The organism is Enterococcus hulanensis (assembly GCF_005405485.1).
In the GTDB taxonomy this organism is placed as follows: domain Bacteria; phylum Bacillota; class Bacilli; order Lactobacillales; family Enterococcaceae; genus Enterococcus_A; species Enterococcus_A hulanensis.
Map to the genome: position 1 here is coordinate 57,672 of NZ_BJED01000012.1, position 57,671 is coordinate 115,342.

Sequence of the window (57,671 nt, forward strand, 5' to 3'; positions counted from 1 at the left end):
TCGCTGCGTTTCAACAACATATCTCCTGGTTGATTACGGAATAATCCTACTCGACCAAAAAAATGATTTTCCAATTCGCGAGAAATGATTCCAGCTCCTTGGAAAGTTTCCACTACTGGCAATCCGGTTTTTTCAACGAGTTTGCGAATTGCAGCTGTTTCCTTTTTACCAGAAGCGCGCATCCCAACTAAAAGTGTTGGAAGTTTTGCATCATTGATGCGTTTGACTAAATCGGCAATATCTTCTTCAGATGCCGAACCTAAAATTGGTGCTGACAATGGTTTGATTGCTTCGCCCTTAACCTCGCCATCAGTCACATCTTGCGGAATTGATAAAAAACTGGCCCCTTTTTTGGCTGTCTTGGCGATCCGATAAGCATTCGCAATACTTTCTGATAAATTTTCTGGGTCTTGAATTTCTGAACTGTATTTTGTGATAGGTGCAAACAGCGCTGCATTATCCATACTTTGATGAGTTAATTTTGAAAGATCCGAACGTTTTACCTGACCCGCCAATGCCAAAACAGGATCGCCTTCCGCTGTTGCAGTAACTAAGCCTGTTGCTAAATTGCTTGCACCGGGACCGCTCGTTGCAAGCACAACTCCGGGCTCTCCAGTCAAACGGCCAATCGCTTGGGCCATGAACGCCGCATTTTGTTCATGACGAGCCAAGACTAGTTGTGGCCCATGATCTTCCAATGTATCAAATACGCCATCGATCTTAGCACCAGGAATTCCAAAGATGAAGGGTACGTTATGATTTTCTAAACTATTAACAATGATTTCAGAACCTTTATTACTCACTGTATTACATCTCCTTAAAATCTGTATCACTTATATTTGTCAATATAGCATCAATTCATTTATTTATCAACAATGAAACATCAATATTCTGTGTTTTATCAAAAATTATGAAAATCGTTTTTCATGGCGACTAGAAAAATCTATTTTCTATGTATAAGCTTCAACACTTTGGAAGCTGAGAGACGAAAAAAAGAAGCCTCATTGCTGAGACTTCTAGGTTTATTCTGGAAAATTAAATTCTGCTCCCCAATCAAAAGTACCCGAACTTTCAAAGCTTTGCGGCCAATGCGCACACCAATCAGGCCCCTTAAAGCTTTCTAGTACATCTGAACTCGCTGTATAAGGCTTAATATCCAAGATAGGACTATCATCTTCCGCGTCGAGATATTCAAGATATACTTTGTTTCCTTGAATCTCAATAATTTTTGCGGCGGATAACGCGATTGGATTGGGTCTAACTGGTCCGCGCGTTGCGAAAGTGCCTAATTCTTCTGGACCATTTGTGTAGGGCTTACTGACGGTCGTTCCTCGAAGCTCAGGAATATCTAAATGATGGAACCAATACAGCACATAAAGATGACTAAAATCATCCAACCCAATTAATCCATCTTGATATTCAGGCAGAAGCTCCAAATAAACTCCCGTATCTGTTTGTTTTACTTTACCGATTTCTTTGATTTCCATAATATCTCCTATCCCGGGATAAATGTTATCCCCATTTTTTTTGAGTCGCGACCTCTAATTAGAAGATAAATCCTCACGCTATGTGAGAGTCAAGGGGATTAATGGAATTTGTAATTCGGTCAAATATTCTTCTGGATTAGCTGTATGCTCTGGACCTACGTGACAAATTTGACGAGTGGCCTTCACCATTTCAAACTCAGGATGTTCATCCAGCCACTTGGCAAATGCTTGATAGGCTTCCGGAAGTTGATGACAATTGCCTTCCACGTACATGATCGCAGCATATCCAAGTGTTGGGAGCTGTCTCATTTGCAACGGTTCTTTTGCTTTCTTATTAGAAATAATTGCTACCTCGACATCCACGCCTTCTTCTAGATATTCTTCATCGTGAAAAATCGTCAAATTTTGATCCGGAGCAGCTGGAAAAGAAATGCCCTGTTTTTTTAATTGCTCCATAAATTCTTTCCACAACAGGCCCTCATGATAGAAGCTTTTGATTTTCTTTCGTAAACTGACGACTGAAATAGCTGGAATCTTTTTGATCGTCACTTGATACTTTTCTTTATGCTGCATGCGTTGGATCATCTGATGGATCTGCTGCTGACGAAATTGATCACGCTGAATTTCTTTTTCAATTTCACGATCCTTTTTTAGTAACGCCGCAGTAAAAATTTTAGGATCTTGCTGGATCAGATTTTTGATTTCCTTTAGCGAAAACTTCAAGTCTCTTAGTAAGACAATTTGGGCTAAAACTTCTAACTGTCTGACTGAATAATAACGATAGCCAGATTCTTCATCAACTAATTTTGGATGAAGCAGATCAATCTCGTCGTAATGACGCAAGGTTCGAATCGACACTTGTCCCAGTTGAGAAAATTCACCAATTTTCAGCAATAAAAACACCTCCATTGCTTATTATACCGATACTTTTGATTGTTATCAGCATTAATTTGTGGGATAATAAATACGAACTCTTGTTCTGGTTGTTGCATTTTATTTAGTAAAGAAGGTGTATTATGCATTACAAAGAATATAAAACAATTTTGTCCGCAAAGAATGGATTGAATCTCTTTCGCGGATGTACTCATGGCTGTATCTATTGCGACAGCCGCAGTGAATGTTATCAGATCAATCATAAATTTGAGGATATCGAGGTAAAGGCCAATGCGTTAGAGATTTTTGAACGAGAATTACAACGCCGACGAAACCCCTGCATGATCGGCACTGGCGCAATGACTGATCCGTATATCCAATTAGAGCCACGGCTAAAAATCACACGAGGCGCTTTAGAATTGATCGATAAATATGAATTTGGGGTCGCGATTCAAACCAAATCCTCCCGTATCCTGCGTGATTTGGACTTGCTGAAATCGATCAATCAAAAAACCAAAGCCGTTGTTGAAATGACCTTGACCACATATGACGAAGAGCTATGTAAAATTTTGGAGCCGCATGTTTCTACTACTAAAGAGCGTTTTGAGACATTGCTGAAATTTAAAGAAGCGGGTGTGCCGACGGTCGTCTGGTTATCCCCTATCCTGCCCTTCATTAATGATAGTGAAGAGAATTTACGCGGGATTTTGGATTATTGTATTCAAGCAGGCGTGAAAGGAATTCTTTGTTTCGGCTTCGGTGTGACGATGCGCGCTGGCAACCGAGAATATTTTTACCAGCAACTAGATAGACACTTTCCTGGTGTGAAGAAAAAATACATCTATTCATTTGGTGAAAATTACGTCTGCAACAGTCCTAACAACGATCAGCTAATGGAGATTTTTATCGAAACTTGTCAAAAACATGGTATCCTTTGGAAAATGGATGAAGTTTTTGGCTACTTGCATGAATTTGAGGACAAACGGGAACAATTGTCTTTATTCTAAAAAAATAGAATAAAACGCTTGCTATGAAACTCGTTTCATAAATTATACTTCTCTTGTAAAGAAAAAAAGGAGGAATTTTTTATGAATACGTATGTGAAAGTTCAGCACGACGACACACAAGAGCATTTTCAAGTTTCCCTGCATTTTTCTGAAGAACAATTGAGACTTGTAAGAAGCCGTGGATTTAAACGGCCGATTATTCAAAACCTTAAATTAGCTGAGATCAAACACTTATTTATCAGCGACCTATTAGGCAGTCCGATTGTCAGTTTCTTTTATCATGACCGCCGTTATACTTTTTATCAATTCGGTCCTGCGGTCATCGAATATTTAAAAGAACATTTAGCCGCTTAATACATTTAGAAGAGGTGTCCCCCATGGCAAATATCCGCGATATCGCAAAAATCACAGGTTACTCAGTGTCTACCATTTCTCGTGTCATCAATAATCATCCTTATGTCGATGATAAAAAACGGGCGAAAGTGTTAGAAGTAATGGCTGAGCTGAACTATGTGCCCAACCGATCTGCACAAAATCTGAGTTATGGCAGAACAAAAAATATTGGCGTAATTCTGCCATTTGTTAATCATGATTATTACGATCAGATGCTCAGCGGTATCATGCAGGCGGCCTTTGACCATGGCTATCAAATCAGTTTGCTGCCGACAAATTATGATCAAAAACTAGAAAAGCGTTACTTAGCAGAATTTTCTAAACGATCCTTTGACGGATTGATCGTCACTACGAAAGCTAACTCGATTCAAGTTTTCCTTGATTACCTGCAATATGGACCGATCATTTTTTGCGAAGAGATTCCAAATGCAGATGTCAGCTGTGTCTACATCAATTTAAAGAATTCTTTGAAGGAAGCTTTCTCTTATTTAAAAGAACGAGGCGTTACACATCCTGGGATGACGTTAGGCCGAAGTAAAAATATTAGCCATAACTCTGAGCTCTCGATCCGCATCGCAAAAGAAATCTATCCTGACTTTGACGAGGCAAATATTTTTTGGGATTGTATCGTAGCAGAGGACGGTATCCAAGCGGCGTGCTTTTTCAAAAAACAAAAGGTCGACGGCATTTTGACTTTTGGCGATAGTATTGCAGCCACGATTTTACAGCAATACGAGACGAACAAACCGTTGGTCATTGGGAGAGAAAATCTGCTGATAAGTGAAGTAATGGGGTTTTCCACCATCGATCATCATCTAGCGGAATGCGGAAAGAAAGCTTTTGAAGCTTTTTATCATCACAAACAGGAAAAAATCTGCATCCCTCACCATTTCATAAAAAGATAAGTACAAAAGGCAGCTGGAAAATGGAATTCCAGCTGCCTTTTTTGTGGCTTTACAAGTAAAGCTTTTCCCAATATTTTTATAGTTTTCCAAATTTCCGAATGGAAAGCATACTTTACATAGCTGGAAAAGGAACTTATAATTAAAGTACGGAAAGGAAACTTTCCATAGCAGAACTATTTTACTAAAGAGTCAATGGTAACTTCGATCACTTGATGTCCAAAATTGGCTGCTATCTTATAAGGAGGAAAAAATGATGAAAAAATCAACGCTTTATACAGGTTTGGTCTATGTATTAGCTGGAATAGTCTGTTTAGTAATCGCTTTGACAACTGAGTTCCGACTTGAATCATTATTATGGGGTTTGGCTGGAGCTGGGATTTTCTCAGGTGTCATTGTGCTGGGGAAATATTTTTATTGGATGAGTCCGGAACATAAAAACCAATATCAAGATCGTTTAAAAGATGAGTCGGTTAACTTGAACGACGAACGGAAAATCATGCTGAGAGATAAAAGCGGTCGTTTAGCCTATATCGCTATGTTGATTTTACAGTTAGCTCTCATGATTGTCTTCTCCATTATGAGTATGCTCGGTTATATGTCCCCTTTTTCTAAATATGCTTGTGTTGGCTTGAGTTTATTGCTGGTCATTCATTATATTTTTGGAATCGTTGCTTATAACCGTTTGAGTAAAACTTTATAAATACGTAAGCATGCCAGTTGAAGCCTTCCTTCAACTGGCTTGCTTTTATTCGATTATTTTATCACTGCTTTTTTTGGTGAAACCATCTGAATAATGTAACGGTTCATCCCCAATTTTTCGAAAATCTGTACACTGCTCCCTTAGTCTTCAGAGATACAGTCTTAATGCAGCTTCCTACTTCATTGATGAATAAAACATATGGAATCCCTCAGTTTCCTTCTATTTTTACGATACCATGAAAACGTTCTATCATCAGAAGCTCTTAATTTCGCTTGTTGCTGATGATAGCTGATTCTTCATAATTTCCACCGATTTTCCGATGGAATCATCCAGATTAAACAAACCACTAGAACCTAGGATCAAAATATCAGCACCTGCATCAATCATCATTTGATAGGTCTTTTCATTACAGGACCCATCGATTTGAATCTCAAAAACTAACTTTCTTTCTTCGCGAACAGTTTTTAAAGTTCGAACTTTTTTCAAGCTTTCCGAAATGAAGGTTTGACCAGCAAAGCCAGGATCAACAGTCATGACCGTTATGATATCAAGTAAGTGTAGATAGTCATAAACTAAACTTAGAGGTGTTTCAGGATTCAAAACAACACCCATTTTCTTTCCATGCTGTTTAATTTTTTCACTTAATCGAAAAGCATGACCATTCAAATATTCCGCATGAATACTGATTACTTCAACTCCTAGGTCTAACAATTGGTCAACATATTCGATCGGATTGGTTACCATTAAGTGAGCATCTATAGGGATTGTTGTATGATCTTTCAATTGTTTAATAAACCATGGAGACAAAGTCATGTTACTGACATAATGTCCATCCATAATATCGATATGATAATAATCGACAGTTTGGTTCAAGCAATTAATTTGTTCTTCAAATTTACTGATATCCATACACATCAACGAGGGTGATATTTTTACCATTTTTTTCTCCTTTAACTTAGTAAATCCTTTAATTAACTGACTGTCCACCATCAACAACAACCTCTGATCCTGTCATAAAGCGTGAAGCATCTGATGTCAAAAACACAACTACATCAGCCACTTCATCAGCTGTACTGATTCGTTGGTATAAAGGAATTCGACTCCCCATTTCAGCCATCGTTCGTTCCGTAGCCTCTGCCGCATGCTCTGCCATTTGAGTATTGATATAAGCTGGGTGAACTGAATTGACACGAATACCGCGAGGTGCAAACTCGATTGCAGCAGCTTTTGTCAATGCAGAGACGGCACCTTTTGAAGCGGCGTAAGCAATTCGATTCTTCGAGCCTAAAAATGAAGCAATCGAGCTGGTATTGATAACGCTACTACCTTCTCCTAACAATGGAGACATTACTTTTATCCCTAAGAAAATACTTAGCACATTAACATCCATAGTCTTCTTCCAAAGTTCAACACTGGTTTCTTCAATCGTTTCGATTTTGAAAATCCCGGCATTATTGAATAAAACATCGATCTTTCCATGTTTTTTCTTAATATCAGCAGCCGCATTTTTCCAAGCTTCTTCTTCTGTTGCATCAAAGCAATAAGCATGAATATCATTTTGCGGGAATTGTTTAAGCAAAGCTTCAACGTCGACCGCGTTTTTATCATTGGCTAATACTGTGAAGTCTTGATCCAATAATTTTGCGACAACTGCTGTTCCCAAGCCACCCGCAGCTCCAGTAACAAAGGCAGTCTTCTTTTCTTCAGTCATTTTCAAAGACCTCTATTCCAAATTGGCGTGGCGATCCTTCAAATCATCCATTGTCATATTTTTTTCTGCCATCAAACGTAAAGCTAATACATCATGGAAAATCAATAACCCTTGTTCAAATACCGTGGTCATTGGTTGAATCGATGTAAAGCTCTGGTCGCTTTTCGACGGGCTCTCAAACTTGACGATATGATCTGCTAAACGGGCGATCGAACTATCAGAATTAGATGTCAAATGAACAATTTTTGCATTATAACTTTTTGCTTTTTTTGCGATTTCCAAAGGTATTACAGATTCACCCGATCCGCTGCCTACGACTAAAAGATCCTTTTTCGTAATCGGCGGCTCATTCAAATCACCTACCATGTGACAGGTGATATCCAAGTGTGTTAGCCTCTTAACTGCGGCTTCAAGAGCCAAGCGTACTCGCCCTACACCAATAAAGAATACTTCATCAGCTTCTAACAACACTCGGATATATTGATCGATCTCTTCACTTGAAATTTTTCCTAACAAATTGTTTAACTCTTCGATAACTGCTTGACTATCTTTATAATAATTTTTCATCAACCATCAACACCTTATTATAGAATTCTTTTTTTTCATGGATCATGTCAAAAGCATCAATTAGATCTTCTATCAATACCTTATGAGTAACCAGAGGTTTCAAATTCAACTGTTTAGTCGCGATTGCCTGTGCTGTGACCTGCCATTCATTTTTCGGAAAATGCTCATATATACTATTAAACATCCCGACAATCGTACCTTCTTTTCTCATAAATTGATCATAGGTCTTCTGTCCCATCGTCATATCTGAATGAGGATTCCCTAAAAGTACAACTCGCCCAAAAGTTCGAATAGATTGCGCACATTGATCAAAGGCAGCACTAGAACCCGTTGCTTCGATCGCGACATCAGCTAATTTTCCATCAAGAGTTTCTAAAATAAAAGCTTCCGCATCCTGTTCTTCGCTATTGCATACATAAGAAAAACCTAGCTCCTGAGCAAAAGAAACTTTGGTAGGATCAATATCAATCAGTAATACCTTTCCTGCACCATTGATTTGCGCCCATTGCGCCACCATCACACCGATGGGACCAGCTCCATAAATCACGACACTATCCCCAACACTTAGCTCGGCTTTATTGATCACATGCTGTGCTACAGTCGCAGGCTCCACCATTGCTCCTTCTTCATAACTCACCTGATCTTCTAAAAGAACAAGATTAAATACAGGCACGGCCAAATATTCTTCAAAACCGCCATCTGTTCTTGACCCGAAATAGTTGTAGTTTTTACACTGGGCATAATATCCAGATTGACAATATTCACATTCATTACATGGCAATAACGGAAAAACTGCCGCCTTTTTTCCTATATAGTCTCGATCGATATCCTCAGCTACTTCAACAATCTCACCCGCGAACTCATGTCCCAACACAGTCGGAAAATGGTACGAGCCAGTGACATAGACTCGTGGGATATCTGATCCACAAATACCGCAAGCCATCACATGGAGCAATACTTCTCCTTTTTTTGGAACAGGTTTTTCCTTTTCAACCAGTTCTAACTGATTAATTGCTTTTAAATCAACTGCCTTCATATGCTGTTTCACTCCCATTTATTTTGGAATTCCTAACACACCTAAGTACGATAATGAGATTCCTAAAACAAAGATAATTAAAATAATCAGATTGATGTTCACCTTTTTTCGCACTAGCCAATAAACAAGCATAGTGATCCCCAACGGAACGAGACCTGGCATCAAAGCGTCGATCACTTGCTCTTGAATTCCTAATTTGACCCCCTTGATATTCAAAATCATCGGAATCTCAATATTTACTCGTGATGCGGTCATACAGCCAACAACCATCAAACCAACCATACTGAAAATTTCTGTTAAACGCGCGATTGTTCCTTCACGCAGCATTGTTAAAATGAAGGATTTCCCTTTTTGATAACCTAATCGATACATATTCCAGCCAAAGCCTATCAAACAAATTTTATAGGCGATTTCAAAAAAGATTGGTCCTACATAACTACCGTCAATTGCCAAAGAACAAGCGATCCCAGCTAAAATCGGATAAACGATTCCTTGACTGACCGTATCTCCAATTCCGGCAATTGGCCCCATCAGACCTGTTCGCAAAGAATTTATGGTCTCATCTGTGATATCCTCGGCACCATTAGCTCGCTGTTCTTCCATTGCTGCCGCAACACCAGGGATCATCGTACCGATAAACGAAGGCTCGGTATTGTAAAAAACGAAATATTTCTTCAACTCTTTGACCTGACGCTCTTTGTCTTCAGAATAGAGTTTGCGAATAACGGGAACCATCGCATTTGCTTGCCCTAAAGCTTGGAGACGCTCATAGTTATACGCCGTCTCACTTGAATAAGTCAGTGCCCAGTTTTTTAATAATTCTTTTCTTGTTAATTTTGCTTCCATTTATGATTGCTCCTTTCCAGCAGGTTTCAAATCTAAGAATTCAGTGTTGTAGAAGACAAAGCCCATGATCGCAGCAATCGCGGTGACTGCCATAACATCCAATTTCAAATAAACTGCTAAAATGAAACCAAAGAAGAAGAACGGCATGATTTTTTTATTTCCCATGAAGCTGATCAGCATCGCAATCCCCAATGCTGGCATAATAGCTCCAACAACTTGCATCGCATCAACAAAGGAATCCGGAATCATGTTCAATAAGTTCTTCATTGGTTCGGCGCCGAAATATACCAAGATGAAAGCTGGTATCCCTGTAATAATGAAGTTCAGTATGCCTGATGGTACATAGTTCATTAATCGCATCGCGCGAATATTTCCATTATCTAAAAATTTCTCTGCTCGGTGGACCCAAAGTGCATTGATTGACATTGTTAATTGGAACGTTAAAATTCCAAATAAACTAAATGGTACAGCGAACGTTACTGCTAAACTCGGATCAGCTCCAGATAGAATCGTCATTGCTGTCCCAAAAACTGCAGCCACTGGCAAGTTTCCGGGCATCGTTCCGCCCGCAGTAATCCAGCCAAGATATGCCAAGTTAATATAAGCTGCTGCTTGCATCCCTATCATTGGTTCACCCATTGCCAACGCCACTAAGAATCCTGACCAAATCGGATACAACCATGATCTGGTAATTAAATGACTTGGCCACCAATTACAAACCGTTGAAATAATAGCAACTAAAATTGCAGATAAAAGCATGTTTTTTCCTCCTTTTTATACTGATGTCTCATTCTTTTCTATAAAATTATTTCTATCCTCAAGCCCTGCATCATTTCACTAATCTTTTACAGATATTTTGAAAGATCTGTTTCTTTCTGATCTGGGATAATATGGATCACTACAGGAATCCCCTGATCAATCAACTTCTTGAAAGTCGTCCGTTCTTCGTCAGACGCCGAAATGTTTTTGTACAATACACGTCGGTTAGCTTTGGCGCCCATTCCTCCAACAACAAGCTTGTCAATCGTGATACCGTTTTCTACCAGCTCCTCAATTGTGACAGGCGCTTTGACTAAAATAATCAAGCGTTTGTTTTCTGATTCTTGTTCTTTTAAAAAGGTCACTGCATCCATCAACCCTTTTACCAAGATATCGATTCCTGATGGCGCAGACATTTTTAAAATCTCGCTCATAAAATCATCCTTCGCCACTTCTTCATCTACGATCAAAATTTGATTTGCTCTTGTTTTTTTGACCCACGCAGTCATTACCTGTCCATGAATTAAACGATCGTCAATCCTAGTTAACACAATCTCACTCATTTTCTATTCATCCCTTCCGTAATTTTCAAAAAGTTCTTTGATGCCATCTTTTCCAACATTTTGAATATATTTCGCTAATTCATCTAAATCCATCGTTTCTCTGCTGCACACCGCTTCGATCACCATTGGCAAATTAACACCCGTAATCGAACGATAATTTACTTTGTCCTTCAATACCTGATAGTTATGCGCCGTTACGTTGTATGGACTTGCGCCAAAGATATCGCAAAAGACCAAAACACCATTTCCCTGCTCCAACGCTATCATTTTTTCTGCAACCTCTTCTTTATAACTTTCAATACTCGTCTCGTGATACAAACCAAGCGTATCAATGTTTTCGGCCTCTCCTGTAATTAATCTCAATGCAGAAAGATAACCTTCTGCAAGTTCACCATGGGTTAGAATTAATACACCGATCATTTTTCCACCTCCTCACCTAAATATATTGCAAACGGCGTGCCAACTTTATGAACAAACCAAAAGAAAGCCTCAAATCAACGTTTTGGATACAAAACGGATTCGAGACTTTCGAATAAACAATTTATTTTTTTAGTGTGCTATTGAATCAAATTTAGTGTGCTGTTTCTTTTCATCGAGTGTGCTGATCAATAAACTAAATTGGTATTAACTTCAATCAGCTCCATTAAATAGCTAATCTCACTGTCTTCTACAACGATTGCAAAACGATTTTCCAAGGGGACCAGTAATTCTTTCAAGTATTGGTACAATCCACGATTATTTTCGAGTAGCAGTTCTGTATCCTCGCGTAAAAATTGTTCCTTTCGAATCGCGCGTTCGATCATATTACTGGTATGGAAAAGGAATTTGATCCAAAAATCCTCGAAATGTTCAACTTGATAAGTATCCGCAATTTTTTTCGCTTCGATTTCCAACAAATCATAAATTGTCGCCCCATCGAGAAAGATCAAACTTTCCTCCAGAATACAGATGATTTTGCTTCTGCGATCATTAGTAAAAGGATCGAGATTCTCTTGCAGTGCTTTGACTTGGAAATCCTCGACACTATTACCGATATAAGCACTTTGTTCAACGATATCCTCTGACAATTCAGTGATTGACATTTTGGGTAATAGTGATTTTCTGGTGGCTTCAATGACCATCGGGGTTGTTACCATTTTGATCGTTTGAGTTGGAATCCCTGTCTTCTTAGTAATAATATCACCAAACATATTTAGCGAACCCATATCACTTAAAATCACGACGCCTTTTCCCTGATCAACCTTTTGTACCAATGCCGTCGCTTTTTCTAAAGTATCTCCGACCGAGTGTGATAACGGCATATTCAACCCTACTGCATGCTCCACATTCAAAAGTTGATTGGCAGTATTAGCTAGATCAGTTGCAGCGGTTTGTCCATGCATTAAAATCAGAACACCAATTTTTTTCTCTGTGTACTTTTCATTCATTGCTTTTAAATAGAGCGAGATAAAATATTTTTCACTTTCTGGTAATTGGACCTCCAGCTGATCAGAAATCTCACAACAGATTTGTTCAGCAACTTCAAGTTCTTTTTCTAACGCCATTTCATTCGGCTTTTTATGCGCCAAAAAAGAGTTGTCGCGGAAAGAATAGCCTTCAGTGATTTTTTCAATCAACGTGTCTAAGTGTAAAGCCAAACTTTTGATATTACTATCGTCTAAATGATAGTGCTTTTTCTGAGCAATCTTTTTTAAGATATTGACGGTAACCTCATAGTTTTTACGAGAGACAATTTTAAAGATTGCCTGTTGCTGATTTCCTTGCTTTTCTGCCAACTGTTGTGCCTTTCCATGAATGATCGACTTCAATGGCGAAAGTGATCCTTTGCCTTCTAAATATTTATGGTACGTTTCTAAAACATCATGTGAGACACTTTCCTCTTCATCCACTAGAAGAAACGGGTCTGTGTCTCGTTCTTCTTCTGGTGTGAATACAAATTCATCAATTTGCAGCAGTTTTAATTTTTCACGCATTTCATTATTAATCTCTGAGGAATGTGCATAATAGAACTGATCAATTAAATATGTTGAAAGATGTGATAGCTTTACTTGAATGATGGCTGAATTGCTAGAAATACTATCTACTAAAGCATTAGCGCATAACAGCTGGATATCATTTTTCATTTGCCCTATGTTTCCAACGGGATCGTATTGTAAAAAGAAACGAATCACATCTTCATTAACCTGCAGCTTTCGCTCGATTTTTTTCGCTTCCTGCTTAAAGCAAAAATAGATCAGTTTTATCTTCTCTGCTAAGCCGCGTTCCTTAACACTTGGCATAAAAATCTTCAGCGGAATACGTCGTAAAAAGGTGGATAAAATGTTGCCCTCGATTTCTTCAGTCGTTGCTCCTATAATCAGTACCCTTACCTTTCGTGGGTTGGATGATTCTCCCAAACGATAATATTCTCCACGATCCATAATCGAAAATAGCATTTCCTGCCCTTCCGGTGGTAAACGATGAATCTCGTCCAAAAAAAGAATGCCATTATTAGCTGAAGCAATCAATCCATCCTTATCCGTTTCCGCTCCTGTAAATGCGTGCTTTACATGACCAAAGAGATGATCCAATAACAAATGCTGATTATTCGAATAGTCAGCGCAATTGAATACCACGTAAGGAGAATCTTCTTTCAGCTTTCCTGCATGCTTAGCGTATTGATACATGAATCTAGCAAAAGTTGTTTTCCCTGAACCAGAAGGTCCTGTCAATAAAGAATGCAAACCGAATGGTGGATAAAGTAATGCAGCTTTGGCTTGTCTAACTGCATTTTCTAATGACCCGTCATAACCAATCAACTCAGTAAATGGATAATCGCTAAGGAATGTATCTTCTTTATCTTTTAACAGCTCGCTTAGTTCTTGAAAAGTTAGAGACTCATTTGAATCAACTACTTTTCCAAGTTCTTGTTCAATTAACGATTTTGCAATAAAGCAAACCGGTCGGCCAGACAACTTAATCACTTTTTCCTCTTCTACTAAACGATTTAAGTCACGACTAACGTTATAGCGTGCTATACCGATTTCCTCCGAAATGCTGGTAGAATCTATTTTGAGTGAGTTATTTCCAGATATGAATAATTCTGTTTGTTCACATAAAAAAGCAAAAACACTATCTTTTCTCCCCATTACCTCAACCCCCTTTATTAGTGACATTGTACACAGATTGATAAGCGCTTTCAACACGAGTTGATTTTTTTGCAAATTGAACAAACAAAAAAGTATTGCATAATTTGCACTATTGGAGCCTCTTGAAAAGAAAAAAACTTTCCATTTTAACCCATTCTATACAACATAAAAGACAAGAATGATTAATCACTCTTGTCTCACAAGCTTACTCTTTTTCAATTGGGAGCCAAATTTCTAAGCAGGCACGGTCTTCCAACGACAGATAGGTTTCCAGCTCTGGTCCATCGATTTTTTGATAGTCTGTTTGCGGCAGCCAAGTGTTGAAGATTTGCTGCTGTAATTGATAATACGCATTCGAAACATTTTCTGTTTTACGATAATCATAGGGCTCACTGACAAAAACAGCATATGTTTGCTTGGGAATCTCGATCGTCAAATAATCCGTCGCAGCATGTTGATTCAAAACAAAGCCGGTAAAATAGTTTAGATTTCCTGATTGCGGTTTGACAGGATTGGCCACAGCGAAATAAGGCACACGTTTTAGACCGAAAAAGTTTTTTCGTGTCGCATCGCTTTCCGCAAACATTCGCAGCTCTTGGTCGCTGAAAAAGGTTTCCCATTGTTTGCCTGTATTTTTAAATAAGTCATCTTCCAATTGATACGCGGCCATTTTCCCGACGACCGTAAAGCTCGGAAGCTGCTCAATTTGATAGTTCAATGTTTTCCCACCATTAATTTTGATATCCAGCCGAATCGGCGGAAAGAAATTGATTGCCGCTTTGAGGTTCTTTGCCTGGCTTGGTGTGATTCCGTGAAACTTGGAAAACGCTCGATTAAATGCTGACCGATTGGCATAGCCGCATAACTCGGAAATTTCATCAATCGAATGATCTTTGCGTAATAGTTCCACCGCTTCTGATAATCGGCGATTGCGTAAATAAGTTGAAAACGAATAGCCGGTTAAATACGTGAAAAAACGATGGAAGGTATATTCTGAAAGCAGCGCCTGTTTGGCTAATTGTTTCAACGAAACAGCTTCAAATAAATGATTTTCAATATGAGCCAACGTCGCTGAAAAACGTTCTAAATCCTTTGACATGGTTCTCCTCCTACTAAACTCTCTTTCATAAGAATAGCATATTGAGGAGAAGTTCCTAAACTTTTCTAAACCTTTCCAAATTTTTTGAAGTTCGATTATTTTTTTCTAACTGGAACCCAAATCTCAACATCATCTCCCTGTCCATAAACTTCCAGATCCGGTCCACCGGAAGTCATTTTCCCTGTCATGTATCCTTTGTTCAGTAATTCGTATTCTTTGGATTTGGGTGCCCACTTTGTCACAATCGCAAACTGTGTTTTTCCATTAGTTTTTCTCGTACAGGGAAAAACAGCCCATGTACTTGCCGGTACCTCGATTTCAAATAAATCTGACGGTGTATCCTTGGTCGTTGCGACAGCGATATAATAATCAAATTTTTTGGCATCCGTCTTATCAATATTATAGAAACTGGCTCCGATCAATCCAAACGGTTCGTGATCGATCAGCGGTAAGAGTGCTTCTTGCTTACCAGCCGCCAGAATCTCATTCCAGAATGCAGGACAGTCCTTCATTCCTTGCCGTTTTGCATTCGTTGATTCCTTTTTAAAGCCTACCAGTTTAAAGCTTTCTAATTCAACAATTCGATGTTCCATAATTAATCCCCTCTTTCTTTTCTTCACTATAGCAAAGCAGGCTTGCATTCCTTTTACCCTTTTTGAGGCAAAAAAAGAGAAGATTAAAACGAGAAATTTTAAAATAACACTTGATTATGATTTTTAATGCCTTTACTCTAAGTATAGAAGGCGCCTTCGGAAATGGAGGAAAACGATGAACGACATAAAATTTAATACGGTTCAACAGAAAATCAAGACAGATCATAAAAATATTACTGGGATCATTGTGCAAAAAAATAATCAACTGCTTTATGAAGAGTATTTCAATGACTGCGACGAGGCTAGTAATATCCATGTTTACTCAATCACCAAAAGTATTTTATCCTTATTATTGGGTATCGCTCATGAACAAGGGGCAATCAATGAATTGAACGGTCCGATTTTGGCTTATTTTCCGGAATATCAGCCAAAAAGCGCGACAATCAATAACATTACACTAGAGCATTTAATAACTATGACCGCGCCATATAAATATAAAAATGGTCCCCTTGCATATATCAAATATTTCTCCAGCAAAGACTGGACCAAGTTTACGCTAAAGCAATTAGGCGGCAAGCAGCCGATTGGCGTGTTTACTTACACCCCTTTGATTGGGCCGGATCTGCTCTCAGCGATACTAGCTCGCTCAACAAATCAAACGGTATTGGATTTTGCTCGTGAGAACTTATTTATCCCCTTAGAGATTAATGTCGAAAAGACGATCCACTTAAAATCGGCCAAAGATCAAATGAGTTTTAATAAGTCGACTAATTCAAACGGTTGGGTCGCAGATGACACAGGCTTAAATGCTGGCGGTTGGGGATTGACTTTAACAACCCGCGAACTAACAAAAATCGGAGAACTAATCCTAAATCAAGGCAGCTGGAAGGGACAACAGATTGTTCCGAAGAACTGGTTAGAGACCATGCAGAAAAAGCACAGTCATTGGGAACAAGAAGGACTGGATTACGGTTATTTGTGGTGGATCATTGATCCGGACAAACCAATCGTTGCGGCGATGGGCGATGGCGGCAATATTCTCTACATTGATCACGAGGAAAATCTGGTGATAACGATCACTGCTTTGTTCAAAGAAAATGTCTACGATCGCATTGACTTTATCCAGCAAGAAATTTTACCGCTGATATAAACAAAAAATCAAGCAGTTTTCTGACTGCTTGATTTTTTATTGGGCTTGACTCATTAATAGTAACTTGTTAACCGTATTGGCATTGCGGATCGTCACATGGTTATTGACTGAGGAGCTAGCGATTTTTGACCAGCGGGCTTTATTGAAGGTCTTGCGCGGCGCCGACCAAAAAATCACCTCACCATGATGCGCGATTTTTTCGTATTCTGGTTTTATTTCACCGACTGCCGCGAAGACTTCTTCGACTGTCATTGGAGCGATCATAAAAATGGCATAATGGATCGTTTCTTTCTCATGATCCCACCAATCAGGCGCGTGCTGTATTATCTCAATTAATTCATCAATGGCTACGACAGTCACTGGGATCGTTAAGCCGAACTTATCAGTAATCACTGCTTCGCAAGTTTGGATCAGCTCTGCTTTATTTTCGCTCGGGCTGGAAAAGATCACATTTCCGCTGTTAATATACGTTACAACTTCTGAAAAACCAATTTCTTCAAAGGCGCTTTTCAATAAAGGCATCGCGATTTTATTTTTACCGCTGATGTTGATTCCTCTTAACAGCGCGATATACTTTTTCACTATTCTTCCCTCACGTCGCTAATAATTTTTTTAATACATTTTTGTTCAATACATGGACTGTTAAGAATTTCCCTTGGTAATAGACCGCCCAATTATTGAAAATTCCCGGTAGGTTCTTGGCTTTTTCTAGGCTGTCCACTGGAACCAGTGTCAAGGGAATGTTTTCTTCCTCGCAATATTCCTGTACTTCTTTTAGTCCGTTGGGTATGAAGGGACATTGCTGGCTGTAAAAAATCGTCAATTCTTGATCAGCAATCGTCTGCTTTCTGGCCGATTCCGAAAATGCAGGAACAGTTCCATCAAAGGACAGCGCCATGAGCTCAAAACCGCCAGCGATTTGGTCAACGACTTCAAATCCATTTTTTTCAACAAACTTTTTGTCGGTTAGAAACGGTGTCTTCTTTTGCGAACTGATGACACAAACTCCTGATTTATTTTGCCGCTTGGCATCCTCAATACAATAATTCAGCAGATTTTTCCCATGGCCTTGTCCTTTAAAACTGCCAGAGACCCAAAGACAGTAGATATGCAAATAATTCTCGCCAACTACAGGTACCCAAGCCGTTTCCAACGGTGCATATTCGATAAAAACTTTTCCATTCGCGTCCAGCTTGCGAAATATGTGCCCTTCAGGCAAACGCTCCTTGAGCCATGATTTTTTTGTGTCGACACCGGCTTGATGCTTTTTACCGGAAATTGCGCAGCATAAGTGTTCAGCGGCAACATTTTTTTCTGTGATATTTATGTACTCTACCATCAAATCCCTCCTTCATTCTATTAATTCAAGTATAACATTAAGTAAACTTTCGCCGGATTGTTTATTCAATAGAAAAAAGCAGAAGTAAAATTCACTTCTGCTAGATGAACTATTTCTATAAATACATATTGTCGCCGGATTGATTTCCCAAGCCTGGATGCTTATCAAAGCGCACGACACCGACAACTGCCTTATCACCAACTGCCTCGACGATCTTAGCCGTTCCCAGATGGCCGAAGCCGCCGCATAATTCGATTGCTTGAACACCGCCTGCTACTAGTTCTTTTGAAATCTCCACTGCTTCCGCATAATCAACGACTCCTACCGTGGTCAGCTCAACCGCTGGTGTCGTCACCACTGAACGATCTTTTTTGCCATCTGCACCCTCTGCTACAAAAATAAATGCTGCTTTTAACATATGAAACCTCCTGATTTTTTATTTTCAGTCTCTTAATTAGCAGACTAATGGACTGTTAAAGTGTAATCACAAACTTCTTGGTATATTTTTCATCGTCCAGCAGCTCGATCGTAAATCCATGCTTGTCGATGATCGTCTTGACGATCGCCAAGCCTAAACCGCTGCCTTGAAAATTTCGTTCGGTTTCGTTTTCGCTGACAAACGGCTGAAAGAGCTTCTCGCGATCCTTTGGCGGAATCGGTGTACCATTGTCTGCGAAGATAATTTTAGTCTGATTATTTTTTTCTATAATGGAAATTGCCAGCTGACTACCTGCTAGATTATGCTTGCAGGCGTTGATCAGTAAATTATTAAAGACGCGCCGCAGCTCGATCTTGTCGATACTTTTCATGACAGGCTCTTCCGGCAGTTCTAAAAATAATTCGATCCGCTGCTGCTCAAGCATATCATAGTTATCCGCCACCGCCTCCTTTAATAAGAAATTAACTGCACACTCTTGCCGATTTAAACTGTATTCAGCTGCATTCAGCTTGGTATATTGAAACATCAAATCCAATAGCTCATTTGCTGTCAGGGATTTTTGATAAATAATTGAAGAAACTTCTGCTCGTTCTTCCGGTTCGACAATGTCCTCACTCAAAGCCTTAGAAAATCCGGTAATGCTGGTCAACGGTGTCTTTAAATCGTGGGCGATATTGGCGAACAAGGTATTTTGCTGTTTTGCGATTTTTTGACTTTGCTCTTCGATTTTTTTATCCAAACTTCGATAAAATGCGTAGGAAAAACAGAAAACTGCGACTAATTGCAGGATTAAACCAATAACTCTGAACAACACTTGATATTCCGGTTCATAAACTAATGTTTCTAAAGAAGCAAAGAATTCTTCAATCAATCCCCCTACCACCGAGAGACCAAAGAAATAAAGGATAAAGGAACGCAAAATCGCATTTCTAAGCTGTTTCATGAGGGACCTCCAAACGATAGCCTAACCCTCGAATCGTCTTGATCCGTTCGTTTCCGATTTTTTCCCGCAGCTTGCTCATCATGACTCGGACGTTATTATCACCTGCCAACGGATCTTGCCAGCCATGTTCGTAGATCTGTTCCTTGGTGAAGACTCGGCCAGGCTGTTCCATCAGCAGCCTCAATACGCGAAACTCGACAGCGGTCAAATTAATCAATTGCTTGTCAACATATGCGGTACAGGCATGCGTGTCTAAGGTTAAATTGCCGACGGTTAAATTATTTTGCCCCGGTTCATTGGCGACACCGAGCGAATAATATCTTCTCAGCAAAGCATTCACTCGGGCAATCGCTTCATGAGGATCAAAGGGCTTCGTCAAATAATCGTCCGCTCCGATCTCTAACCCGAAAATTCGATCAGAGGCCTCGACCCGTGCGGAGATAACTAGGATCGGCAGATTGCTGCTTTTTCTGACTGTACGGATCAGCTCGAAACCATCAATCTCCGGCATCATGATATCAACGATCAGCAGATCAATTTTCTTTTCTGCTAAAATCGCTAATGCTTCACGACCATTGACGGCTTCATAATGAGTGATCTCTTCACTTTTCAAGTACATCTTTAACAGTTTGATAATTTCCTTTTCATCATCTACATGTAAAATATTGTATCCCATCAGCCACCCCTGCTTTCTACGATTCATCACTAATAATTTTACCATAGTGCTCACGAAGGTTTTGCGTCTCTTCTTAGATTTCGACAGCCAAAACTTTCTCGTTGATTTTTTCGATACGGCTTTCAAGATTTTGTCCGATGTAGTTTCCTAATTGCAGAGCATCGGTGATTTGACCATCCTCCATAAAGAAAACCTGTTCACTTTGCGCAGCTACCTTTACATCGTGAGTAACGATAACAACAGTTGTTCCTTCTTCATTTATTTTCAATAGGATATCCATAATTTCTTGCGCGGCTTTGGAATTCAAGGCACCGGTTGGTTCATCGCCAAAAATAATCTTCGGCTGACTCATCAATGCCCGACAGATGCCCGCTCTTTGCAGCTGTCCGCCAGATACCTGAGTGATTTTTCGATCTCTCAGCTCTTGGATACCGACTTTTTTCATTAAGTCCTCTGCTCGCTTTTCAAGTTCTGCGCTTTGTTTTCGCTTTTTTAAGCTTGGCAGGATAATATTATCGATCAAAGAGAGATTTTTCAGCAACGTCGGCTGCTGGAATACAAAGCCTAATTGTTCTCTGCGCATGTCAGCTAATTGTTTTTCTGTCATTTGATCGATTTGTTGATTATTGACGCTTATTTTTCCCGAATCGACTTTATCCATCCCGCTGATTGCGTAAAGCAGGGTTGATTTTCCTGAGCCTGAAGGACCCATGATTGCGACGAATTGGCCTGTTTTCACTTGAATATTTACTTGATTTAAGACAGTGACCTGCTCTTCTCCTTCTCCAAAGCTTTTTACAATTTCTGTGCCATTTATGATTGTTTGCATTTTTTCTCCATCCTTTTCTAGTCTTTAAGATTTTCAGCAATTTCAATTTTGCCTGCTTGTGCCGTTACGATTCTAGTTGTCAAATAAGTAACGAGCAGCAGCAAGAGCGGACAACCTAAGTAAATTAGAGGACTGCCGATTAATTGAACACTGACTCCGCCTAAGCCTGCCGATACCAGACCCGATATCGTTTTTCCTAAAGTCATCGCCAAACCTGTGCCCAGCCCAATTCCTATCACTAAAATAGTCAGACTTCTTGCTAAATATTGATTTCTGATTTCCTGATTGGTAAGACCAACCGCCTTTAGTGTCGCGATCTCTTTTTTATCCTTGACTAAGAGCAGCTTCATGAACAAGGAGGTGATCAATCCTGTAATCAATACCGCCACCAGCGAAGCACCGATCGCGACCATCAATAAGGATTGGATCGTGGAGCCGAAAGTTTGATCGCGATACTGTTCGGCATTATTCATTTTGGCAAAAGGTAAATCTTCCTTATACTGATTCATTTTTTCCGTCAGCTTACTAGGATTCTTTAATTTGATAGAAATATCCGTCCAGATCGTCGGTGTTGTCCGATCTTCAAAAATGGCCTTCGCTGTTTTACCGCCATTGAATAGATTGGCGTAGATGCCGCAGACGATAAATTTTTCTTCTCGACCTTTGCGAATCAAAATGATCGGATCGCCAATTTTTTTATTATACTCATCCGCATTAATCGTCGATAAGGCAATCTCGTTGATTCTACGAGGTGCGTGGCCCTTCAAATAATTAACTGGGAATTTCTGATGATTTCCTAATTCGACTGACAGCACACCATTTTCCATGCCCGCTTCCTTGACATCAAAGTTTTTCGTTGAGATTTTACTGTACATTTCAACATCCGGGTCATTTGCCAAATAGTCTTCGATTTTATCCTGATTCTCAACACTGTTGGTCGACTGATACAAGCTGGTGGCAATATCGATTTTATGACTGAAGCCGAGGCTTTCCACAAATTCTTCCGAGGAGGCTGTGTGATAGACCAGCGCTGGAACGATCATAATAAAGGTAGATATTATGAAGACCAGCAGCATCGTCAAATAGATTTTTTTTCGATTCATGATATCGATGATCCCGATTCGTGTGTCAGTAGAGAAACATGCTAAGCGACGAAGATTAAAACGTGTCTTCGTATTGACCTTCTCATTGGCTCCGCTGAAACGGATTGCTTCAACGGCAGAGATTTTTTTGAAGCGATTCAAAAGAACATACACATAAGCAATCATTAAGAGCATGACTGCCAGCACACCCGCGACAGCTAAAATCCAGCTTAGTCCTTCATTCTTGCTTTCGCCCATGAAAAGCTTGATATTTTTTAACAGCAGATAACTTAGCGGAAGCGAGATCAAATAACCTAACAAGCTGCCGATTATGGAGATCGCCGCGTATTTTGCCAGATAAATTTTCTTGATTGCTTTTAATTGCAGACCAATTGCTTTCATTACACCGATTTCCTTATAATCTTCTTCGATCTTGGCCAGCAGCGTGAAACGAATACACATAAAGGTCATTAGAACTACTAGCAAACTAATCAATAAAAGAATTCCGATCATGATTCCGTCAGACATGGCATTGCCTAATTTGAATAAGCGATGTGTTCCGCTTGGTCCGTTGACCTCTAAGCCGGCTTTTTGATACGCGGCCTCAAACTGATTCAGTTTGCTGGGGTCCTTTAAGCGAAACTGAATGATGTATTCCAGTTTTCCCTTAAAAAAAAGTTCGTCATAGTCTGTTTGATGAAGTAAAAAACGCTTTGACCCAGCCATTTGCGAATTCATCGTGCCATCACGTAAAAATCCATTGATCGTAAATGTCTTTCCGGCGATCTTCGCCTTGTCACCGATTTTGGCTAATCCCTGCTTTTTGAACATTACTGGAACATACAGCTCTCCCGGCTTCGGTTGAATAGGTTGATTTTCCATATCCAAGAAATAATCAAGATTTTTACTTTGAACAGCCAGTCCGTTATCCTCCACACTGTCTGCCAAACTATGGTCTCCAAGTTCGATATCCGAACCGTTTAAATTTAAAAACTCCGCCACTTCATAGGTCGCTACATTTCCATTTGCTTCGACAAATTTTGCCAGCCGTTCTCTGTCTACCTCACCAGTGTGCATCTGCATATAATGAGGTGATTGGGATTTTTCCATCAGCGTATCAATGGACCCAGCCAAATTAACACTCAAAATCGTTGCTAAGGCCACTAACAACGCAGCTACAGTAATGAACAAAGTAGTGATTATCGTAATCAACTTTCTTTCCCTTACATCATTTTTTATAATCTTTCGATACATCGTGTATCACTCCTAATCCTTAATCAGATTTCCTATCTCTACTATAAAAAAGGAGTATTTCTCGAATGTACGAGAAGTATTAACCTAATATTAAACTTGCTGATTGGATGATTTTTCAGCTTAGCAGCTAGAAATCAGACCGAGGCAAGCTTTCAAGTGATGAATAGTCTCCAAAATAAAAAAAGTGACTTATTTCTCTCTTTTCTACTTGATTTTTCTTTTTTGTGTGATATATTTATCTCACGGAGTGACAAATATGTATCATTGGAGGAGTTAAGATGTCAAAGAAAAAAATTAGAAATTTAGTTGTTTCGGGAATTGGTTGCGTGATTGTTTTAGTGTTGGCTACAGTCCATTCGGTTTTATACAATGAGAGCCGCTTGGTAAAACCAACCGTTGTCTCTGAATATGTTTTTCGTCCGCAGGATCTGCCAATGTGGATTGCGTTAGTAGTAACGATTGTCTACGTAATCTATTTAGTAGTGACACTTTTTAGAGTAGTTTGGCGCAACAAGTCTCTGGAAAAGCACCACACCAGAAGAATTCACCCGATGCTTGGTCTCAGCGGATTTGCTGGCTTTTTGGGGCTGATCGGTTTTTGGACCTATCAGGAATTTGGTATTATTTATCCTTGCTTTGCCTTTGTATTCTTCGGCTTTTTCGGCTTTTACTTTGAAGGAAAATTATCGGATACTTTAAAAGATGAGCTTTACGAGGAAAATGAAAAAAAGGCGGAGCTAAAGGCCTACAAAATTGGGTTCATTCTACTATTCTTAACTATTTGGCTGATTGGCGGCGGGATGCTGGCCTGGAATCTTGAATGGTGTGCGATCTTTATGTTAAGCTCAATGTCGATGATCTTTGGAATTGTTTTATTCCTTAGCAAATACTTCTTATATCGATTTGAAACCGAGGCTGGATAGATGAATGTAAAATTCGAATGTCATTTAAAAAAGTATCGAACGTTGAAGGGTCTCACACAGGAACAACTCGCTGATTTAGTGGGGGTACGGCGAGAAACAATCATGCGTCTGGAAAAGGCTCAGTACAACCCTTCCCTGAAACTCGCATTAGACATTGCGAAGGTCGTTGAGACCCCTGTAACAGAATTATTTATTTTCGAATAGCAAGAAGCAGAGTAAAAGATACATATTTTTTACTCTGCTTTTTTCATTTTATTATTAATAGGTTTTATTTGATTGAGCCAATCAAGAGAATTCCCGCTGCAATTAACGCAGCGCCCAAACTGATTATCTGCAATTCTTTTCTTGTTTTTCGAACTTTTAGAATAATCAAGCCAGCGTAGATCGAAATTAAAACAGCTAGTTGCGAAAAAGTAAAACTTTTGGCTACTCCAATGATTGGAATGGTAAGAAACAAACTGATATTTGCCGCACTCCAAGCTATTCCTGTACCAAAGTTTTTTCTTACTTGCTGGTAATTTGTCTCCTCACGTTTTGAAAATGATAATGCAATCGATGAGAACCACATACCCAGAGATTGCGGAAATAGAACTTCTGCTCCGCTAGCCTGAAAAGCCTGCGGTAAAGTCACATAGATCGTTAAAGCGAAAGAGGATAGTAATAAACAAACGATAGCTTTGCCTTTTTTTGCTGTGTGCTGCTGATTTTCTCTCTTTTTTTCTAAATAAGAAGTTAAGATAATCCCTAAAATGATTAATAGTATCCCGCTCATTCCGACCCCGACCATTTTCATATTTGACCATTCTTTAAAAAATACGGCCGCAATAAAAGTCGTTCCGATTAATTGAGTCCCATTGGAAATCGGCATAGCTTCGGAGACTGGCAGTAATTGTAATGAAGAGAATTGCAGATATTGCCCTATCGACCAAAAACACCCAGAGAAAAATGCTGCTGCAAAGTGAAGCCAACCGTAAGATGGCTGTACGAACAGAGTAAAGAGTATGCCCATTACTAAAGCCATCGACGTTGTTCCTAAAAGCTGATTGATTGGTCGGGCATTAGTGAGTTTTGCGATGATTGGCATAAACCCCCAACCCAAAGCGGGTAACAGATACAAAATTGCCATGATATCTCCTAAATTATAAAGTTTCTGCTCAAGAAAAGACTGAGCATTTACCCAGTCTTTGTATTTGAGCTAAAATTTGAATAGTTCATCCTGTAAGGTTACGTTTTGATTTTCCTTCATTAGCTCCCCTTTGGTCATTTCAGGGAAAACCACGATGATTGTCGCGTCCTTTTCTGCTTTTTCCAATTGCGACAAATCTATAGAAGCCAGCAATGTTCCTGTTTTTACCTTCTGCCCTTGTACGACTTTGATTGAAAATGGCCGTCCTTTAAGCTCCACTGTATCTAAGCCCATATGGATCAGTAATTTTTCTCCAGTTTTACTTTCAATTGTTATCGCATGCAGTGTTGGGAAAATGCTCTCAACCACTCCTTCAATCGGCGCATAGACATTGCCGTCATGCTGACTTATCGCGTAGCCCTCACCCATCATCTTTGAGGAGAAAACCTCGTCTTTTACTGCTTCCAAAGGCAGAACGTGTCCATTCGCAACAGATTTCAGAACTTTCTTTGTTTTAAAAAAGAGCATCTTCTCATCACCTCTAGACTAATTCTGGCCAGTATTCTTTGTTGGCCTCGATCATTTCATCTAAAACTTTTTTAGCCACTCTAGCATTTGGAATGGTTTGATTTAACGTAAATGCTTGCAGCGCTTTTTGATATGAGCCTTCAAAATAAGCATCAACCAATAATTTTTCGGCTGCTACTTGAGCTTCCATCAATCCTTTGTGGAAGTCGCAAATAGGTTCTCTTAATGAAATTGGTTCAACCCCGGTCGCACCAACGTAGGCAGGCACTTCCACCACAGCATCTGGACGCAAGTTTGGAATGGCTCCTTGATTAGGGACAATCAGCATAAAGCGTCGACGTTCATCATTTAACAGCGAAGTCGCCATATCGACAATGTATTGTCCATGTTCACCGAAGTTGAAGTTCAGAACATCCTCTGTCGCTCCGTTCCGAATTTTTTCAGCCATTTCTTTAGTATTCTTTTCTCTGCCCTCCATAACCATATTGGCGCGAGTATAGTTTTTATCAGATTTCTCGACAACCATATCTGGATAAAGGTAATATTCCAAATAATTGTTTGGAATGTTTTGTGGGAAGTTCTTCGTGATTACCGACATCATACTGAATGCTTCTTGCCAAGTTTTGTCTCCCGCGTTGAAATCAGCCACCTGCATCTCTTGTGTAGTCAGCTTTTCAATAATTTCAGGCATGACATCTCTTTTTAATTCTTTGTCGTAGATAGATGTGTACCAGCCAAAATGGTTCAATCCATAATACGTTGGAATCCAATTTTTCCGATTATAACCATAATTAACCGCAATCGTTTCTTCTATCGAAATGGTCATGTCGCATGCATTGATCATTTTTGCTTTTGGATATTGTCGGCGTACAGCTTCTGAAACGATGGATTCAGGATTTGTATAATTCAAAATCCATGCCTCCGGTGCATATTTTTGTACATAGCCTACAATTTCCAAGAGGCCACCCATTGACCGCATTCCGTAAGCAAATCCTCCCAAGCCGCAGGTTTCTTGACCTACTAAACCATGACTCAACGGAATTTTTTCATCTTTTTCACGCATCTTCATACCGCCAACGCGAATTTGCGAGAAAATGAAGTCACAACCTGTAAAAGCTGTCTCTGGATCTTCAGTTGAAGATATAATTACGTCTTTAAAGCCTTCTTTTTTCAGCATGTATTGAATGATCAAATACATATCAGCATTTCTTTTGGCGTCAATATCATACAAGCGAATTTCTGAAAGCGGTAAGCGATCCGCATTGTTTAAAACTGCTTGAATAATTCCTGGCGTATAAGTACTTCCTCCGCCAGCAATCGTGATAATTTGTTTTTTAGTCATTGTCTACTTCCTTTCTATTGCTCCAATAATTTATTAAATTCTGCCATTACATAAGTGACTTCTAATCCAATAATGACTTGGTAATTTTTTTCTGTCGGTTTAATTACACCGCTAACCCCTAATTGTTTAATGCGCTGTTCATCAACAATCGATGGATTCTCAACTTCGACTCTTAAACGCGTATTACAACTGAAGGCATCAGAAACATTTTCCGCTCCTCCGAAAGCCTGCAGCATTTTTTTCGCCATGTATTCATAATTTTTACTAGCTAAATCTAATTCTTTTTCTTCTTCGACTGCTTCTGTTCCATATTCTGTTGCCGCTTCTCTTCCTAATGTTGAAATATTACGTTTCTTAATTAAATAGTAGAAAGTGAAATAATACAGTGCGAAGAAGACGAGTCCGATTGGAATGATCAGAATAGCATTGGTCGCTATCCTAAAATTAATCAGGTAATCAACGATACACGCACCGAAAGTAAAGCCGATTCGAATGTTTAACAAGTAACAGACGATCCCCGCTAATCCGGCAAAAGCTGCGTGAACAACGTACAGCATTGGCGAAATAAACATGAAACTAAATTCCACAGGCTCTGTAATGTTTGAGATAAACGATGTCGCCGCACCACTACCCATGATTCCTTTGACCATCTCTTTGTTTTCTTTGAATGCCGCACGATAGATCGCTAAACAGATAGCCGGTACACCAAACATCATGACTACGAAAAATCCTGATAAGAAAAGTCCAGCTTGCGGATCGCCGTTGATGAAACGAGTCATTTCACCTCGGAATACTTCTCCGCTGGGTGAAGTGTAACTACCTAGGTCGTAGTAAACATAAGTATTCAACACATGATGAAGTCCAAAAGGAATCAGCAAACGATTCAAGAACATGAAAATTCCGACACCAAAAGCCCCCATATTCACTAACAATCTGGCAAAGCTATCAATTCCAGCTTGAGCGAACGGCCATAAGATACCAAAAACGACCGAGGTAATAGTTTGCAAGATCATGACCATCGTCAAGGGGAACTTCTCACCAGCAAAGTAAGAAAACACCATCGGCAGTTTCTGTTCTTTGAAACGGTTGTAGGTCCAAGCTGCGATCAGCCCTGATATGATCCCGCCGAATATTCCCATATTGACAGCCGGATTCATGATCTCTAAGCCTTTTTTCAAAGTGGCAATCGCTAGGAATCCTGTAAGTGCCGGAATTCCCTTGTCCTTCGTCTTCGCAAATCCAATCGTTACACCAATCGCAAATAGAATATCCAAATTCCCAAATACAGCATTTCCGGCTGCTCCAATCACTGGGATATTCAACATATCGTCAGCTGAAAGGCGCATGATCAAGCCGGCCAATGGCATTGCAGCCACAGGCAGCAGCATCGCTCTACCTAATTTTTGTATGTTTGCTTTAAAAGTTGACATTTTTTTCTCCTCCTTAGGCTATATATCTTTGTATGTTGCTAACTCAATCAAACAATCCCTCTTAACCTGTTGTGCGAACTCTGAATGAATCAAAAATTCTACTTGATTGATTCTTGGATACACAAAACTCGATCCATTCAACAATTCTTGATCAAGATAAGCAGTGTGGCACATGATCTCGATCGATTTCTTTTCACGTAAAACTGACAATAAATCCTCCAAATATTCTTCAATAGAACAATCAATTTGCCGCTTCTCGAGAATCGTTTCTCCAACATCATCAAAATATGGTTCAAAATAATCTACGTGTCGAACTTCGTTTTTTTTCTCAAAATTTCCTCGAACCGGCAAATCATATTTTTTCGCCAACGCGATGACTACTTCTTGATTCATTCCAAAAGTATGTGTGTGATGATGGCTGTCTAAGTGAGTTGGAATTATTCCCGCTCGATAAACCTTTTGAATCTGTGCATTCCATTCTTGATAAAGTTGATCGCTGTCTACTTCAAAAGGTTGCGTATAAAAAGATAAGTGCTTAAAACTGTCACCAGCCATTAAACTATCCACATTTTTTAACAGCGGCTTGCCGCATGTCAGCGTCAAATGAACACCCACACCTAAATCAGGCAGCTCCCTTTTCAGCTTTACCGCATGGTCAAATCCTGGCATGTTCGCCATTAAAGTGGTTGAAGTTAAGATTCCACGTTGATAGGCATCCGCAATGCCATAATTCACACCATAGCTGTAGCCAAAGTCATCTGAATTGAATATTGCTTTCCCCATTTTTTCCTTCCTTTCTTTTTTATACTAAAAATAGACGCAACCTAATGAGCACAGAATTTTTCTCTGTGGTTCAAAAGGTTGCGCCTACCTAATAGTTACGCCCTATTATTGAATTCTTGCTAAATGGATCGCCAGATAAATGACCTCATTTTCTTGAACGTCCAATTGGAATTTCTCTTCAATCATTTTCTTGATCGCTAGTGCTGTTTGGTACGGCTGACTTTTTCTAAACGTATTGGTGAAAAAGCCAATATTTTCCGTTGGCAATTCTTCCTTATAAATTAAGCGTTTTACTAAAAACTTAATATGGATCATCATACGATGATAAGTCAAGGAATCCTTATCGAATTGGTAGCCATGAGTCTTCTCTAAATCCTGTAAAATCATCTTCGTCAGTTCTAAAATCTTCAAACTATTTAAACTATTGCGTTCGCCCAACTCTGCATTGATAATATGCATTGTGATAAATCCAACCTCATTCGCACCTAATTCCGTGTTATAACGCTGATTGATTAGAGCAACTACTTCATTCGCAGTCTCATATTCATCAGGATACAACAGCTTCATTTCCGGCAACATGATGGCTGACACTTGACTATCTTCTTTTTGCCGCTGGATCGCAAAATAGATATGGTCTGTCAATGCAATATAGATATTCGAGTCTAAAGGAGACTTGATCCTCTTTGAAATAAACTGAATAATCTCTTCCGAAAAATCTATAAACTCAATCGGAATTTGTGCTGCCATTTCACTAAACATTTTTGTTTTTTCTTTAGAATCTAAAGTAAAAAATTTATCTGCAAGAGTTGGATCAAATGTTTGATTGACGACGGCAGAAAAACCAATTCCTTTGCCCATCGCAATTTTTTCGATTCCCTCATCATCAATTAGCACCACATTATGGTTGATCTTTTTAACAACCTTCATCGTTGCACCGATCCTCTCTGTAGAATACTTTGAACCGTTGTTCTAAATCCTTTAAAACAACAAAAAACGACCTAAGGAAAGTGTCTTTCCTAGGTCGTGCCTAATTTAATAGTAACACCCTTTTTATTTACACGCTTAATATAGCAAATAAAAAAAGCGCTGTCAACGATTTTTCAAAGTCTATATTTTTTAATACTGGTTTTTACTAATAACAATATTTAAACTAAATAATTCTACTTTTTTCTAAAATAAATTCAGCTAAACTCCGGCATAGTTATCTTTTTATAACAGATAACCGAATAGATTCTAAAATTCAATATTATCCAAGACGCTTTTTTTAGTTAACATCGCAATTTATTATTTATTTCGTTTTAAAACAGCAAAGCCCATAGTCAACCATTGACCATGAGCTTTGCAAAAGTTTGATATAGAATTATCTAAACCAAAATTTATCAATCATCTGTTTCGCTTTCTAAGATATCCCCTGATTGAGCATCAACTTTCACTTCAGTTTCTTTTTGCCCATCCATTACTTTGACTTCCCAATAAGTGGTGCCTAAGTCTTTGTCTAAGCTCCAGTCGGTGGCTTTTCCAGCGCCGACATGTTTAGTCGCAATATCGGAAACTTTTTCAATACTTAAGAGATTTTCTAAATCCAGCTTGTCTTCTTTTCTTTTCACGCCTTCTTTATCTTCCATATCTAATTCTTCTTCACGTTCCTTAGAGACTTCCTTGGTGTCGGCGTTTACTCGTACTTCATATTCTTTGTTGTCATCGACTCCTTCGATTTTGTACAAATAGCTGCCAAAGGATGTTTCTAAATCAATCGATGTGATATCACTATCAGGGTAAGCCTCCTGATAAGCCTTGATCGCATCTTCTACGCTGACTTTAAAATTGGTGTTTGTTTCGTTACTTGCTTGGCTTTTGCTCGTTTGTGATGTCTTTTCTGAAGTAGAGCTTGAACTATTTGAACTATTTAAATCATCTGAATCTGAGTTGCAGCCGGCCAGACCGCCTAATAGTGCAACTGATAAACCTAAAATAATTATTTTCTTCAAAATATCCACTCCTTATCTCTTTTCTATCATTTTATAATCTTTACAAACCGATTTGAATCCGTCTTGCGCCCTAATAGCTTAATTAATCATCTCATTTATTTTATAATCTGTAAAATTTATAAATTATTTCAGCTTACAAAGCATGATATACTCCTCATCATTTTCATCAACGATCTCAAAACCGACCTGTTTGTACATTTTCAAGGCGTAATTATCTTTTTGAACAGCCAAGGAAGTTTGAGCGTATCCTTTTTCCCTCAAATGCTGCAGCATCGCCAGCATCAAAGCTGTACCAATCCCTTGTCCGCGATATTCCGGATAAAGTGAGATCGCGAACTCCGGTGTTTGATCGTCAATCGAACCAAATCCTTGGATGTTTCTGACCCAGACAGCCCCGACAATTTTTTCCTTTGTCTCAGCGCACAAACAAAAATCTTCTTGATAATTGCCAAAATCCTGAACATAGACATTCACAGCCGGATCATCAAGGACCGATCGCGGGATCGGATTTTTCTTATCCCGCTGAAAAATAGCTTGGTATAAAAATTCCTTTAACAGCGGATATTCTGCTTTTTTCAATTTTCGAATACGATATTCCATTTTCATCTCCTATATTCAACTTAGCGAATCAACATACGGATCAAGGCTAAAACCACTAAATGTACTGGATAAAAGCCATAAAATCCCCACTTCACCCATTTGGGCGAGTAGCCTCTTTCGCCATTGTAGCCATTTAATAGAGGAATCACCAGCAACGTTCCCAAACCAGTAAATACTTCGTATAGCGGAACCAAATCAGGCGCGGTGCTGTGCATCAAAGCTAATAACAAGGTTAAAAAAGCGGTCGTATAAGCAATCGGCCACCAGATCCCCGCCTGTTTATTTTTTCCTTTATAAAAACCAAAGATCAGCAGTAATCCAATCAAGGACCAATCGGAGAAAATTGTACTGACTGAAAAGAAAATGACCAGCAGAGTTCTTAATAATGGAGTTTTCACTTTCTCATAAGACATCATCAGCAGCAACCCCATCAGCAAGGTAAAAAAGATATTATTGACCAGCTCGATCGGACTAAAGGAATGACTACTACTAAAAAGCATGTGAAACGGGTAAATGGAGACTATCCAGAATACTGCCATTCTGCCAGCATATTTTTTTCGATTACGGGTATAATAAAAGCCCTCAACCAATAGATAAGCCATGATTGGAAAAGTCAATTTACCAATAAATTCAGTTAAGAAATATAAGATGCTGGATTGTTCATAAAGATTAAAACCGCTGCCGATATGATTTAACAACATCGCGACAATTGCGATTACTTTTAATCGAAAACCATCAATTGATTTGTTCATGCTGCACGTCCCTTCAAACTTGATAAATTCAGTATGACATAGATGAATCGCTAAATCCTGTTTTTTTATTGCCATGATGAAAAAGACTTTGATTATTATACTCTTTATTATTTTCAGCTAAGAATTTTTCCTATATACTAAAAGTATCAATCGATTGAAAGAAGGTTTAACATGAGACATGCCTTATCTTCTACACAAAATCGTCAAATTGAATTAATCGAACATCTGCGAACGGCTAACAACTATGTATCCGTAAAAAAATTGGCTGAAGCAGTGAACGCGGTTCCAAAGACCATTTTAAACGATTGCCAAGAAATTGAAGATCAATGGAAGGATATCGTTCAAATCGAAAGAAATGCGACCGGTGATTTGCATTTGAGTGAAAAAGACAATCATACGGTTCATGAAATTTTTTCTGATATTCTTAAAGAGTCTCCCACCTTTCAGCTATTAGAAATTCTCTTTTTCCAGCCGGGAAAATTACGGACGGATTTAGAAAAGGAACTATTTCTAAGTTCCTCAAGCCTCTATCGACGGATCGTTAAATTAAATGAAGGCTTAGAAATGCGGGGATTGCAGGTAGATCGAAATAACCTGATGCTTGTTGGTGATGAACTTCAGGTTCGCCTGTTCATGGCTGGCTATTTCTTGGAGGTTTATGATGTCTACGAATGGCCCTTTAAACTTGATCAACAAGCCATTATCTCGATGATCACTCAGGCAAATGAGCAATTCGATTTAAAACTAAGCTTTCTGCAAAAAACCGAATGTGCCTTTTTACTGGCGGTTAGTCTGATTCGTCAGGAACAAGGCTTTCACAGCACTTCGAAACGAAAACTGCTGACGGCTGAAAAAATCGCGCGTTATGAGCCGCCGATCAATCAGCTGATGACAGAATTTGACTTGCCAATCACTGAAGCCAAACGAGATGATCTGATTCAAACGATCTTTTGGTACGACTTTGCCTGGGATAATGCCGAAGAGGAAGTAAGGATCGAGCGGCTTTGCAACACCACGCTTTCTTTGATCATCAATGCTTTAGGCATCACTATTTCTGAACCGAGTCGTGAGAATTGTATTGGTTTATTGAAGTCTGTCTACAATTCTTACAAGGCCTATCCTTACGAAAAATACATTGCCTACAATCGTGAGCTCTATAATAGTCTGACGATCCAAAAGGATTTTTCTGTTTTCAGTAAAGTGTTGGAGAAAACATTGAAGGATCAGGAAGCGAAGAGCCATTTCCCCTGGTATTCGATGTATTATCATATGATTTTATTCGAATTATTTATTTACTGGGATGGCCTGCCTGAACAATTGGATGGCTTGCGAAAACCTGTTTCTACGGAAGTTTGCAGTGATTTGGGAACAAAGCATGCGAAGTTTTTAGCTTATTATCTGGATAAGAATTATCATGACAAGCTTTTGTTAGATATCAAAGCTGACAAAAGCTATTCTGAAACAGCGCCAGAATCACTGATTTCCGATCTTTATATAACCAATTTTTCCACCCCTGCTATTCCTGAGGAACGTCTATTTGTTTTGGAGGATGTTCCATCAGCAAAAACCTTATCTGCTTTGGGTCGGAAAATTGAAGAATATCGAATGAACACCTTGATTAAGCAATTGGCCTATTTGAATTAAGCGAAAAAAGTTGATTGAACAGTCCCGTTCAATCAACTTTTTTGTGTTTCATGCGTTTCAGTGACCAACGCTTCCAATTGTTCTAATAAATGTCTCTCGGTGCTCGCCAGTGTCGATAGCTGCTCGCTCAAGGCTGGCAGCATTTCAGCATCACCAGTATTTCCTAAGGTCCATAGCTCCTCAGCAATAGCATCCCATTCATCAGCCAGTTTGATAAATCCGGTGCCGACAGCAGTCAGCCCTCGATCTGGAATCAACTGATCGGCTTCTAGCAGAAATTGACCGTACAGTTTTCGAAAGATCCCGCCGCCTGTTCCACCGTCCTTACTGATTTGAAAATAATTCGTAATACCTGCCGTTTGCAGCTTTTTTTGATCAAACTTTTTCCATTTTTCTATTTCTTGCGAAAACTTGACGATGCCGTTGATCCCCAACAATTTCGCTGGCGGTCGCAGCATGCTTTCACAAGTATCTTTTATCGCCGTAATTATCATATCCGTCTGAGGCTCTTCATAGCTCGAAAAATCAAATTCAAAATATTTATTGTTAGCGGGAAATGGTCGAAAGCTGCTGCTGCGTGCCTGTTCCATTTCCTGATAACTAACCAGATGGTAGTCACTGGCGATGTCCCCTTTAGGTGTCCGGATCGGATAATCAGAATTATCGCGATCACTCACATAGAAAACTTCCTGCTGATCATCGTAGCCGAACAGCACTACCGCATGCCCGCCAAAATGACTGTGTGGGTCCAGTCCTAAATAATTCATAAAGGGCATGTCAGTGTAGATCAGAATAGGCTGCTTTTGTTGAAGTAATTTCTTCGTTTTTGTAAAACAGACTTGATAGTTTTTAGGCTGGCGGCACTTACTATTGATTTTTAAGCGCTCCGCGAGTATTTGCTCAAATTCGATCGGCTTGCTTCTGCCTGATACCATCGGTGAAGCAGCTAAATTAATATAAGTAAAAGCCAGTCCTGAGCCAATCCCAAAAAGCATGGCCTCTGATAGTGGATGCTGATAATAATCAAAAAGCTGCTTCAGTGCATTAGTAATACAGTGCTTGCCGCCTGAAGGCTTGAAGTCTTCAATAATAAATTTCACTGGGGTCCTCCTTTTAATAGAAGCTTATTTGGCGACCATAAAGCCTGATTCGGTGACCCAATTGTCAGGATTAGGGTCTTCGCCCGGTGACACGTGACCAATATTGATCATCGGACCGACGATTTTGTACTCGTTGGCTTCCAGCCATTCTGCGATCGTCTGCGTTACTTGCGGCATTTGATCAAAGCTGCCGCTGAAGGTTACTGACGCCATGATGAAGGCCGGCGCTTTTTTAAATTTCGCGGTCTCCGTATCTGGGTATTCCCCTACCACACTTGTTTGAACCTCCACATCCGCATTTTTTTCAACATATTCTACATCATGGAAGAGAGTCATATTCAATGGCGGCTGCTTCATTTTGGCATTCGCTTCTGTAACTGCCTGCTGCAGCTTGAACCACAGCTCTCCTTCTGACATGTAATCCGCGATCACTTCACGAACACTAAGTACATTTCTTTCTGGAATCTCCTTAACTACGACATTGTATTGAGTCATATTTTTTCCCTCTTTTATGTTTTGTTTTAACAGGGAAACCATTCGCTGTTTTTTCAACAGCTCGTCTAGATCCTCCTGCAGTTTTTCCTCTTGGAGATTGTAATGCTTTTCTAAAAAGTCTAAATCATTGGTTTCAATGATCTCTTTGATTGTTTTTAACGGCAAACCCGTTTGCTGCAGCAGCTTGATCTGATTTAATTGCGACAATTGTTCTGCTGAGTAGTAACGATAATTGGTTTGATTATCGATTTTTTTCGGTGCTAAAAGCCCTAAAGCGGCATAGTGATCCAGTGTTCGAACGGTGGTATTGGATATTTTTGAGAATTCTCCGATTTTAAACATAGTTTTTCTCCTTTTTCGTTTCGCTAGCTTACCTATAGTATAGAGTCACACGTAACGTGGGAGTCAATCAGAAATTGTAAAAAACTAAAATCTCCATTCAGAATCAGAAATTTTCTGCTGATCTACTTTATATATAAAAAGGCAGTGATCGGTTTGATCACTGCCTCGTCATTTCTATTTCAACATCCGCTCCACCATTTTCGGCGATATAAAGGTTTTCTCTGAAAGCTGTTGAATGGATAGGCCGGTAGCGCGCAGCCGTTTCATCATGACTTTCATGTCTTCACCAATTTCAACGATGTGCTTGTCTGGGTCATACAGGCGTATGACTTTTTGTCCCCATGGCATTTCCAGGTCTTCGCCGACACGTTCGACCTCCAGTGCGGCAATTTTTTCAAGAAAACCGTCGAAGTCCTCTTCTTCAAAATACATTTCGGCATCGTTGCCATGGTAGCTGAAAAAATCACTGGTACAATCGGTAAATGTTGACCACGAGCTTTCGGTCTGTAAGGCTAAGCCGCCAGTCAATGTAGCATTCTCTCCAAAATCAGCGATCACCCGAACACCGATCACTTCGGTATAAAATCGTTTAGCACGTTCGATATCCTTTACGACTAGCATTGGACCTTTGAATTTCATTTTGTCTCCCCCTACTAACTATATTTCTAGTTAAGTTTAACATGCGGAGATTTAGATATGCTCGCTAAGCTTGCCGGATTATGCGAGCTTTTATTCGCTAACAGGTAAAACCCATTCTGCGTTTGACTTCGATCGTATTTTCTTTGCTGGTTAATTTTTCTAATAAGCGAAAAGCGACATCCAAGGCAGTTTCCGGTGAGGAGGAGGTAATGATGTTTTGATCCTCCACGATCCGTTCGTCTGATTTTACCTGAACACCCATTTCCCTCATTTTTTTTTGCCGCGGATTATTTTCAAAACGGTAGGTCGTTCCGGTGCGGCCATTTAGCACCCCGCTTTTTGCGATGGACAATCCGGCGACACAGATCGCTGCGATTGGTTTATTCTGCTGATCGAACTGGCGAATGACGTTTAAAAATTCTTCGTTGAAGGCATCCTCATAAAAATCGGCTTCCTCAAAACCGCCGGGAATCGCCAACGCATCAAACTCGTTGATGTCGATCTCTTTTAGCTGGCGCATCGGAATACAGGAATATCCCCATGTACACGCTAAAACTGGATGCAAGCCAACCGAAACTAGCTCGGTTGATCGGTCACCTTCATAAAGATTCCAGCCAAACACATCTGTGAACACACTCGCTTCATAGGATTCAAAGCCGTTGGCTAATAGCAATAATATTTTTTTCATTTGAGTTCCTCCCTTTCGTTTCATTTATGATAAAGTATAACTACTTCATCAGACAGTCAGTTTTTAAGCTGTTTTTGTTTGACTGCTTTATAATCTAAAGAATTTTTATTCTTTCACTTAAAAAAAGAAAGAAGGCATGGAAATGGATGAGACCGATAAAAAAATTTTAAATCTCTTGAAAGAAAATGCTCGTGCGTCCTACAGTGAGATTGCTCAAAAAGTAGCCCTTAGTTCTCCCGCCGTCAAAGAGCGGATCACGAAGCTGGAGGAATCAGGGATCATCGACAAATATACGATCAACATCAATTATCAGAAAATGGGAAAAAGCATCACCGCCTTCATTATGTTTGAAACGGTCAATTGCAAAGCCTTCCGCGAATTTTGTTCAAATCAGCCGATGGTGCTGAAGTATTATCGGATCGCCGGGTATTACAGTTATCTGGTCAAAGTCGTTGCCGAGAATATGGAATTGCTGGAAGCCTTTATTGATGAAACGATGCGCTTTGGCACACCTTCCACCCATATCGTCTTTTCATCAGCCGCAAATGATACGGTTTAAATGAAACAGCCGCTCAGAAAAAAACTGAGCGGCTGTTTTTGTTATGTGAACCATTAATCGACAGATTTCAATGCCTCCAACATATCAACATTTCGTAAGCGTCGATTTACCACGAACCCTAGGACCAATGTGACTAGAGAAATAATGGCCGCCGGTATAACAAAACTAGTGACGGATAAAGCTGGATTGAACATCACATCGTCGGGAGGAACCACGGTAATGATGTACCGGTGCAGCAGCTCGCCAACGCCGAAACCAGTCAAGATTCCCATTAAGGTCAGTAAAATGGTCTCGCGATAAATATACAGCGTGACTTCTTTATCATAAAAGCCAAGAACTTTAATCGTCGACAGCTCTCTGATTCGTTCGGAAACATTGATGTTCGTTAAATTGTAAAGAATTACTATTCCTAAGAGTGCTGCGATGATAATCAATACCGTCATGATTTTATCCAATGAATGGACGATCGTATCGACTTGGTTCGTCAGCGTCGTATTCTGAACCACACCCTTGACTCCGCTTAGGTTAGTAAATTTAGCCGCTTGTTTTTCTGTGTTGCTTACCGTACTGGTTTTTAACCGAACTAAGTAAGCATTATCTTTTGGCTGTTGGTCAAACGTCTTTTGATAGCCTTCTTGACTCATAAACGCGAAGTGGCCCATGTACATTTCGGTGATCCCGCTGACTTTCATCTCACGCTTTTGATCATTTTCGTCCTTTAAGACAATGGAATCGCCTTTTTCAACATTTAGCAATTTGCTTAATCGCTCTGAAATGACTACGCCATTATCCGGCAATGCAATTTTCTTACCGGTTTGACGATTTTCAAGCTGGATATAGTCGGAAAACTGCTCTTCATTACTTGGAACGATTAGTTTGATAGACTGTTTGTCTTGATTCGCTCCAGCTACTTTACTCATTTCCTCATAACAAACAGCTTCCTTTTTATCAATCGACGAGCTGTTCAATAAATCGTCAATTTCTTGCTGCTGATCATCGGTCACATAATTGTTTTCTGCCACGATCATATCATAGCGAATCAAGTCCCCAAATTGCCGGTCATTGATCCCACTGATCGAATGCTGCACACTGAAGCCTGCAAAAAGCAAAGCAACCGCACCGGCGACACCAAAAATAGTCATCAGCATTCGTTTTTTATAGCGGAAAATATTGCGCGCCGTTACTTTATGAGTGAAGCTCAGGCGTTTCCAGATAAAAGTGATTCTTTCCAATAAAATCTTTGAACCAGCCGTTGGCGCTTTCGGCAGTAATAATTGTGCCGGTTTCTCTCTTAATTCTTTTACGGCAACTAGCCACGCAGGTAAAACCGCACTGAACAGCGCTAATAATAAGGCGACCAGTGTCACCTGCCAATGGAAGTGCATTCCGATTTTAGGAACAGTAAAGCCGGAATGATAGGCGTTATAAACGATCAGCGGCAATAATGTGTGGCCTAAAATCACTCCTAGAACCGTTCCGGAAAGACTTGAAACCAAGCCATAAAACGTAAATTTTTTCATGACATCTCGATTGTCATATCCTAAGGCCTTTAATGTTCCCGTATTCGTCCGCTCTTCCTCGACGAAGCGTGACATTGTAGTGAACGTCACCAAGGCTGCAACAAAATAAAGAAAAATCGGGAAAACATTGGCTAACGCATCAACGATAGTAGAAAGCGAACTATAAATCTTATACCCTTCACCGCCGGGAATTTCGCGCCGACTGTTTAAGGAATATTCTGGCTCCTCTAAATGCTCAAGTGTCTCTTGGGCTTCAGTCAATCGCTGTTCATTTTGATTGATTTCGGCTTCTGCTTCTCCTTTTTTCTTTTGGAAGGCTTGATTTTTTTCCTCATATTCCTGTTCCTTCAGTGCCAGCTCGGCTTGAGCGCTGGACAATTGTTGGCTGGCCTCGGCTGGTAATGGAATATTCTGTTCATTTGCTTGCTGCATTTTTGCCTGAAGTGCATCTTTATTGCTGTCTAATTGCTGCTTGGCTTCATCCAGCTGCAGCTGAGCAGCAGTGATTTCCTGTTTCGCATTATCAATGCGTTGCTGCCCGTCAGTGATTCGCGTTTGATATTCTTCTTTAATAGAAGATAAGCGCTGGGCAGGCTGACCTTTTAAAAGCTCCGTCAGATCATCTTTATGTTCCTGTATTTTATCGGTATACGCTGTCGAATAGGGATCTAAGTTTTTAGTATCATCAAATGTCAAGCGCGCCAGCATATAATAATCCACATCAAAAACATTTTTAGAAACAACGGCATAGCCCTTTAATGCTCCAGTTCCAGCAGTCGACTGGCCTAAATTGACATTCGATAAGATCTCACCTGAATAAACAAAGCCGACGACCTTAAAGTTATGGCGTTTTAAGGTTGAACTGCTGGTCTGATCCTGCTTTTCGGTAAAATCGATCTGGTCACCGATTTTGTACTCGTTGGCATACATTTGACTAAGGGCTATTTCATTGCTTTTTTCAGGCAGCCGCCCTTTCGTGAGCTGATACTCCGAAACATTGTCAGACGCTGAGAATAGTCGCACACTATCGTCCGTGTCCTTAATCACAACATCCTTTAAATAGCCATACTCAACTTTTTCTAAACCCTTAGCCTGATCGATCAGCGCTTCATCACTTTTATCGATCCCCAGCCCGCCTATGACGGTAACATCAGCAACATTCAGCTTTGCAGAATAATCCTCGCCGGTCGCCCGCATATCCGGTCCCGTTACTTTTAACCCTACCAATGCAAATGAACCTAGCATCATCAGCCCCATAATGGATACGAAACGTCCTTTGGATTTAGCAATTGATTTAAAAATATCTTTCCATAATTTTTTCTTCATTTTTCCTTCACCTACCACTCAATATCAGCAATTTTTTGCGGGTTATGATTAACCTCGACTGCTTTGACCTTAGCATCACGCATCCGTATGACTCGATCGGCGATTGGAGCGATCGCGGCATTGTGGGTAACGATGATGACGGTGGCCCCTTGGATACGACTCATGTCTTGTAAGATTTGTAAAACTTGTTTTCCTGTTTGATAATCCAATGCACCAGTCGGTTCATCACAAAGTAGGATCTTAGGATTTTTGGCGACTGCCCGCGCGATGGCGACCCGCTGCTGTTCACCACCAGATAGCTGCGCCGGGAAATTATTTATTCGCTCTGCCAAGCCGACCTCCTGCAATACTGTCACTGGATCAGAGGCGTTTTTTACAATTTCCGAAGCCAGCTCGACATTTTCTTTTGAAGTCAAATTGGGAACTAAATTGTAAAATTGAAAGACAAAACCAACTTCTTCTCTGCGATACTTTGTCAATTGCTTCGAATTGTAATTTGAAATATCATTCCCATCGATAATTATTTTTCCAGAATCATTTGAATCCATTCCTCCTAAGATATTTAAGATGGTCGACTTCCCGGCACCCGAAGCGCCCAGAATAATGGATAACTCACCCTTTTCAATTTCAAAAGAGATATTTTCGTTCGCGACAATTTCACTATCTCCCATCTGATAACGTTTATAGCTGTTTACTACTTCAATGTAACTCATATTTGTACCTCCTTAAATTAACAACGTGTTGATTTATTTATAGTAAGAGTATAGAATCAAGGTGACAGGAAGACAATAATCAGTTTTTGAAAAGTGTTGATTTAAGGTTTTGGCAAGCGTTATAGCTGGGGATGAGCTTTCTTAAGAAATGCAGGCCTTTAACAAAAAAATAAGGAGGAAGATGGAATTGGCAAAAGAAAGAAGTACGCAAACAAAAGCAAAACTTAAAAATTCTTTCATCAAATTAGTGAAAGATAAAGGCTTAGACAATGTGACCGTCAGTGATTTGGCGCGCGATTCGAAGATTAATCGCGGAACTTTTTACCTTCATTATTTGGACAAGTATGATCTAATGGAAAAATTAGAGGAGCAGGCCATTAACGATCTAAAGCAGATTTTGCTATTTGATAAAAATACCGAGAATTTGAATGATCCGATCGAGCTGATTCCCTACGATGCGATCCTAAAGGCTTTGATCTATGTAAAAAATGATTTTGACTTTATCAAAACTTTGGCCAGCGACGGGGGCGATCCTAACTTCATCCTGATGATTAAAGAAATTCTCAGCCAGATGATCGATTCAAAAATCCAGCAATCCGAAAAGCTGACCTTCTCGCAAAAAATGCTGCCGGAAGACTACGCGAGAGAAATCTTATTATCGAGTATGGTCGCGATCTTGGTTTTATGGATCAAAAAGGATGCCGCTGAGACGCCAGAAGAAATAGCGGTGATGATCACCAAAGCCAAACAAATCTCCCCTTATGAACTATTGCTTTAAAGCAGCTAAAAAGCGTTCAGGAATTGACCTGAACGCTTTCTTTTACCCTATTTTAAACGGCGGATGCTTCAAGGCTTTTTCTGCCAAACCGATCAAGAGCTGCTGATTGTCATCGGCGGCCACGCGATTGTTTTTTAAGGTGCCGCAAGCGCGGCAGCGATGAATGATTGCCCATTCGCCATCGGCCTTTGCCCAAATACTGATCGGCTCCATTCGTCCTTTACACAGCGACGCGCGATCTCCTGGTCGATTGTCCACATGCAGACTAACCAAGCAATGAGGACAATGATTACGATGCTGGCTTCCTGCACTTTCAGGATTAGCCGGCATCCCGCATTCCTGACAAATAAAGCTTTCGCTGCAGGCAGTATGTTGATAATTGCTTTTTAGCTGGCGCGCAAACTTGCTGATATCCTTTAGCCAAACTTCTTTTTCTCGTAAATACGCGGTTTTGTCATTCGTATATTTCGCTTCCGCGTGAAGTTTAAGATAGCTTTCCCAACGCTCTGAGGACAGCTCGCCATTTCGCAGCGCTTCTTTGACTGCGCAATCAGGTTCGCTTTGATGACGACAGTCGTTAAATTTACATTTGCCAAAATAGCTTTCAACATCCGCAAAGCTTTCTTCTAAACCTTGACGGACATCCCACATCCCGACTTCCCGCATTCCCGGCGTGTCGATCAGCTTCGCGCCATTTGCCAACTGGAATAATTGACGATGACTCGTGGTATGGCGGCCGCGGCCATCTTTTTCCCGGATCGCACTAGTCGCCATGACCTCTTTGCCTAATAAGCGATTGATCAAGGTCGACTTGCCGACACCGGAAGAGCCAACTAAAACAGCGGTCTTTTCTGGCTGCAAGTATTGATTCAGCTCCGCTATTCCTGCACCGGTTTGTGCGCTGATGGCATGGACTTCTGTTCCTAATGCGATTTTCTGAGCCGCCACAAGCTGATCAGAATAGTCTTTCTCTGTATCTATCTTCGTCAATAAAACCAGCGGGATCGCGCCTGATTGCCAAGCAAGCGTCAAATAACGTTCCAAACGGCGCAAGTTAAAGTCATGTTCAATCGATTGCAGGATCATCACATAATCAAAATTAGCGGCGATCATCTGCTCTGTGCCTTTAAAGGAATCCAGCCGTGACAAGCTCGACATCCGCGGCAATGTACGATAGATGATACTTTGGTCTGTTCCCCGCCAGTCAACAGCGACGTAATCACCCGTTGTTGGATAATCGGACGGTTGATCCTGATAGTGGCTGCGTTTGATCCTTGCTAACCCTTTTTCAGTTTCTGTCGTAATTTCAAATAGGTCCTTATAAACAGCTGTGACCTGTGCGATCATTTCAGCTGGGTGGTTTTCGATAATTGGTGTATTCATAGATTTGTTTTTCTCCCATTGTCTTATTCTTTCTCCTTTGTCGTGAAGCCTCTATTTCCGATAGCATACATCATGTCCTTCTTTCGTTAATTTTTTTACTATGATATCTGCCGCGAAAATAAATTTTTCACCTAAAAAGTATCAAAAAGAATCCGGTCTTCCTCGCTCCAGCTTTTTCAAACTGCAAAAATTGAAACGACAAAAAAGACGATAGTCATACTATCGTCTTGAGAATACACTTTTCCCATTCATTCGACAGATATCACTTCCACAAGCACACCAAATAAAACGCACTTTATTCGGCTATTCAGCTTATTGATTAGATACCTGTGACACTCACAAAACATGCTCCATTCATTCATAGGTGGTTGATTTATTTTCAAGCTCAGTATAGCAAATCATAAGATGGCAAATCAACCTAAAATTCTTTTTGCTAATAATTCAGCTCATCTAACAGCCGCAAAATCTTCCGAGCAGTAGGATAAAGAACCGATCCGCCGCCGATCACTGTCAGCTTTACGACCTCCATCACCTCAGCCCGCGTGATCCCGGCTTTTTGACACTCCTCTAAATGATAAAGAATGCACTCATCACATTTCGAAATGATGGAAATAGTCAGCCCGATCATTTCCTTTTGCTGCTTATCAAGAACATCGGCTTGATAGGTTTGAGAATCTAGTTCGCCAAACTGCTTAAAAAAATCATCCTCTTGGGCCAAACGTTCATTGTAGACTTTTCTTTCACTGCTTTGTTCCAAACTTATTCGCCGCCTTTCGTTTTTTACTCTTTTAATTATACAGCTTTAGGCAAAAAAACAGCCGAAGTTTCGGCTGCTGAATGGGAATTAATCTGTTGTAAGCTCGATCAGGTTTCCTTCGGGATCTTGGATGACTGCTTCATAGTAGCCGTCGCCGGTGGTTCTTGGTCCGTTCAATAATGGGAATCCGTCTGCTAAGAATTTTTCAACAAAGGCATCGACATCCGCTTTTGTCCCGACTGAGATCGCCACATGCGTATAGCCTAAGCTTTCCGCCACACGATTTGAGAGATGCTGCTTAGAAGTCAGCTCCAAGCGGCTGCCAGATTCAAAGCTGACAAAATAAGATTTAAAGCCGGTCTTTTTATTATGATAAAGCTCTGTACTGGTAACATTAAAGTAGTGCTCGTAAAATTCCTTCATTTTTTCCAAGTCTTTTGTCCAAATGGCTACGTGTTCGATATGCATTTTTTAGGTTCCTTTCCTATTTCCAAATTTTAGTGAGTATTTATCTTTTGATAATTCTTGGTTCCTTGGCTGTGTGAATCGTTTTTTGATCCGATAAAATATAATCGATCACTGCTGCTCCGATTTCATCCGGCAAAAAATCGATCGTAGAAAAATTCAGCAGCTGGCTGTATGCCAGATTCCCTTCGCCGATGATTTGGTAATCCTTTTTATGGGTGAATCCTAGCTCCTGCAAGGCACTAATGATCCCTGCAGCCGTATCATCCGCATTGGCATAGATTATTTCAGGCAGCGGCAAATCGCTATAGGTTTCCTTCGCCCAATAATAGCCGCTGTCATAGCCCTCCACTCCCGTAAAGAAATTCTGCCCTTCAACCACTTCACCAAAATATTGCTGGTAACACTCTGCCTTGTCTCTGGCACTGGTGCTTTCAGAAAGCGGCCGCTTATTGGTGAAGCTTACTTTTGAATAGCCCTGCTGCGCCAAATCCTTAAACAGCTGCTCGTAAGCTTTTTTTCGATCAGGGTAGATCATGGGAATTTTAGGATCGGCGACCTTTTCCGTGGAAACGATCCGGCCTCTGGATTTGAGCTTGGTCCAATTTTCTAAATTACTCGCGCGGGATACTAAAACCAAGCCATCGATCATACGTTTTTCAAGTAATGAGTAATACTCGCTTTCCGTTTTTTCATCATAATAGGTAGGCAAAAGCAGCACCTGATAGCCCTTTTCCCTAGCATGAAACAATAAACTATTGACTAAACGATCATAGCAGGAATTATTGTAGGGCAAAGTCACACCCAGCGTATAATTCTTGCCGTTGCTTAATTTCACCGCATTCCCATTGACCACATAGCCGGTCTCTTCCATGACTGCCTGTACTTTTTCTCGAATGTCTTCAGACACATACTGATGATTATTGATCACTCGTGAGACAGTAGTTTTCGAAACGCCTGCCATTTTAGCGATATCACGAATATTTACCAAACGCCCACCTCCTAGCTCTAGCTTACACTAATTCCTCTAATACGAATATAAACTATGGGACGCGTCCCATGTCAATATTTTTTATTAAAAAAAGGAACAGCCGCTTCTTCGACTGCTCCTGCATTCTATTCTGATGGCTCTTCCTCGAAAATAACCGCCAAGTGCTCCTTCTTCTCGATGTCCTGCAACATCGATAAACGATACCCGTCATTTACCACGATCGTAAAATGCCGATCATGACGTTTTGACAGCAGCATCAATTTTGTTATCATGGGCAGCTTCAAGTTGCCGTTGATGATTAGCTTGCCCTTTCGCTGCAACAGCGTCCTCAGCTGATTCATTGAGGCCTCAACATTTTCATGCAATTCCTTGAAGGTTAGAAAATACAGGACCCTTTGCCGATCACTGCCCAGCAGAACCCGTTCTTCAATCAAGCGATTGTTGGCCTTTTCCTGCCGCTGATTTAGATAGCTGATCAATTTTTTGAAAATCATGCTGCTCCCCTCCATTAATCAAAGCACTTTCAAACTTTGAAATCCTTGCTAAAATATGCTATAAAGCAGTTATAAACTATCCCTTAAAGGGAAGGTCAAGGAGAAAACATGCAAACAAAAGAATTACTAACCATTGGGAAATTAGCTAAGCTGACCGGCATCCACGTTAAAGCCCTGAGATATTATGATCGTATCGGTATCCTTATTCCAACTTACATCAATCCCGAAAACGGCTATCGCTATTATTCTCGCGAACATATTTACTTAGTCGATATGATCAAGCTTTGCGCCGAGATCAGCATTCCTCTTAAAGATATCAAAGACTTTTTAGCGCTTGACGGCACCACGATCGATGTCGACAGCGTATTGGATACTGGAATCAAGCTGGTAAGAAATAAAGTCGCGGAGTTTGAAAAGAAGCTGAACTTTTTAGAGGAGATGAAGAAGGATGTTCAGCGCAACGAGACGCTGCGAAAAAGAAAAGCGGGCCTATACCTCACCATCGAACCAACCGATTATTGGCTGGAGCCCTTTACTGGAGAAATCGGAACTAACGACTATCATTTTGCTTTAAACCAAATGTTCAAGCGCGTAACTGGGTTAGGTTTAGAAGCCATCTATGAAGGCGGCATCGCCTTAAAAGTCAATAATCAGCAAACGGAATCCTTCATCTTTTTGACCCTTGAGGAGAATCCGCAAAATAAACAATACGACAATGTCATCCGTTTACCGCAAACTCGCTACTTAACAAAAATCACCGAGACAGCCGATATCCACGAGGTCTATCGCTCTTCATCGGGAGTTGCTGCCAGCAAAGAAGCGATTATCCTATTTGAATTAGAAATGTATGCCCAGCAAAGCGCAGAAATAGAACAGACATTCGAAGTGCGGATGCCTGTAAAAATACACGAGTCAGTTTCTTAAAATTGGAAGCTGTCTAATAGGGAATAAGCTGAGCTTTTCCCTATTTTTGTCTAAACCTCCGCAATAAATTGCGCAACGTACTATTCGATTGGTTCTCAAGCGGCTGTTCTTGCGCAGGATTATCCATCAGTGATTTCCCTGAATCATTATTCCTAGTCGCAAGGCCTGCCTTGGCAGAAACCGCGACGGCGGCTTTTTCAGGCGTGTTGACAGAAAGCCGCTGAGTCAAATTCTGATTCGGGCTGTTCTCTCCTACATCCAGATCTGATTGCGCGCCAATCGGAAGCTGACTCACCTCTCCTGTCTTTGGATCGGTGTATTCAAAATGAAACTCCTTCAGTACGGCATCTGCGGGAATGGTGGACTCTACCAACTTCACCAGCTCCTCCTCGCTCAAGCTGTACGGATCAAAATCAACAGGCAAGGTGGTCCGTTTCATTTGACGATTCTGCGTATTCATTGAATCGGCAGGCAATTTTTGGGCAGACTGCGGCTGTTCTTTCTTGGTTGCGTTTTTCTTGGTTACGTTTTTCTTCGATGCGCCTTTTTCACTTTTCGCTTTTTTGGCCTTTGCTTTTTTCTCTACAATGACCTCGATCTCGCTAAAGATCCGTTTCGATCCCACTAGTTGGACAAAACGGCGAACACCATTGTTTTCGAAGATACTTAACGTCGTGAGAATTGCCAAAATCGGCTCAAAGTCCGTTTTCTCCTTCAAAGGATCAGCATCCCGCAACGTCCATTTGTGATTCTTGCCATTCGCATCTTGGAAGACCGATTCGATCGCAACTTCTCGGTCGTCAAGAGGCACCTTCTTGGTATTAGGCTTCGTTAAATACTTCTGATTCTCCCGCGCAGTTTTCGTATTTTGGAAATAATTGGTTTTGCTCTTGAATAGTCGTTTGATGACAGTGTCCCATTCTCTTTTAGTAAAATAATCCTGAAAATAAGGAGACATCCTTCTTAATACCTCATTGGGTTCTGCGGAAAGATACAGCTCTCTGACTAGTTCGTTCATAAAAAGCGAAAAGTCGCTTGTCACTAATGCGTTTCTGACAAGGATCGCTACGATATATTCCAGAACCGATGCTAGATCGCGTGTCTCTGAATAGTATTGATTAATTTTTTTAGCTAGATTCTCTTTCTTCATTCCGAAAATTTGACGCTGATTCAACTTTTGACTTGTCATTTCGTTCCCTGCTTTCTGTCGATTTATATTAAACGTTTTCATTATTTTCTTACTTGCTTGTCCGTTTTGCTATATATATTAATCATACAACTAGAATGATTATAAATCCAAACTATAATTGTTATCATTTATTAAAAATATTGTTAAAAAATCGTTCTTATTAAAAATTAAAAGCCCAGACTTATCCACAGGTATTAAATAACTAACAATAAATATTCATCTTAATATTTTAATCATTTTCCCATCATACATTAACTTTCAGAGCAGCGTGTCGAATTTCAAATAACACCTATTCATCAAACAAGAATTTCACATTATCCGTCCCTCGCAAAAAACGCCAAGATTCCCTCAACCACGCCGTTTCACGAGAACAGTTCTCATTCTCATTTGACTGAATATTCACAAACTCGTCTCTGTTTTTGATATACTTAATCTATATATCATAATTTTTTTTAGCAGCAAAGTCATTATAATCATGTCCGAAAATTTGATTCAGTATTAGAAAGGAGGAAACAAAAATTGATGAGTACAGACGCAGTATTTGACTTTATAGAAACAGAAAGTCAGCAGCAAGAATTCCAAAGTTGTATTGAAGAATTAAAAGGCCAGCGCGGCGCACAAATGCCGGCTTTGCAAGAAGCACAGCGGATCTATGGCTACTTACCGATCGAGATTATGAAAAGGCTTTCAAAAGAGCTGGAACTCCCCTTAGAAGAGCTTTACAGCACAGCCACCTTCTATGCCCAGTTCACCTTTGTGCCTAAAGGCGAGTACACGATCAGTGTGTGTATGGGAACGGCTTGTTACGTCAAAGGAGCCGGAGATATCTTAGATTCATTTACGACGGAGCTGAAAATCAACTCAGGCGAAACCACTGTCGATCGTAAATTCACTTTGGAATCCTGTCGGTGCATTGGTGCCTGTGGTCTAGCCCCTGTATTGACAGTGAATGAAGAAGTCTATGGCCGCCTATCCAAGAAAAAGGCAGATAAAGTGCTGGTGACGTACCAGAATAAAAAATAACAGGTTGTTGCTCCTTCGTTTCCCCGAAGGTCTGATACTAGGGGAAATCCTCTTGTACGTTTCTTTAATTTTGATAAAGTTTTTGATGTGTTAGCTGAATTTCTTAAGAGTCAGGAGTAAATAATATGAAAGATTGGAATGAATTAAAGGAGCTTCGAGACACTTATCGTCAGACAATCACGATGCGTTTAGATGATGAAGAGCATGAAAAACATCCATACGAAAAAGAGATATTAGTATGTGCGGGAACAGGCTGTATCTCTTCTAAAAGCGGTGAGTTTGTCGAGGCGTTAAAGGTCGAATTAGCCAAAAATGAATTGACAGATAAAGTGAATATCGTAAAAACAGGCTGCTTTGGACTTTGTGCGCAGGGTCCGATCGTAATTATTTATCCAGAAGCGGTCTTTTATCATCAGGTTCAGGCAAAGCATGCGAAAAAAATCGTTTCGGATCATTTAGTCAATGGGAAATTAGTCGAAAAACTGCTGTACCACGACAATGAAAGCAAAGAGATCATCAACAAATTAATGGATACCCCCTTCTATCACAAGCAAAAACGGGTGGCTCTGCGAAATTGTGGGCGGATCAATCCCGAGCAGATCGGAGAATATATCGCCTTTGACGGTTATCAAGCCTTAGCCAAGGTAGTAAATGAGTATTCTCGTGATGATGTATTGAGCACCTTGGAAACATCGGGCCTGCGCGGACGCGGCGGCGCCGGCTTTCCAACCTTCATGAAGTGGTCATTTGCCAAAGCCAGCCAATCCGATCAAAAATACGTGATCTGCAACGCCGACGAAGGCGACCCGGGAGCCTTTATGGACCGCTCCGTTTTAGAAGGCGATCCCCATGCAGTCATCGAAGCGATGGCGATCGCAGGCTATACGATTGGCGCAAATCAAGGCTACATCTATGTCCGGGCAGAGTATCCGATCGCAGTCAATCGTTTGCGGATCGCGATCAAGCAAGCGCGGGAGGAAGGTATGCTGGGCAAGCATATTTTAGGCAGTGATTTTTCTTTTGATTTGGACCTGCGTTTAGGAGCCGGCGCCTTCGTCTGCGGCGAAGAGACGGCCTTATTAGAAAGTATCGAAGGTCATCGCGGCGAACCGCGGCCACGCCCGCCTTTTCCTGCTGTTAAGGGATTGTTTGGCAAGCCGACGATCGTAAACAACGTTGAAACACTGGCCAATATCCCGCAGATCATTTTGAAAGGTCCAGAGTGGTTTGCCAGCTTCGGTTCAGAAAAATCCAAAGGGACGAAGGTTTTTGCCTTGGGAGGCAAGATTCAAAATACTGGATTAGTCGAGATACCGATGGGCACCACCTTGCGAGAGATCGTGGAAGACATCGGCGGCGGTATCCCAAATGGCAAGAAATTTAAGGCCGCTCAAACAGGCGGACCATCTGGCGGATGTATTCCGCAGGAGCATTATGATGTGCCGATCGATTATGAAAATCTGAAAAAAATCGGATCGATGATGGGCTCTGGCGGTTTGATCGTCATGGACGAGGATAATTGTATGGTGGATATCGCGAAATTCTTCTTAGAATTTACCGTCGAAGAAAGCTGCGGAAAATGTGTACCTTGCCGGGTCGGAACGAAGCGTTTGTTAGAGCTTTTAGATAAGATTACCATGGGCAATGGTACCTTAGACGACTTGGATAAAATGGAAGAGCTTTGTCATCATATCCAAGAAAACTCACTTTGCGGACTAGGGCAAACCGCCCCAAATCCAGTGCTTTCTACCCTTCGCTATTTCCGGGATGAATATGTGGCCCACGTCGAAGAACGGCGCTGTCCGTCTGGTGTCTGCAAGAACTTGATTCAATATCGTATTTTGCCAGACAAATGTACCGGCTGTCGAGCATGTGCAAAAGGTTGTCCAGTCAGCGCCATCAGCGGTGAAGTCAAGCAGCCCCATGAAATCGATCAGTCGATCTGTACGAAATGCGGCTTATGTATTGATACTTGTCGCTACGATGCGATCACGGTCATATAGGAGGTGGAGCAAGTGAAAGAGGTTATGATTACCATCAATGGAAAAATCTGTACTGCTCCCGAAGGATCGACGATTCTCGAAGCAGCACGAATAAACAATATTGAAATCCCCACCCTGTGCTTTTTAAAGGAGATCAATGAAATCGGTGCCTGCCGCATGTGTGTGGTAGAAGTAAAAGGCGCCCGCAGTCTAGTAACCGCCTGTGTCTACCCGATCAGCGAAGGCATGGAGATCACGACGAATTCGAAAAAAGTATTCAACTCGCGCAGAGTTACTTTGGAACTGATTCTTTCAACTCATGAGCGAAAATGCCTTTCGTGTATTCGCAGCGGAAATTGTGAACTGCAAAAGCTCTGTAAAGAGTTCAATGTCGCGGATGAAGATTATTTCAACGGCGAAAATTGCCAACACGAATTTGACGACAGCGCGGTTCACATGGTGCGCAACAATAATAAATGTATTCTTTGCCGTCGTTGTGTCGCTGCTTGTTCAAAATGGCAGGCAGTTGGCGTAATCGGACCAAACGATCGCGGGTTCAACACCCACATCGGCAGTGCTTATGAACAAAACTTAGGCGATGTGCCATGTATCTCCTGCGGACAATGTATCGTCGTTTGTCCGACTGGCGCAATTCATGAAAAGGACCAGACACAAGAAGTTTGGGATGCGTTGGAAGATCCAACCAAGCACGTCATCGTCCAAACCGCCCCATCGATTCGAGTGACATTAGGCGAAGCCTTTAATATGCCTATCGGTACCAATGTTGAAGGAAAAATGGTAGCGGCATTACGACGGATCGGCTTTGATAAAGTCTTTGATACCAACGTTGCGGCCGACTTTACGATTATGGAAGAGGCTAATGAATTTTTGGAACGGGTCGGAAATAATGGACCATTCCCGATGTTCACCTCCTGCTCGCCAGGCTGGGTTAAATACTGTGAGCACTATCATCCAGAACTGATCCCGAACCTGTCGACTTGTAAATCACCACAGCAGATGTTTGGCGCACTGGCGAAAACCTGGTATGCCGAAAAAGAAGGCATTGATCCAAAGGATATTTTTGTCGTCGGCATCATGCCTTGTACCGCTAAAAAATTCGAGGTCACGCGTGAAGATGAAGCCGCAGCCGGCTACTCCGACTGTGATGTAGCATTAACGACCCGCGAATTAGCGCGAATGATCGATAAGGCTGGTGTCCGCTTCGTGGAACTTGAAGACGAAGCATTTGATAACCCATTAGGCGAAGCTACTGGTGCCGGCTACATCTTCGGTGCCACTGGAGGCGTTATGGAGGCAGCCTTGAGAACTGCTGCCGAAACTTTGGCGGGGCATTCTTTAGAGCAAGTAGAATTTACTGAAGTTCGCGGAATGAAGGGAATCAAAGAAGCCACTTATGAAATGAGCGGCGCAACGATCAATGTAGCCGTGGCATCAGGAATCGGCAACGCTAAGAAGCTATTGGAACGAATCGAATCCGGCGAGAAATTCTACCACTTCGTAGAAATCATGGGCTGTCCCGGCGGCTGTATCAACGGCGGCGGGCAACCGGTCCAACCAGCTTCCGTTCGCAACTTTGTTGATTTGAAGACAAAACGTGCCGCTGCTCTTTATTCAGAGGATAAAGGCAAAGGTCTGCGCAAATCAAATGAAAGTCCGATCGTCCAAAAAATCTATCAGGAATTCTTAGAAAAACCCGGCAGCTTAAAAGCGCACCATATTCTCCATACCAGCTACCGTGATCGGACAAAGGTTAAAGTTTAAAAAAAATAAGCCATCATCCCTTTCGATGATGGCTTTCGTCTGAAAGGAGTGTTCAAAAGAGCACTCCTTTTGCTAGTTCCTCTTGCTTACTACAGATTCAATCTTCATTCCCGCAAATTCTAAAAACTTTTACAGGAACGTCCCTTTTTATCTATGGAATTTTTAGTTCGCCAAAATGATTGGTCTTTTGATCCCAAGCATAGTCATTGATTTCCGTGTCCGGTTCGAGATAAACCGTTAGCCAGTAAGCCTCTTTACCATCGCAATCCAAATGGATATTTTGTGAACTGTCAAGATTTGAGATGTTTTGCGCATTCTCCTCTTCCGTCAACACAAACCCTAGATACTTATAGTACTGCGGCGTGAGCCAATCAACCTTGATTCCCTTATACCCTGTTTGTAAGGAAACCACGTATTCATTATACGCAACAGTTTTATTAATATCCCCGCTGTTAGTCACGATATTTTTGGTTGAAAACTTCTGATCGTAGTTAGGCAATTTGACATTGTTTAATGACATAAACCCATTGCTTGGGCGCTTGATCGACGAGTGAGGATTTTGGATCACCTGTCGAACATTCAATAGAATCGACGTGTGTGCCTTATAAATGACGTTTACTGTCATTTCGTCTACCGTTGCCGCTGCTGTGAAGGTCACTTCATTGTTTTCGCTAATTTCTGTCGCGTTATTCACATTGATTGGGAAAGTTGTTGCAGGTGCTCCATTTGTCGGCTTGTACTCGAATGGCAGATAGTCCACCTCATCGATTAGTAATTCTGGAACAAGTCGTTTATACGTAACCTTTCTCAAAATGTCCTCTGCAGCCATTTTAAATGGGTCCAACTTTTCCCCTTCATCATCCACACCTAAATAATAAACCTTCGCATATGCTTCTGCCTCTTTTTCGTAGTGGAACGAATGAACATAACTATCACACACTGCCAATTCGCCCTCGTCAGCTTCAAGATCATCATTATTCGCGGCATCTTCCACTCCATTAAGTGTATAGGTTTTCTCTGATGCCTGCGGTGAATAGAATTTCCAAGCCGCTTTGTACTCAGGCAGCCACTCCTCTTCGACCCATTCTTCGATCCAACTATTGATCCAGGCGGTCACTTGGACCTCAAGCTCTTGCGACCAAGTAGTTCCCGAAGCGACAAAATCACTTTTTGTTTTCGCAAGCAGCTCGGTTCGATGCTTCGCTACTTGATCCTCTTTGACTTTATCCGACTCAAACAATGCATTCCATTGCGCTTCGGTTAACCTAGCAACCTTTGTTTCATCATAGCTAAAGGTCGGCGGTTTCGTTGTTGTGCCAATAATTTTCCCGTTTTTGTCTAAAGGAAAACCAACCAGCTTCTCGATACCATCATTGGTTACCTTGGATACATTCGTGCTTGTCGCTTCGTAGAGTACCTTGCTTGTATCGGCATGTTCTACCCCGTTGTGTTTGATCTCTGCTTCCGTATAATAGTTATCGAAAACCTTCCGACTTACAACAGCCGGCTCTGCACCATAGTAATTAGTCTTGACTAGCGCCCAAACAATGCAATTATCCGTGACTTCAATGCTTTCATCTTCCAGCTTAACCTCAGGCTCGTCTAATCCTTGCTTGATTCCCTTCCAGCCATTGGCATCAGCTAGATCAAAAGCAGTGTACCCCAATGAAGACGCTTGACTGTAAGCTGCATTGAACTCATCTTCTGAAGGACTGCTCAGCTCCATGTTTGGATCGTCGGTATCATAAGGCAGGATCAAGTACTTAGCTTCCTGCAGCTCTGGTTCAACCGTCAAGTTTAGTTGAGCACTATGATAGGCACTCCCCAGACCGATCTCGATTTTTACTTTTTCTTTTGCATTTTGTGATTTGTAATGCTTTTCTTTCGGAGCATCGATATCAATGTTCCCAGGAATTACTCGCGGTGCCCCTCGCATGAACATGATTTCATAGCAGTAATAATCAAAAAGCCCGTCAGTTGCATGACTTGAAGTATACGTATTATCATCACCGTATCTACCCGTTCCACCATACCAATCATATACAGGATCATAGTCCCATCCCCAAGCAACCGTTCCCGATCCATCCAAACTAGTCTTATATAAATTACCAGACATATCTAAAAACTGCATAGCCGATTGATAACTAGCTATCTGGGTAACACCAGGGAAACTTGCATTTTGAGTACCTGTAAAATCGTTGGGCTCTCCTCCTGTCGAGAGTTCGATCCAAGGTTGTTCATCCTCCTTGACATCCGGTAAGCTCGTTTCCTCGGTCACATTCTCCGGAAGAGCTGTAGTCGTACGATTATCAACAAACCATGAACCATCATATTCATCTTTAGCGACATAAAAGTTTCCGCTTATCGTATTTGCACTGTCTCTTCGGACAACGTATACTAGCCGTTTCTCTTTCTCATCAATCATGTAGACTTTATTGTGAGCATTTCTCATTGCGGCTAAAGTCGGAGCGTTGTTACTTACCGTTCCTTTTTCTCCAACAGTTTTATAGTATTTTTTATCATAAATTGTAGGGTGTTTTTTATAAGTTCCGTCATCAATATCAGACCACATTCCCTGGTTCTGGTAGCCGGTTAATTGAAAACCTACTCTTGCATTATAAGTAACGTTAGAAAAAACTGGTCCTTTTGGTACTGTATGATTAAATTGCGTATCACCATCACCAAAAGTTTGAGGTAATTGCGTTGCCAATTTAAGATAGGTATCCAATTTACCGTTTGACGGTGTTGTATAATCATATGCGACCGCTGTACCTTTTGAACCATACAGAGGGCCATCTGTTCCGAATTGATAGTAATTGTTTTTCCCCCAAACCCAAACTCTTCCATATTGATCCAATGCATGTGCCGCAAATTTTCCTGCATCCACGGAAGTGAACACCGGTGTGTATACAGCAGAAGTTGCATCAAATTCTACTTTTACTGGTGTTGTATAATTGCTGCCCGCAGTACTTCCATGATAAAGACGCCCAAATTGATAAATATCTCCCTCATCAGTTAATACAAAACTGTTGTCCAAATCTGCACTTACTTCTACTGGTGTCAAATTCTGCGTTGTGAAGAACGACGTTTCAGCCAGCTGTTGCGAACCGCCAGTGCCGCCAGTTCCTCTTTGTCCGTAAGTATTTGTACCAAAAGTATAAACCTTACCGGCAGCAGTCGCGATGATTCCGTGAGAATTCCCCATCGACATCGAGATAATTGATTCATCATTGTTCAAATCAGTTAACTGGTCAATCATGGTCGGACGTGTGACATAAACACCTGTTGATATGAAAGGAATTCTTCCGCCATCTCTATAGCCCCAAGCATACACATTTCCACTTTCCGTTGTAGCATAAATACAATGTGCTGCTTCTGTACCTGGATATAAGTCGAGGATTTTTTGATCCGAAGGAAAATCCACTTCTTTTGGTAATAGATTATTTGATCCGGCTGTAAGTGATGTTCCATTGCCCATTTGTCCGTCGTATCCTCGACCCCATGCGTAAAGTTTTCCATCATCGCCTAATGCATAAGCGGTATGATACGATCCCCATATTTTTTTTATTTTTATATTATTATCAATAAAGTAAGGGATTCGCTTCATACCACCTTGATATCGATCACGATCCTTCACTTTTTCTGCCATGTTGACTCCCTGTAAACCGTAGCTGTTATATCCCCACATCCAAACGGCGCCTTGATTGTCTAAGGCCATTCCTCCAGTATAGAGTGTGACAGTATCGATAAACTTAACCGCCGATAGCTGAGGAACTGATTCCGGCATGAGTGAACTCTCCAACGTCGGCAAATTCCGCTTCAGGCTTCCAGCAGCTAAAGAAGGCTGGACAAACGCAGACTCTGTGGTTTCCTCTTCATCCTTTTCGCTTTCTGAACTGTTCTCTTCAGACGCTTGGCTTGATTTGGTCTTTTTGCTTTTTGCTTCCGAGGAACTGCTAGATTCTTGATCTTTGCTCTCAGATGTTTCAGCGACCTCCTCTGTTGTAGTTGTCATAACAGTGGAAT

General features: G+C 40.7%; 57 protein-coding genes (2 of these 57 cut by a window edge). 14 read left to right on the top strand and 43 right to left on the bottom strand.

The window, feature by feature from the left end:
- The 3 genes from alsS to FFR60_RS13895 all read right to left on the bottom strand — a co-directional run.
- Window positions 1-803: the start of an acetolactate synthase AlsS gene (alsS, locus tag FFR60_RS13885; RefSeq protein WP_137664606.1), read on the bottom strand. The gene continues 850 nt to the left of window position 1, outside the view; 803 of the gene's 1,653 nt are visible here — the first part of the coding sequence; its start codon is at window positions 801-803; the stop codon falls past the left edge of the window.
- Between the two features lie 219 nt (window positions 804-1,022).
- The gene (gene tsaA / locus FFR60_RS13890) at window positions 1,023-1,487 is read right to left on the bottom strand and encodes a tRNA (N6-threonylcarbamoyladenosine(37)-N6)-methyltransferase TrmO (protein ID WP_137664607.1); all 465 of its coding nucleotides are present in this window, start codon (window positions 1,485-1,487) and stop codon (window positions 1,023-1,025) included.
- Window positions 1,488-1,565: 78 nt separating this feature from the next.
- A complete protein-coding gene (locus FFR60_RS13895) occupies window positions 1,566-2,390 on the bottom strand; it encodes a MerR family transcriptional regulator (protein WP_249355009.1) in 825 nt (274 codons plus the stop codon).
- A 113-nt stretch (window positions 2,391-2,503) separates the two neighbouring features.
- Here FFR60_RS13895 and FFR60_RS13900 point away from each other — a divergent pair, with 113 nt between their 5' ends.
- The 4 genes from FFR60_RS13900 to FFR60_RS13915 all read left to right on the top strand — a co-directional run bounded on the left by FFR60_RS13900 (window position 2,504) and on the right by FFR60_RS13915 (window position 5,365).
- On the top strand, window positions 2,504-3,367 hold the full coding sequence (locus FFR60_RS13900) for an SPL family radical SAM protein (RefSeq protein WP_137664609.1): 864 nt from the start codon (window positions 2,504-2,506) through the stop codon (window positions 3,365-3,367).
- Between the two features lie 81 nt (window positions 3,368-3,448).
- Complete coding sequence (locus tag FFR60_RS13905; protein ID WP_088932813.1) at window positions 3,449-3,721, top strand: hypothetical protein; 273 nt, start codon at window positions 3,449-3,451, stop codon at window positions 3,719-3,721.
- A gap of 23 nt (window positions 3,722-3,744) precedes the next feature.
- Window positions 3,745-4,665: a LacI family DNA-binding transcriptional regulator gene (locus FFR60_RS13910; protein ID WP_137664610.1), complete on the top strand. Its 921-nt coding sequence runs from the start codon at window positions 3,745-3,747 to the stop codon at window positions 4,663-4,665.
- 250 nt (window positions 4,666-4,915) lie between these two features.
- Window positions 4,916-5,365, top strand: a complete 450-nt coding sequence (locus FFR60_RS13915) for a hypothetical protein (RefSeq protein ID WP_249355005.1) — start codon at window positions 4,916-4,918, stop codon at window positions 5,363-5,365.
- Between the two features lie 252 nt (window positions 5,366-5,617).
- On the opposite strand, the gene alsE is transcribed toward FFR60_RS13915, so the two are convergent.
- The 11 genes from alsE to FFR60_RS13965 all read right to left on the bottom strand — a co-directional run bounded on the left by alsE (window position 5,618) and on the right by FFR60_RS13965 (window position 15,667).
- Window positions 5,618-6,304, bottom strand: a complete 687-nt coding sequence (alsE, locus tag FFR60_RS13920; protein WP_137664611.1) for a D-allulose 6-phosphate 3-epimerase — start codon at window positions 6,302-6,304, stop codon at window positions 5,618-5,620.
- Window positions 6,305-6,332: 28 nt separating this feature from the next.
- The gene (locus FFR60_RS13925) at window positions 6,333-7,076 is read right to left on the bottom strand and encodes an SDR family NAD(P)-dependent oxidoreductase (RefSeq protein WP_137664612.1); all 744 of its coding nucleotides are present in this window, start codon (window positions 7,074-7,076) and stop codon (window positions 6,333-6,335) included.
- 12 nt (window positions 7,077-7,088) lie between these two features.
- Complete coding sequence (gene hxlB / locus FFR60_RS13930; RefSeq protein WP_137664613.1) at window positions 7,089-7,643, bottom strand: 6-phospho-3-hexuloisomerase; 555 nt, start codon at window positions 7,641-7,643, stop codon at window positions 7,089-7,091.
- Window positions 7,627-8,697, bottom strand: coding sequence for a galactitol-1-phosphate 5-dehydrogenase (locus FFR60_RS13935; protein ID WP_249355006.1), 1,071 nt, complete (start codon window positions 8,695-8,697; stop codon window positions 7,627-7,629). Before FFR60_RS13935 ends, hxlB begins: the two co-directional genes overlap by 17 nt.
- Complete coding sequence (locus FFR60_RS22965) at window positions 8,698-9,525, bottom strand: PTS system mannose/fructose/sorbose family transporter subunit IID (RefSeq protein ID WP_137664614.1); 828 nt, start codon at window positions 9,523-9,525, stop codon at window positions 8,698-8,700. It lies immediately after the preceding gene.
- Entirely contained in the window at window positions 9,526-10,284 is a 759-nt protein-coding gene (locus FFR60_RS22970) for a PTS mannose/fructose/sorbose/N-acetylgalactosamine transporter subunit IIC (protein WP_137664615.1), read from the bottom strand. It abuts the gene before it with no gap.
- 86 nt (window positions 10,285-10,370) lie between these two features.
- Window positions 10,371-10,847 (bottom strand): PTS sugar transporter subunit IIB, encoded by a 477-nt coding sequence (locus FFR60_RS13945; protein WP_137664616.1) that lies wholly within the window; start codon window positions 10,845-10,847, stop codon window positions 10,371-10,373.
- Between the two features lie 3 nt (window positions 10,848-10,850).
- Window positions 10,851-11,267, bottom strand: coding sequence for a PTS sugar transporter subunit IIA (locus tag FFR60_RS13950; protein ID WP_137664617.1), 417 nt, complete (start codon window positions 11,265-11,267; stop codon window positions 10,851-10,853).
- Between the two features lie 185 nt (window positions 11,268-11,452).
- Window positions 11,453-13,975, bottom strand: coding sequence for a sigma-54-dependent transcriptional regulator (locus FFR60_RS13955; RefSeq protein ID WP_137664618.1), 2,523 nt, complete (start codon window positions 13,973-13,975; stop codon window positions 11,453-11,455).
- Window positions 13,976-14,180: 205 nt separating this feature from the next.
- A complete protein-coding gene (locus FFR60_RS13960; RefSeq protein ID WP_137664619.1) occupies window positions 14,181-15,074 on the bottom strand; it encodes an AraC family transcriptional regulator in 894 nt (297 codons plus the stop codon).
- 95 nt (window positions 15,075-15,169) lie between these two features.
- Window positions 15,170-15,667: a GyrI-like domain-containing protein gene (locus FFR60_RS13965; RefSeq protein ID WP_137664620.1), complete on the bottom strand. Its 498-nt coding sequence runs from the start codon at window positions 15,665-15,667 to the stop codon at window positions 15,170-15,172.
- A gap of 175 nt (window positions 15,668-15,842) precedes the next feature.
- Between FFR60_RS13965 and FFR60_RS13970 the strand changes: the two genes are divergently transcribed.
- On the top strand, window positions 15,843-16,817 hold the full coding sequence (locus FFR60_RS13970; protein ID WP_137664621.1) for a serine hydrolase domain-containing protein: 975 nt from the start codon (window positions 15,843-15,845) through the stop codon (window positions 16,815-16,817).
- Between the two features lie 36 nt (window positions 16,818-16,853).
- On the opposite strand, the gene FFR60_RS13975 is transcribed toward FFR60_RS13970, so the two are convergent.
- The 7 genes from FFR60_RS13975 to FFR60_RS14005 all read right to left on the bottom strand — a co-directional run bounded on the left by FFR60_RS13975 (window position 16,854) and on the right by FFR60_RS14005 (window position 23,379).
- Window positions 16,854-17,399 carry a DUF1697 domain-containing protein gene (locus FFR60_RS13975; RefSeq protein ID WP_137664622.1) on the bottom strand — a complete coding sequence of 182 codons (546 nt, stop codon included), beginning with the start codon at window positions 17,397-17,399 and terminating at the stop codon, window positions 16,854-16,856.
- A 10-nt stretch (window positions 17,400-17,409) separates the two neighbouring features.
- Window positions 17,410-18,156, bottom strand: a complete 747-nt coding sequence (locus FFR60_RS13980) for a GNAT family N-acetyltransferase (RefSeq protein ID WP_137664623.1) — start codon at window positions 18,154-18,156, stop codon at window positions 17,410-17,412.
- Between the two features lie 115 nt (window positions 18,157-18,271).
- Entirely contained in the window at window positions 18,272-18,574 is a 303-nt protein-coding gene (locus FFR60_RS13985; protein ID WP_137664624.1) for a DUF6506 family protein, read from the bottom strand.
- Between the two features lie 55 nt (window positions 18,575-18,629).
- Window positions 18,630-19,538: a sensor histidine kinase gene (locus FFR60_RS13990; protein WP_137664625.1), complete on the bottom strand. Its 909-nt coding sequence runs from the start codon at window positions 19,536-19,538 to the stop codon at window positions 18,630-18,632.
- Window positions 19,525-20,259, bottom strand: coding sequence for a response regulator transcription factor (locus tag FFR60_RS13995; protein ID WP_249355007.1), 735 nt, complete (start codon window positions 20,257-20,259; stop codon window positions 19,525-19,527). The genes FFR60_RS13990 and FFR60_RS13995 overlap by 14 nt, the downstream gene beginning before the upstream one ends.
- A gap of 28 nt (window positions 20,260-20,287) precedes the next feature.
- Window positions 20,288-21,043 carry an ABC transporter ATP-binding protein gene (locus FFR60_RS14000; RefSeq protein ID WP_137664626.1) on the bottom strand — a complete coding sequence of 252 codons (756 nt, stop codon included), beginning with the start codon at window positions 21,041-21,043 and terminating at the stop codon, window positions 20,288-20,290.
- Window positions 21,044-21,060: 17 nt separating this feature from the next.
- Window positions 21,061-23,379: an ABC transporter permease gene (locus FFR60_RS14005; RefSeq protein WP_137664627.1), complete on the bottom strand. Its 2,319-nt coding sequence runs from the start codon at window positions 23,377-23,379 to the stop codon at window positions 21,061-21,063.
- Between the two features lie 278 nt (window positions 23,380-23,657).
- On the opposite strand from FFR60_RS14005, the gene FFR60_RS14010 reads away from it, so the two are divergent.
- The gene (locus FFR60_RS14010) at window positions 23,658-24,302 is read left to right on the top strand and encodes a DUF2178 domain-containing protein (RefSeq protein ID WP_088932830.1); all 645 of its coding nucleotides are present in this window, start codon (window positions 23,658-23,660) and stop codon (window positions 24,300-24,302) included.
- On the top strand, window positions 24,303-24,506 hold the full coding sequence (locus tag FFR60_RS14015; protein ID WP_088932831.1) for a helix-turn-helix transcriptional regulator: 204 nt from the start codon (window positions 24,303-24,305) through the stop codon (window positions 24,504-24,506).
- Window positions 24,507-24,570: 64 nt separating this feature from the next.
- Here the strand turns inward: FFR60_RS14015 and FFR60_RS14020 are convergent, their stop codons facing one another.
- From FFR60_RS14020 to FFR60_RS14060, 9 genes are all read right to left on the bottom strand, one after another.
- Window positions 24,571-25,428 carry a GRP family sugar transporter gene (locus FFR60_RS14020; RefSeq protein ID WP_137664628.1) on the bottom strand — a complete coding sequence of 286 codons (858 nt, stop codon included), beginning with the start codon at window positions 25,426-25,428 and terminating at the stop codon, window positions 24,571-24,573.
- Window positions 25,429-25,497: 69 nt separating this feature from the next.
- On the bottom strand, window positions 25,498-25,956 hold the full coding sequence (locus FFR60_RS14025) for a PTS sugar transporter subunit IIA (RefSeq protein ID WP_137664629.1): 459 nt from the start codon (window positions 25,954-25,956) through the stop codon (window positions 25,498-25,500).
- Window positions 25,957-25,969: 13 nt separating this feature from the next.
- Window positions 25,970-27,298, bottom strand: coding sequence for a family 4 glycosyl hydrolase (locus FFR60_RS14030; protein WP_137664630.1), 1,329 nt, complete (start codon window positions 27,296-27,298; stop codon window positions 25,970-25,972).
- Between the two features lie 14 nt (window positions 27,299-27,312).
- A complete protein-coding gene (locus FFR60_RS14035) occupies window positions 27,313-28,728 on the bottom strand; it encodes a PTS transporter subunit EIIC (RefSeq protein WP_137664631.1) in 1,416 nt (471 codons plus the stop codon).
- An 18-nt stretch (window positions 28,729-28,746) separates the two neighbouring features.
- Window positions 28,747-29,511 carry a carbohydrate deacetylase gene (locus tag FFR60_RS14040; RefSeq protein WP_137664632.1) on the bottom strand — a complete coding sequence of 255 codons (765 nt, stop codon included), beginning with the start codon at window positions 29,509-29,511 and terminating at the stop codon, window positions 28,747-28,749.
- Window positions 29,512-29,616: 105 nt separating this feature from the next.
- The gene (locus tag FFR60_RS14045; RefSeq protein WP_137664633.1) at window positions 29,617-30,438 is read right to left on the bottom strand and encodes a PRD domain-containing protein; all 822 of its coding nucleotides are present in this window, start codon (window positions 30,436-30,438) and stop codon (window positions 29,617-29,619) included.
- A 452-nt stretch (window positions 30,439-30,890) separates the two neighbouring features.
- The gene (locus tag FFR60_RS14050) at window positions 30,891-31,499 is read right to left on the bottom strand and encodes a PepSY domain-containing protein (protein ID WP_137664634.1); all 609 of its coding nucleotides are present in this window, start codon (window positions 31,497-31,499) and stop codon (window positions 30,891-30,893) included.
- 123 nt (window positions 31,500-31,622) lie between these two features.
- Entirely contained in the window at window positions 31,623-32,099 is a 477-nt protein-coding gene (locus FFR60_RS14055; protein WP_137664635.1) for a GNAT family N-acetyltransferase, read from the bottom strand.
- Window positions 32,100-32,119: 20 nt separating this feature from the next.
- On the bottom strand, window positions 32,120-32,851 hold the full coding sequence (locus tag FFR60_RS14060) for a TraX family protein (protein WP_137664636.1): 732 nt from the start codon (window positions 32,849-32,851) through the stop codon (window positions 32,120-32,122).
- 171 nt (window positions 32,852-33,022) lie between these two features.
- On the opposite strand from FFR60_RS14060, the gene FFR60_RS14065 reads away from it, so the two are divergent.
- Window positions 33,023-34,495, top strand: a complete 1,473-nt coding sequence (locus FFR60_RS14065) for an AcpB/EbpR/MafR family transcriptional regulator (RefSeq protein WP_137664637.1) — start codon at window positions 33,023-33,025, stop codon at window positions 34,493-34,495.
- Window positions 34,496-34,527: 32 nt separating this feature from the next.
- Here the strand turns inward: FFR60_RS14065 and FFR60_RS14070 are convergent, their stop codons facing one another.
- From FFR60_RS14070 to FFR60_RS14085, 4 genes are all read right to left on the bottom strand, one after another.
- Window positions 34,528-35,595: a BtrH N-terminal domain-containing protein gene (locus tag FFR60_RS14070; protein ID WP_137664638.1), complete on the bottom strand. Its 1,068-nt coding sequence runs from the start codon at window positions 35,593-35,595 to the stop codon at window positions 34,528-34,530.
- Between the two features lie 24 nt (window positions 35,596-35,619).
- Window positions 35,620-36,432 (bottom strand): MerR family transcriptional regulator, encoded by an 813-nt coding sequence (locus FFR60_RS14075; RefSeq protein ID WP_137664639.1) that lies wholly within the window; start codon window positions 36,430-36,432, stop codon window positions 35,620-35,622.
- 174 nt (window positions 36,433-36,606) lie between these two features.
- A complete protein-coding gene (locus FFR60_RS14080; protein ID WP_137664640.1) occupies window positions 36,607-37,071 on the bottom strand; it encodes a VOC family protein in 465 nt (154 codons plus the stop codon).
- Between the two features lie 97 nt (window positions 37,072-37,168).
- Window positions 37,169-37,759 carry a DJ-1/PfpI family protein gene (locus tag FFR60_RS14085; RefSeq protein ID WP_137664641.1) on the bottom strand — a complete coding sequence of 197 codons (591 nt, stop codon included), beginning with the start codon at window positions 37,757-37,759 and terminating at the stop codon, window positions 37,169-37,171.
- Window positions 37,760-37,901: 142 nt separating this feature from the next.
- Here FFR60_RS14085 and FFR60_RS14090 point away from each other — a divergent pair, with 142 nt between their 5' ends.
- Entirely contained in the window at window positions 37,902-38,318 is a 417-nt protein-coding gene (locus FFR60_RS14090; RefSeq protein ID WP_088932843.1) for an Lrp/AsnC family transcriptional regulator, read from the top strand.
- Window positions 38,319-38,371: 53 nt separating this feature from the next.
- Here the strand turns inward: FFR60_RS14090 and FFR60_RS14095 are convergent, their stop codons facing one another.
- Both FFR60_RS14095 and FFR60_RS14100 read right to left on the bottom strand, forming a co-directional pair.
- A complete protein-coding gene (locus tag FFR60_RS14095; protein ID WP_137664642.1) occupies window positions 38,372-41,164 on the bottom strand; it encodes an ABC transporter permease in 2,793 nt (930 codons plus the stop codon).
- Window positions 41,165-41,175: 11 nt separating this feature from the next.
- Window positions 41,176-41,877, bottom strand: a complete 702-nt coding sequence (locus FFR60_RS14100) for an ABC transporter ATP-binding protein (protein WP_088932845.1) — start codon at window positions 41,875-41,877, stop codon at window positions 41,176-41,178.
- Window positions 41,878-42,058: 181 nt separating this feature from the next.
- On the opposite strand from FFR60_RS14100, the gene FFR60_RS14105 reads away from it, so the two are divergent.
- Complete coding sequence (locus FFR60_RS14105) at window positions 42,059-42,655, top strand: TetR/AcrR family transcriptional regulator (protein ID WP_249355008.1); 597 nt, start codon at window positions 42,059-42,061, stop codon at window positions 42,653-42,655.
- Window positions 42,656-42,697: 42 nt separating this feature from the next.
- Here the strand turns inward: FFR60_RS14105 and rsgA are convergent, their stop codons facing one another.
- The 5 genes from rsgA to FFR60_RS14130 form a co-directional block, all read right to left on the bottom strand.
- Window positions 42,698-44,038 (bottom strand): ribosome small subunit-dependent GTPase A, encoded by a 1,341-nt coding sequence (gene rsgA / locus FFR60_RS14110; protein ID WP_137664644.1) that lies wholly within the window; start codon window positions 44,036-44,038, stop codon window positions 42,698-42,700.
- A gap of 433 nt (window positions 44,039-44,471) precedes the next feature.
- Window positions 44,472-44,795 carry a carboxymuconolactone decarboxylase family protein gene (locus FFR60_RS14115; protein ID WP_137664645.1) on the bottom strand — a complete coding sequence of 108 codons (324 nt, stop codon included), beginning with the start codon at window positions 44,793-44,795 and terminating at the stop codon, window positions 44,472-44,474.
- A gap of 87 nt (window positions 44,796-44,882) precedes the next feature.
- The gene (locus tag FFR60_RS14120) at window positions 44,883-45,263 is read right to left on the bottom strand and encodes a VOC family protein (RefSeq protein WP_137664646.1); all 381 of its coding nucleotides are present in this window, start codon (window positions 45,261-45,263) and stop codon (window positions 44,883-44,885) included.
- 40 nt (window positions 45,264-45,303) lie between these two features.
- On the bottom strand, window positions 45,304-46,251 hold the full coding sequence (locus tag FFR60_RS14125) for a LacI family DNA-binding transcriptional regulator (protein ID WP_137664647.1): 948 nt from the start codon (window positions 46,249-46,251) through the stop codon (window positions 45,304-45,306).
- A gap of 125 nt (window positions 46,252-46,376) precedes the next feature.
- The gene (locus tag FFR60_RS14130; RefSeq protein ID WP_171004943.1) at window positions 46,377-46,745 is read right to left on the bottom strand and encodes a DUF1694 domain-containing protein; all 369 of its coding nucleotides are present in this window, start codon (window positions 46,743-46,745) and stop codon (window positions 46,377-46,379) included.
- 108 nt (window positions 46,746-46,853) lie between these two features.
- Here FFR60_RS14130 and FFR60_RS14135 point away from each other — a divergent pair, with 108 nt between their 5' ends.
- Window positions 46,854-47,669, top strand: coding sequence for a MerR family DNA-binding transcriptional regulator (locus tag FFR60_RS14135; RefSeq protein ID WP_137664649.1), 816 nt, complete (start codon window positions 46,854-46,856; stop codon window positions 47,667-47,669).
- 40 nt (window positions 47,670-47,709) lie between these two features.
- Here FFR60_RS14135 and FFR60_RS14140 read toward each other — a convergent pair whose 3' ends face one another.
- Window positions 47,710-48,858, bottom strand: coding sequence for a hypothetical protein (locus FFR60_RS14140; protein ID WP_137664650.1), 1,149 nt, complete (start codon window positions 48,856-48,858; stop codon window positions 47,710-47,712).
- 522 nt (window positions 48,859-49,380) lie between these two features.
- Between FFR60_RS14140 and FFR60_RS14145 the strand changes: the two genes are divergently transcribed.
- The 3 genes from FFR60_RS14145 to FFR60_RS14155 all read left to right on the top strand — a co-directional run bounded on the left by FFR60_RS14145 (window position 49,381) and on the right by FFR60_RS14155 (window position 53,645).
- The gene (locus FFR60_RS14145; protein WP_088932863.1) at window positions 49,381-49,881 is read left to right on the top strand and encodes an NADH-quinone oxidoreductase subunit NuoE family protein; all 501 of its coding nucleotides are present in this window, start codon (window positions 49,381-49,383) and stop codon (window positions 49,879-49,881) included.
- A 125-nt stretch (window positions 49,882-50,006) separates the two neighbouring features.
- On the top strand, window positions 50,007-51,884 hold the full coding sequence (locus FFR60_RS14150) for an NADH-ubiquinone oxidoreductase-F iron-sulfur binding region domain-containing protein (RefSeq protein ID WP_212741907.1): 1,878 nt from the start codon (window positions 50,007-50,009) through the stop codon (window positions 51,882-51,884).
- Between the two features lie 12 nt (window positions 51,885-51,896).
- The gene (locus FFR60_RS14155) at window positions 51,897-53,645 is read left to right on the top strand and encodes an NADH-dependent [FeFe] hydrogenase, group A6 (protein ID WP_137664651.1); all 1,749 of its coding nucleotides are present in this window, start codon (window positions 51,897-51,899) and stop codon (window positions 53,643-53,645) included.
- Between the two features lie 151 nt (window positions 53,646-53,796).
- Here FFR60_RS14155 and FFR60_RS14160 read toward each other — a convergent pair whose 3' ends face one another.
- Window positions 53,797-57,671: the 3' portion of an RCC1 domain-containing protein gene (locus FFR60_RS14160; RefSeq protein ID WP_137664652.1), read on the bottom strand. The gene runs 100 nt beyond the window's last position; 3,875 of the gene's 3,975 nt are visible here — the last part of the coding sequence; the start codon falls outside the window, past its right edge; the stop codon is at window positions 53,797-53,799.

Coding starts and splice junctions, on each gene's coding strand:
- tsaA (WP_137664607.1), bottom strand. CDS start 1,487: ATGGAAATCAAAGAAATCGGTAAAGTAAAACAAACAGATACGGGAGTT.
- FFR60_RS13900 (WP_137664609.1), top strand. CDS start 2,504: ATGCATTACAAAGAATATAAAACAATTTTGTCCGCAAAGAATGGATTG.
- FFR60_RS13905 (WP_088932813.1), top strand. CDS start 3,449: ATGAATACGTATGTGAAAGTTCAGCACGACGACACACAAGAGCATTTT.
- FFR60_RS13910 (WP_137664610.1), top strand. CDS start 3,745: ATGGCAAATATCCGCGATATCGCAAAAATCACAGGTTACTCAGTGTCT.
- FFR60_RS13915 (WP_249355005.1), top strand. CDS start 4,916: ATGATGAAAAAATCAACGCTTTATACAGGTTTGGTCTATGTATTAGCT.
- alsE (WP_137664611.1), bottom strand. CDS start 6,304: ATGGTAAAAATATCACCCTCGTTGATGTGTATGGATATCAGTAAATTT.
- FFR60_RS13925 (WP_137664612.1), bottom strand. CDS start 7,076: ATGACTGAAGAAAAGAAGACTGCCTTTGTTACTGGAGCTGCGGGTGGC.
- hxlB (WP_137664613.1), bottom strand. CDS start 7,643: ATGAAAAATTATTATAAAGATAGTCAAGCAGTTATCGAAGAGTTAAAC.
- FFR60_RS13935 (WP_249355006.1), bottom strand. CDS start 8,697: ATGGGAGTGAAACAGCATATGAAGGCAGTTGATTTAAAAGCAATTAAT.
- FFR60_RS22965 (WP_137664614.1), bottom strand. CDS start 9,525: ATGGAAGCAAAATTAACAAGAAAAGAATTATTAAAAAACTGGGCACTG.
- FFR60_RS22970 (WP_137664615.1), bottom strand. CDS start 10,284: ATGCTTTTATCTGCAATTTTAGTTGCTATTATTTCAACGGTTTGTAAT.
- FFR60_RS13945 (WP_137664616.1), bottom strand. CDS start 10,847: ATGAGTGAGATTGTGTTAACTAGGATTGACGATCGTTTAATTCATGGA.
- FFR60_RS13950 (WP_137664617.1), bottom strand. CDS start 11,267: ATGATCGGTGTATTAATTCTAACCCATGGTGAACTTGCAGAAGGTTAT.
- FFR60_RS13955 (WP_137664618.1), bottom strand. CDS start 13,975: ATGGGGAGAAAAGATAGTGTTTTTGCTTTTTTATGTGAACAAACAGAA.
- FFR60_RS13960 (WP_137664619.1), bottom strand. CDS start 15,074: ATGTCAAAGGATTTAGAACGTTTTTCAGCGACGTTGGCTCATATTGAA.
- FFR60_RS13965 (WP_137664620.1), bottom strand. CDS start 15,667: ATGGAACATCGAATTGTTGAATTAGAAAGCTTTAAACTGGTAGGCTTT.
- FFR60_RS13970 (WP_137664621.1), top strand. CDS start 15,843: ATGAACGACATAAAATTTAATACGGTTCAACAGAAAATCAAGACAGAT.
- FFR60_RS13980 (WP_137664623.1), bottom strand. CDS start 18,156: ATGGTAGAGTACATAAATATCACAGAAAAAAATGTTGCCGCTGAACAC.
- FFR60_RS13985 (WP_137664624.1), bottom strand. CDS start 18,574: ATGTTAAAAGCAGCATTTATTTTTGTAGCAGAGGGTGCAGATGGCAAA.
- FFR60_RS13990 (WP_137664625.1), bottom strand. CDS start 19,538: ATGAAACAGCTTAGAAATGCGATTTTGCGTTCCTTTATCCTTTATTTC.
- FFR60_RS13995 (WP_249355007.1), bottom strand. CDS start 20,259: ATGGTAAAATTATTAGTGATGAATCGTAGAAAGCAGGGGTGGCTGATG.
- FFR60_RS14000 (WP_137664626.1), bottom strand. CDS start 21,043: ATGCAAACAATCATAAATGGCACAGAAATTGTAAAAAGCTTTGGAGAA.
- FFR60_RS14005 (WP_137664627.1), bottom strand. CDS start 23,379: ATGTATCGAAAGATTATAAAAAATGATGTAAGGGAAAGAAAGTTGATT.
- FFR60_RS14010 (WP_088932830.1), top strand. CDS start 23,658: ATGTCAAAGAAAAAAATTAGAAATTTAGTTGTTTCGGGAATTGGTTGC.
- FFR60_RS14015 (WP_088932831.1), top strand. CDS start 24,303: ATGAATGTAAAATTCGAATGTCATTTAAAAAAGTATCGAACGTTGAAG.
- FFR60_RS14020 (WP_137664628.1), bottom strand. CDS start 25,428: ATGGCAATTTTGTATCTGTTACCCGCTTTGGGTTGGGGGTTTATGCCA.
- FFR60_RS14025 (WP_137664629.1), bottom strand. CDS start 25,956: ATGCTCTTTTTTAAAACAAAGAAAGTTCTGAAATCTGTTGCGAATGGA.
- FFR60_RS14030 (WP_137664630.1), bottom strand. CDS start 27,298: ATGACTAAAAAACAAATTATCACGATTGCTGGCGGAGGAAGTACTTAT.
- FFR60_RS14035 (WP_137664631.1), bottom strand. CDS start 28,728: ATGTCAACTTTTAAAGCAAACATACAAAAATTAGGTAGAGCGATGCTG.
- FFR60_RS14040 (WP_137664632.1), bottom strand. CDS start 29,511: ATGGGGAAAGCAATATTCAATTCAGATGACTTTGGCTACAGCTATGGT.
- FFR60_RS14045 (WP_137664633.1), bottom strand. CDS start 30,438: ATGAAGGTTGTTAAAAAGATCAACCATAATGTGGTGCTAATTGATGAT.
- FFR60_RS14055 (WP_137664635.1), bottom strand. CDS start 32,099: ATGGAATATCGTATTCGAAAATTGAAAAAAGCAGAATATCCGCTGTTA.
- FFR60_RS14060 (WP_137664636.1), bottom strand. CDS start 32,851: ATGAACAAATCAATTGATGGTTTTCGATTAAAAGTAATCGCAATTGTC.
- FFR60_RS14065 (WP_137664637.1), top strand. CDS start 33,023: ATGAGACATGCCTTATCTTCTACACAAAATCGTCAAATTGAATTAATC.
- FFR60_RS14075 (WP_137664639.1), bottom strand. CDS start 36,432: ATGTTTAAAATCGGAGAATTCTCAAAAATATCCAATACCACCGTTCGA.
- FFR60_RS14080 (WP_137664640.1), bottom strand. CDS start 37,071: ATGAAATTCAAAGGTCCAATGCTAGTCGTAAAGGATATCGAACGTGCT.
- FFR60_RS14085 (WP_137664641.1), bottom strand. CDS start 37,759: ATGAAAAAAATATTATTGCTATTAGCCAACGGCTTTGAATCCTATGAA.
- FFR60_RS14090 (WP_088932843.1), top strand. CDS start 37,902: ATGGATGAGACCGATAAAAAAATTTTAAATCTCTTGAAAGAAAATGCT.
- FFR60_RS14095 (WP_137664642.1), bottom strand. CDS start 41,164: ATGAAGAAAAAATTATGGAAAGATATTTTTAAATCAATTGCTAAATCC.
- FFR60_RS14100 (WP_088932845.1), bottom strand. CDS start 41,877: ATGAGTTACATTGAAGTAGTAAACAGCTATAAACGTTATCAGATGGGA.
- FFR60_RS14105 (WP_249355008.1), top strand. CDS start 42,059: ATGGAATTGGCAAAAGAAAGAAGTACGCAAACAAAAGCAAAACTTAAA.
- rsgA (WP_137664644.1), bottom strand. CDS start 44,038: ATGAATACACCAATTATCGAAAACCACCCAGCTGAAATGATCGCACAG.
- FFR60_RS14120 (WP_137664646.1), bottom strand. CDS start 45,263: ATGCATATCGAACACGTAGCCATTTGGACAAAAGACTTGGAAAAAATG.
- FFR60_RS14130 (WP_171004943.1), bottom strand. CDS start 46,745: ATGATTTTCAAAAAATTGATCAGCTATCTAAATCAGCGGCAGGAAAAG.
- FFR60_RS14135 (WP_137664649.1), top strand. CDS start 46,854: ATGCAAACAAAAGAATTACTAACCATTGGGAAATTAGCTAAGCTGACC.
- FFR60_RS14140 (WP_137664650.1), bottom strand. CDS start 48,858: ATGACAAGTCAAAAGTTGAATCAGCGTCAAATTTTCGGAATGAAGAAA.
- FFR60_RS14145 (WP_088932863.1), top strand. CDS start 49,381: ATGAGTACAGACGCAGTATTTGACTTTATAGAAACAGAAAGTCAGCAG.
- FFR60_RS14150 (WP_212741907.1), top strand. CDS start 50,007: ATGAAAGATTGGAATGAATTAAAGGAGCTTCGAGACACTTATCGTCAG.